A 56,739-nucleotide genomic window follows, 5' to 3' on the forward strand; every position below is an offset into this window, starting at 1 on the left:
CCAGCGCTGATCGTCTCGTGATAGAAAAGGCCCGATTGCCATGCAGCGATCGGGCCTTCTTCGTTCAGGTAAAGATTGGATCGGCGCGCTTAGCTACCCATGACCAGGGTCCACCAGATCTTGCCATTGGATTCCTGGAACCAGGAGAAGCCCATGGTGCGCGCTTTGGCGTCCATGATGACCGAACGGGTGGCCGGTTGTTCCATCCAGGCTGTAAGCGTCTGCAACTCGGTCTCATATGTTTCCGAAATCGTCTCGCCGATCATTGTGCCGGTGAAACCAGTGCGGGCAACGCGGTCGAGCGGGGAAGAGCCGTCGGAGCCAAAATGCCACGGACGGTTCTGGACCGACATGTCGCGCGAATGGGTTGCGGCCGCAGCGGTCAGCTGGGGGTTCAGCTGGACAAGCGGCTTGCCTGCCGCTTCGCGAAGGGCGTTGACCGAGTCGAGCATCCGCAGCTGAACTTTGTCGGCGTTACGGATCCGGTACACGCTGCCGCCTGTGCTGCCATCAGGTGCAGGGGCACAGGCTGCGACAAGGGTCATCAGCCCGGCGATAAGGATCAGAAATACACGTGTCATACTACACCTTGCTTCGTTGACTGGGGCTGCAATAGCCCGGCTGTGACATAGGCGCAAACATGTCAGCGGTGAATTGACCGTCGCGGGATTGTTTGATTTGCGACTGAGGCATTCGCGCCATAAGATACGGCATAACGAATGCATATCTCCGCAGTTTGGAAAAGTCATGACCCGCAGCCCCTTCGAATCCTTCTCTAGACGGCAATTTCTCGCCGGTTCCGTTTCTGTCGGCGCATCACTGGTTGGCGGCGGTCTTGCCAGCGACGTCTGGGCACAGGATGCCACGGACACGACCGCGGAGGGTTTTGACCCGCTGCGCCCGCCGCCGGAGCCGGAGGCGCCGGTTCAGCGTAACATCTCGGCGTTCCGGTCCAAGGACTGGCGGCCCTATTTCGACAATCTGCGCAACGGAGCCGTGCTGGTGGATATCGACAGCCGCGCCCTGCATTTCTGGTCGGAAGACCAGAGCACCTACAAGCTATATCCCTCGTCCGTGCCGCTCTCCGATGATCTGACGCGCCGCGGCCGGACCCAGATTATCCGCAAGGTCGATGGGCCTGGCTGGGCGCCGACTCCGAACATGCGCAAGCGCAACCCGGAGTGGCCTGCCTATATCCCGCCGGGGCCGGACAATCCGCTTGGAACCCATGCTTTGTATCTCAGCTGGAAGTATTACCGAATCCACGGCACGCATGACACGCGCAAGATCGGGCGCAGGTCTTCAAACGGCTGTATCGGCCTTTATAACGAGCATATTTCGCAGCTGTTTGCGCTCACGAAAGTGGGCACTCAAGTGTTGCTAATTTGACGACATCGGCCCATTCCAGAGGCCGAATCATGCAACAAGCAATTGCAATGTCGCGATTTTGCTGATTAGAAAAATATTACGAGGTAAGTCTTGGGCGCGTGGTTCGGGTGGACTGAACTGCGCATATTTTTGGAGGTTAACATGAAAAAACTCGTTATCGCTGCTGCTCTGACTGCTGCTGCTTCGACCGCTTCCGCGGGCAACCTGGCTGAGCCGATTGTTGAGGCGCCGGTTATTGTTGAGCAGACCGAAAGCTCCTCCAGCGGCATCCTTCTGCCGCTGCTGCTGCTGGTTCTGGTTGGCGCAGCTGTTGCAAGCAACTAATTGCTTGTCTCAGAACGGTAAGAAAGGCGGTGGATTTTCCACCGCCTTTTTTCATGTCTCCCGACCTGACATGGGCCGGGGAATGCAATTTTGGTTCAGGGCGGCTCAACCGTCGTGAACTTCGGACAGAATGCTGTTCATCGATGCGAGAATCACCTCGATTCCCTCTGCATCAATCGTCAGCGGGGGGCGAATTTTCAGAATGTTGTCCTTTGGCCCTTCGCTACCGATCAGGATGCGATGATCGCGCATGCGGTTCTTCACATAGGCGCAGATATCCGTCGCTTCTGATCCGTCGTTGCGGATCAGTTCGACACCGATAAATAATCCCATGCCGCGCACATCCCCGATCGACTGATAACGGGATTGCAGTTCGCGCAGGCCTTCGATCAGTTCGGCCCCACGCACCCGCGCATTCTCCTGTAACCCTTCCTCATCGACGATATTCAGCACTTCGGTACCGATGCGGCACGACAGGGTGGAACCGCCAAAGGTCGAGAAGAACTCAGGCCCCTGTGCAAAGCTGTCCGCGATGGCGCGGGTTGTTACCAGCACACCCAGGGGATGGCCGTTGCCGATTGGTTTACCGAGTACCACGATATCGGGGCTGGCCTCTTGGTGTTCAAAGCCAAAGTAGTAGTCACCAAGGCGTCCTAGACCGGTTTGAACCTCATCGGCGATACAGATACCACCTGCGGCGCGGATCTTGTCATATACGGCGGGCAGATAGCCCTTTGGCGGAATGATCTGACCGCCGACAGAAGGGAAGGTCTCGGCAATGAAGCCAGCCACCCCATGACCGCTTGCACGCAGTTTTTCGATGGCCGGATCCACTAGGTCCGCGTATTTCTGCGCGCGGTCTGCGTCATCACGCCGGTAAGATCCGCGATAGTCATCGGCAACTTCGACCAACTGCACCCAGTCAGACGGGCCCACACCACCCTTTGCGTTGAACTTATAGGCGGAAACGTCAATCACGCCAGTGGTGTTGCCGTGATAGCCATGATCGGGCGTTACCATCCCCTTGGCACCTGTGTGCGCCCGTGCGAGGCGCAGGGCCAGCTCATTCGCTTCGGTGCCGGAATTGACGAAGAAGCAGACCTCCAGATGGTCGGGCATCTTTGACAGCACCTTTTCCGCAAAGGCGGTTTGTGCCGGGTGCAGATACCGGGTGTTGGAGTTCATGCGTTTCAGCTGATCGGCAGCAACCGCCTGAACGCGGGGATGCGCGTGGCCTACATGCGGCACGTTGTTATAGGCATCGAGATAGGGGCGGCCCATTTCGTCAAACAGATGATGTTTCCACCCACGCAGCAGCATGACCGGATCGCTGTAGGTCAGGCTGAGATTGCTGCCGAAATGTGCCTTTCGATCCGCCAGAACCCGGCGCTTGTCAGTCGGTTCATATCCGGTTTTCTCCGCAGGCAGATTCAGTAACGGTGCAGGGTTTGGGCAAAGTGCGTTCCACAGCAAGAGGTCGTCAGGATCCGCCACTCCGGGCCAGTCTGCCTCAATTCCCTTGGTCGATAGCGCCAGCTGGAAATGCACATGTGGAGCCCAGCCGCCGTTTTCAGTTGCATCTCCGAGCTGGCAGAACGGCGCGCCCTTGGCGACCCGGTCGCCAACCGAAAGCTGAGTACAGCAGTCAGGGTCAAGATGACCGTAGAGCGTATAAAATTCTTCTCCGGTGTCGGTATGGTGTTTCAGGATGACAACACCGCCGTAGTCCAGATGAGCATCGCGGTTCTCCACCGCCACGACCTCACCCTCCAGGGGGGCGTAGAGCGTCTGACCGGCCGGGGCAAAAACATCCACTGCGAGATGGACGGTACGCCGGTCGCTGGCTTTATACGCGCCTTTGCGGAAGGCTGGGGCAGTATAGATCAGCCGTGGTTCGTTGTAATATCCAAGCCACCAGTCGGCACCGTTTTCGCCGGAAAACTCTCGCCCGACTTCGGCAGCCTCGGCCAGCGGCATATCAAAAGGGTTCTGCGGCCAGGTCGATGTCTCGACCGAGAGAGACCCCATCGGCAGACCCGTCAAATCGCGTCCCATCAGCGGAGCGAACTCACCGGAATATTTCTCTAGATAGGCAATTACCCGGTCGGCACCATCGACCACCGAAAGGCCGCAGGTCGCTCTCAGCCGGGACGAAATCAGGGCCGGATGCTCACTTGGCTGCTCCAGAAAACGCCATGCAGGACCCTGCGATATGGTCACATAGGGGTCATCGGGATTGTCTTTGGCCACCAGTGTGGAATTGACGACGCTGACGGCCAGACGCATCCGCAGCAGAGGCCAGAGAAGATCTAGTTCGGTTTCGGTCAACGGATTGACGGCGTGGTAGCCTTCTATCAGCGCGGACAGGGCAGCCTGCGGTCGGGGATTATCCAGCACGATATACGCAGCTGCAATGGCCAGATCACAGATTCGCGGCGCAGCACACATGTCGCCAAGGTCGATCAGACCGCCGACATGGCGTGGTTGGCATAGCGTGCCAGTAACGAGAATGTTGTAGTCATTGGCGTCATTATGAATCGCCTGTTTCGGCAGGGAGCCAAGCACCGGCTTCAGCTCTGTGAAATCGGCGCAGATCGCAGCAATCAGGCTACGGCGTTTGCTGTCTGCGATGCAGTCGAGATCGCTTGCCACCCAGTCGGCAGACATCAGATCCCATTTGAAATCACGTAGCAGCGCGGGATGGTCAAAGGTTTTGAGCGCGCGGGTGATGCTTCCAAGCGCGGCACCGATTTCCCTGATGAGAACGGATGATTTCGGCGCGCTTTTGGCATAGCAGCGGCCCGGCAGCTGAGTTTGCAGCCAGACCAGGCGCTCAACCCCGGTTTCGTCTGCAAGATCGAGGCAGAGCGCACCATCGGCGGTTGCCACGGCGCGTGGACATGGCAGATCCGGGTCAGTTTGATGGAGATGCGCCAGCGCAGCGATTTGCATCTCGACGAGATCAGGGGCGCAACCGGGGCGCATGACCTTTAGAATATAGCCCTGCCCATCCTCGGCGAGTGCACGAAAGTTCAGGTCATATTCCCCGTCCAACCGTGACAGGTCAGCGGTGATGCCCCAGTGATTATTCAGGGCATCGGCCCAATGCAATTCGGCCAGGTTCAATGCGGTCATGAGAGGTCCCTGTTCAAATATCCTCAGCCCCGTTGGCCGGGGCGTTTTGGTTATTTGGACCGGGGAGTGGCGATTAGTCCAGCCACCCTTTCAAATTGCGTTGGATAACGCCGGACAGCGCGTCAATGTGCTCGGCGTCATCGTTCAGGCAAGGGATATAGAGAAATTCCTCTCCGCCCGCGTGCTCAAAGCTTTCGCGAATTTCCTCGTTGATTTCCTCAAGCGTCTCAATGCAGTCCGCCGAGAAGGCGGGGGCGATCACCGCGATGTTTTTCTTGCCTTCTTTGGCGAGGGTGGCGACGTGATCCACGGTATAGGGCTTCAGCCATTCTTCGGGGCCAAACACCGACTGAAACGTGGTGGTGATTTCGGTATCGGTCCACCCCAGACGTTCTTTCAGGAGGCGCGTCGTTTTCTGGCACTGACAATGGTAGGGATCGCCCTGCATCAGATAGCGCTTGGGCATCCCATGATAGGATACAACCAGAATTTCGGGTTTTTTCTCGGCGGTGGCATAAGCTTTCTCCACCGAACGCGCAAGGGCGTCGATATATGCCGGATCGTCAAAATAGGGTGCGACGGTGCGTGCGGCGGGCTGCCAGGTTTCTTCCATCAGGGCGCGGAAAAATTGGTCGTTGGCGGTGGCCGAGGTGGCCCCGGCATATTGCGGATAAAGCGGGACGAAGAGGATTTTCTGACAGCCGGCCTCAACCATTGCCCGCACTTTGGATTTGGTTGAGGGATTGCCGTAGCGCATACAGAAATCCACCATGACCTCTTTGCCATACCGCTCCTGCAGCGCTTCCGACATCGCGGCGGTCTGCTCCTTGGTGATGGTCATCAGGGGGCTTTCGCCCTTGTCATGGTTCCAGATGGACTTATACGCCGCTCCCGAGGAAAACGGCCGTTTGGCCAAAATGATCAGTTGCAACAGCGGCTGCCATTTCCAGGCAGGATAGTCGATCACACGCTTGTCCGAGAGAAACTCGCTCAGATACCGGCGCATCGGCCAGTAGCTATAGTCATCGGGGGTGCCCAGATTGGCCAACAGTACGCCGACCTTCGCCGGGGCGATCTTGGGGTGGTCTGCCGGCGCATGAGCGGGGCAGGTGGCGGGGGCAGTGGCGTCCAGCATCTATCAGGGTCCTGTGCGGTAAACGGTCAGCGGATCGTTGGTCCGCCCTAGCTATATGAAGATACGGCGGAAATGACCAATTGGATCATTCCACCAGAGCCATAGGATAGACCTATGGCTGGTTCTGTCTACTTTGGCAGCGGTGTTTCCGGCACCTTCAGCGCATCCGCCAGTCGCGCCTTTGCCGATCCGGGGCGCAGCGGTTTTTGCTGGGTGTCGGACGGGGACCAGCCGGTCAGGCAAATCAGTTCAAAGGTTGCAGGCAAAAGACCGTCCTCCGTTGCGTAGCTGGACCGGTAGATATCCGCAGTGTCAGCGAACAATTTGCGCGTGGTTGCGGTCTTTTGCCTCTGTGTCATGGCATTGGTTTCGCCCATGCCGCGCAGTTCGTGCATCAGGTGCCACAGGTCGCGGTACTTTGCGGTCAGAGGCACAACATCCGCCACCGGAAGCGCAAATCCGGCCCGTTGCAACAGCGCACCCAGATCGCGCACTTCGCCCATCGGGGCCACGCGGGGCGACAGCCCGCCGGAAAGGCGGGTTTCGGCGGTGGCCAGGGCGCTGCGCAATTCATGCAGGGTCTGGCCGCCCAGCATCACGACCAGCAGCAAGCCGTCTTCGGTCAGGGCCCGGTGACATTGGATCAATTGTCCGACCGGATCATTGGCCCAGTGCAGTGACATGGCATGGACCACAAGATCATGGGCACCAACCGCCAGATCCAATGTTTCGTCATCCGCGACATGTTTGGCATCGGGCAGACAACTGTCCCAGCCTTGCGCAAAAGGCGCCACCAGCGCTGGGCGCGTAAAGCTCCTGTTAACCATGGAGAGCCGATCCTCAATCTCATCGCGTGCGATGTCGTGCAGGAACAGGGCTTCGGGGGTCAGGCGGCTGCGATGGGCGGCGAGTGCGCTGCGGTCAAAGAGCTGCGGGCGGGGCGTCGTGGCTTTGGTCATGAGGGCTATTTAGGATGTTGAAGGCGCGGATACAAACGGCTGTTTCGCTGATCTACCCGCCACGCTGTCTGGCCTGCGGTGAGTGGGTCGACAGCGATTTCGGACTTTGTGGCCCCTGCTGGCGCGAGACACCGTTCATACATGGAACCTGTTGCCATGGATGTGGAGTCCCTTTGATCGGGGAGGAGGACGGGTTTCGCCTCGAATGTGATGAGTGTATGGATCACCCACGGCCCTGGCAGGAAGGACGCGCCGCGCTGACCTATGAGGGCACGGCCCGGCGGCTGGTACTGGCCCTGAAACACGGGGATCGAACTGAAATCGCCCGGCCTGCAGGGCGCTGGTTGGGGCGGGCGGCTGCCAGTTTGCTTGTGGATGATCCCTTGGTGGCGCCGGTGCCGCTACACTGGTCGCGGTTTCTGCGCCGCCGCTATAATCAATCTGATCTGCTGGCCCGACAAATGTCCCGAGACGCTGGCTTGGACTACTGCCCGGACCTGTTGCGGCGCGTTCGCCGTACACCTTCGCTTGAAGGGCAGGGCCGCTGCGAGCGCTACGCAACGTTGGCGCGGTCGATTTCGGCGCATCCGAAACATGCCGCACAGATTGACGGGCGTATCGTCTTGCTGGTCGATGATGTGATGACCAGTGGTGCCACGCTTGCGGCCTGTAGCGAGGCTTGCCTTGATGCAGGCGCAAGCGCGGTCCGTATCGCCGTGCTTGCAAGGGTCACGCAGTCGTGATCTGAACGCGCTGGGGCTGGCAATTCTATCATGGACTGCCCAAGTTCAGGGCCAAGCCACTGAATATTTTCAAACGGAGACCCGAATGAAACCGGTCGAAATCTACACTTCCCCGCTCTGCGGGTTTTGCCATGCCGCAAAACGCCTGCTGACCCAGAAAGGCGTAAGCTTCGACGAAATCGACGTCTTGGCTAATCCTGATCGCAAGGTCGAAATGATCGAGCGTGCCAATGGTGGGCGTACCGTTCCGCAGATTTTTGTCGGCGAGACCCATGTCGGTGGATGCGATGATCTTTATGCACTGGATCGGTCCGGCAAGCTGGATCCGCTGCTGGCAACCTGAGGCGCGGTGATTAAGATCGGTGACCATCGGAGGATATAACAGATGCGTGCGGCCTTGCTTCAACTGACATCAAGCGACCAGCCAGCTGAAAATCTGGTGATGGTGCAGGAGATGATTGCCGAGGCCGCTGCCGCTGGCGCCGGTTTTGTACTGACACCAGAAGTGACAAACTGCCTTTCTGGAAGTCGCAGCCACCAGACGTCGGTCCTCCATCATGAAGCGGATGATCCGACGTTGGCGGCCCTGCGCAGAACTGCCGAGGAGCGCGGTCTCTGGCTGTCTCTCGGATCCCTCGCGTTGAAGACGACGGATGCTGATGGACGGTTTGCCAATCGCCAGTTTCTGATCGATCCAGCCGGTGAGATTGTTGCGCGCTATGACAAGATCCACATGTTCGATGTGGATGTCACGCCTGAAGAAACTTACCGCGAGTCGGATGGATACCGCCCGGGCCGTCAGGCTGTGGTTGCACAGACTCCATTTGCAGCCCTGGGAATGACCATATGTTACGACGTACGCTTCCCCTATCTGCATCGGCGTCTGGCCAAAGCAGGGGCTCAGGTGCTGCTGGCGCCCGCAGCCTTTTCGCCTGTTACCGGTGCGGCCCATTGGCACGCATTGCTTCAGGCGCGTGCAATCGAGACGGGCTGCTATGTGCTGGCGGCTGCTCAGACGGGCACCCATCCGGCAACCAAGGGAAAGTCGCGACGCACCTATGGCCATTCTCTGGTGGTGTCACCCTGGGGGGAAATTCTGGCCGATGGCGGCGTTGAGCAAGGGGTCACCTACATTGATCTTGACCTTGAAAAAGTGGCACAAGCGCGTCGACAGGTTCCTTCCCTGTTTCATGACCGAGAATTCGACGGCCCCTGATGGACGATACCAATTCCCTTGCGGTTTCGCTGTTCAGCGAAATTCTGATGGCAGATCAGCTGGCGCGGACCCGGCTGGGACAAGTGCTGCCTAAGGGAATGGAACTGTCGCATTTCTCGGTATTGAACCATCTCGCACGTACCGGAGTTGAGCGGTCGCCCGCTCAGCTGGCCAAGGCGTTTCACGTGACCCGTGGGGCGATGACCAATACATTGAGCAAGCTGGAAGCGGCGGGCTACGTTCATATCCGCCCAGACTGGGATGATGCGCGACGCAAAATGGTCGCGATCAGCCCGGCGGGACGACAGGCGCGCGACGCCGCATTGGCCAGCATTGTTCCGATGATCCGCGAAGTGGTTGAGGAACTGGGGGGTGACCGGGTCAAATCCGCGCTGCCGATCCTGCGAGAGTTCCGCATTAAGCTGGGAAGTCGCGACTGATTGGCGACTAGGGGCGCAGGGCCCCAATCCTGCAAAACGGAAAAGGACGTCTGCGAACAGACGTCCTTGGTGCCCCCCGTCAGGCTGGTCCGTGAGTGGTAGGCTTAACGACAGGGCGACCCGGAACAAGGGCCTCTGTGCATTCACTCGGTGACAGGTCAGGAACATCTGACCCTATCCATGGTCTACCACGTAGAAGGTAGCGGCCCAACGACGCAGAAGGATGATTGCCTATCCTAAAGTATAGGGACAGGGCTTTTGCCTCCGCGCTTAGCGAGGCTTTGTGCTGGCTGTCACGTAATTTACACTCAAATCACGGTCCGAGAGCGACCAGCTCCAGAAGATCGGATTGAACACAAAACCCTTCCGATCGACAGGCGTCAGCCCCGCCTTTGAGAGCAGCTCGAACAGCTCGTCTGGTGTAATGAACTTCGACCATTCATGTGTCCCGCGCGGCAGCCATCGCATGACAACCTCGGCGCCTAAAATGGCCATCGCGTAGCTTTTGGGATTGCGGTTGATGGTTGAACAGATTTGCAGACCACCGGGCCTGAGCAGCTGCTGCGTGGCAGTTAGATAGCTGAGCGGATCGGCAACATGTTCGACCACCTCCATGTTGAGAACCACGTCGAACTGCTCGCCCGCCTCTGCCAGCGCCTCGGCCGTGGTGTGGCGATAGTCGATGTCCAGACCGGATTGCTGGGCGTGAACCTGAGCGACCGGAATATTGCCCGCTGCGGCGTCGGCGCCGACGACATCGGCACCCAGACGGGCCATTGGTTCGCTGAGAAGCCCGCCACCGCAGCCGATGTCCAGAATGCGCAGTCCGGAAAAGGGCGCCTGATCGGATAGGTTGCGATTAAATTCACCAGCGATTTGCCGGGTGATGTAGTCCAGCCGACAGGGGTTCAGCATGTGCAATGGTTTGAATTTTCCAGTGGGATCCCACCATTCGGCGGCCATGGCCTCAAATTTTGCGATCTCGGACGGGTCTACCGTGGATTGAGGCGCTTGCATTCCTGTCTCCGTGTGTTCTTTTATCATTCAGGACTAAGTTAGGTCAGTAATGGACAAATACCCGTATCAAAAGCGCGCAGTGCAGTATTTGTACCCGCCCATTGAACCCTTTGATCAGCGGATGGTCGATGTGGGGCAGGGCCACCATATCTATATGGAGCAGAGCGGTAATCCGGACGGTATCCCTGTGGTGGTCTGTCACGGAGGCCCGGGTGGCGGGAGCAGCCCGGCCATGCGGCGGTATTTCGACCCTGACCACTACCGGATTGTATTATTCGATCAGCGCGGTTGCGGACGGTCGCGGCCGCACGCCTCCTGCGCTGACAATACTACCTGGCATCTGGTCGCGGATATGGAAATCATCCGCCGACTTCTGGGGCTGTCGCGGTGGATGGTGTTCGGCGGGAGCTGGGGGGCAACTTTGTCGCTGATCTATGCCCAGACCCATCCCGAGCGGGTGCGCCATCTGATCCTGCGCGGCGTCTTCCTGATGACCAAGTCAGAGCTGGACTGGTTCTACGGTGGTGGTGCTGGCCGTTTCTGGCCGGAGACCTGGTCGCGTTTTGTCTCGATGATCCCCGATGGTGAGCGGGGCGATCTGATCGCCGCCTATAACAGACGGCTGTTTTCCGGCGATATGGCTGAGGAGATCCTGTTCGGCCGGGCTTGGTCGGCATGGGAGAACGCGTTGGCCTCGATCCATTCCAACGGCACATCGGGCGAAAGCCCGGGCGACTACGCGCGCGCCTTTGCACGACTGGAGAATCACTATTTCATCAATGGCGGGTTTCTCGACTACGATGGTCAGATCTTTGCCAATATGGGGCGCATATCGCATATTCCCGGCATCATCGTGCAGGGGCGGTATGATATGATTTGTCCGCCGACCTCCGCCTGGCGATTGAAAGAGCTGTGGCCAAATGCCGAGTTGAAGATGGTGCGCAATGCGGGCCATGCTCTGTCCGAACCGGGAATCAGCGCCGAGCTGGTGCGCGCAATGGACCAGATTGCAGAGGAGCAGGAGCCATGACACGGATCGACAGGCGTGCGCTGTTCACATCTGGCGCCGCGGCTGCCCTGCTGGCTGCAACCGGGGCCGCGCTGGCTGATACGCCGCGGCAGGGCGGGATCCTTCGTCTCGCGGTACCGCGAGACGGTGGGCTGATGGATCAGGTCGCTCGTGGGGCCGTGTTTGACACCTTGCTGGAAATTGGCCCTGACGGCTCCTTGCGGCCTGAGCTGGCCAGTCGCTGGAGCAGCAGCCCCGATGCGCGGGTCTGGCAGTTCGATATTCGGGCAGATGTGACGTTTCACGATGGAACACCGGTGCGGGCGGCGGATGTGACGGCGAGCCTGCTGGGCAGCGATATCGGCGATGGCGCTGCTCAAATCGACATACTCTCGCCCGGTAGCATCCAGATTGTGCTGGGCGCGTCCAATCCGCATCTCCCTTATTTATTGGCCGATGGCCGGTTTGCGATTGCCGCCGGCGGGGAAACCTCAGGCGACCTCTCAGCGGCAAACGGGACCGGGTGCTACAGGGTGGAGCGCGCGCGCGCTGGGCGCGACTTCCGCGCGGCGCGGGTGCGGGGGCACTACAAATCCGGTCAGGCCGGTTGGGTCGATACGGTTGAGTTGATCGTGATTCCCGATGCCGCCGTGCGGGCTGAGGCGCTGCGGGATGGATATGTCGATGTCGCAGCCCTGCCAGCACCCGAAGGTCTCGTCTCGCGCGGCAGTTTTCACTACCATCCATCCGTTGATGACATGGCGCTGGCAGCCCGGCGGGATGTTGGTATGCCTCGGACGATAGGCACTCGGTCGGCTTTGGACGATGGTCGAATTGCGGAACGCTGGTGGCGCCTCTGATCTGCACGATTTGCAAGCCTGGGTCCGCACAGAACATGGGTCAGGGGAACTGCCTCTTGCAGTTTGGCCTGATCCGGCGTATATGCCTTTCGTAACAGCGGCGCGTCGGGTTTGACCCTCAGCTCCACCGGAAAGTTCAACGGGCCGCGCGCCCGTTTTTTTGTGCCCGAATCACAGATCTGGAATTCGTATGACCAATGACCTGATAGCCAAGGCAGCCATCGACCGTCGGCTTGCCGAGATCATCACCCCGGTGATTGAAGATCTCGGTTTTGAGCTGGTGCGTATTCGGCTGATGTCTGGCAAGACGACCACCCTGCAGATCATGGCCGACAAGCCTGAAGGCGGCATCGAGGTGGATGGCTGCGCTGAGATCTCCAACGCGGTCAGTGCGACGCTGGACGTGGAGGATCCGATCCTTGACAGCTACGCGCTTGAGGTCTCCAGCCCCGGTATCGACCGGCCGCTGACCCGTCTCAAAGACTTCGATATGTTCGAGGGCTATGAGGCCAAGATCGAGACCAGCGAGCTGATCGACGGCCGCCGCCGTTTCAAGGGCGAGCTGGCCGGTGTTGAGGATGACGAGGTTCTGATCAATATCGAAGAACATGGCGAGACTGTTACCATCGGCTTGAAATTCGACTGGTTGAGCGATGCCAAACTGGTTCTTACCGATGATCTGATCAAAGAAATGCTGCGTCAGCGCAAGGCTGCCGGCACCCTGAACGAAGACGCATTCGACGAAATCGAGGCCGATGGGTCCGAAGAGGAGAAAAAGTAATGGCTATCACATCAGCAAACCAGTTGGAGCTTCTGCAGACCGCAGAAGCCGTGGCGCGCGAAAAGATGATCGACCCCGGTTTGGTTGTCGATGCGATGGAAGAGAGCCTGGCGCGGGCCGCCAAGAGCCGCTACGGCAGCGAGATGGACATTCGTGTGTCCATTGACCGCAAGACTGGCCGTGCGACCTTTACCCGCGTGCGGACCGTGGTCGAAGATGACGCGCTGGAAAACTACCAGGCGGAAATGACTGTTGAGCAGGCCAAGCAGTATATGGCCGATCCTTCGGTTGGCGATGTCTTCGTCGAGGAAGTGCCTCCTGTCGAGATGGGCCGGATCGCTGCCCAGTCCGCCAAGCAGGTGATCCTGCAGAAGGTGCGCGAAGCTGAGCGTGATCGTCAGTACGAAGAGTTCAAGGATCGTGCCGGCACCATCATCAACGGCCTGGTCAAACGTGAAGAATACGGCAACGTCATCGTTGACGTGGGTGCGGGTGAGGCGATCCTGCGCCGGAACGAGAAAATCGGCCGCGAGAGCTACCGCCCGAATGACCGGATTCGCTGCTATATCAAGGATGTGCGCCGCGAGCCGCGTGGCCCTCAAATCTTCCTGTCGCGGACCGCGCCGGAGTTCATGGCTGAGCTGTTCAAGATGGAAGTGCCTGAAATCTATGATGGCGTTATTGAGATCAAGGCGGTTGCCCGTGATCCGGGTTCGCGCGCAAAGATTGCTGTGATCAGCTATGATGGCTCCATTGATCCGGTTGGCGCCTGTGTCGGTATGCGCGGTTCGCGCGTTCAGGCCGTGGTCAACGAACTGCAGGGTGAAAAGATCGACATCATCCCGTGGAACGAAGATCAGCCGACCTTCCTTGTGAACGCGCTGCAGCCTGCGGAAGTGTCCAAGGTTGTTCTGGACGAAGAAGCGGGCAAGATCGAGGTTGTGGTCCCCGAAGAGCAGCTGTCGCTGGCAATCGGCCGTCGTGGTCAGAACGTGCGTCTGGCATCGCAGCTGACTGCGCTTGATATCGACATCATGACCGAGGAAGAGGAATCGGCCCGCCGCCAGAAGGAATTCGAGGCGCGCACCAAGCTGTTCATGGAAACCCTGGATCTGGACGAATTCTTTGCCCAGCTGCTGGTCTCCGAAGGCTTTACCAACCTCGAAGAAGTTGCCTATGTCGAGCTGGATGAGCTGCTGGTTATTGACGGTGTCGACGAGGGCACCGCTCAGGAGCTTCAGGCGCGTGCGGCTGACTACCTGGAAGCGCAGGCGAAAGCGGCGATTGATGCAGCCCGGGCATTGGGTGCCGAGGACAGCCTGATTGACTTTGATGGTCTGACGCCCCAAATGATTGAGGCACTGGCCAAGGATGGCATCAAGACGCTTGAAGATTTTGCTACCTGCGCTGACTGGGAGCTGGCCGGCGGTTGGACCACCAACAAGGGTGAGCGCGTCAAGGATGACGGCATTCTGGAACCATTTGATGTGTCGCTGGAAGATGCTCAGACTCTTGTCATGACCGCCCGCGTTCTGCTGGGTTGGGTGGATCCCACCGAACTGGAAGCGGATGCTGAAGACGATGCCGACATCGAAGACGGCGAAGCAGAAGAGGGCGAGGCCTGAACTCAGGCCTCGCAGCGAGGATAGCAATGACACGCGGTGGCAGTGACAAAGACCGGTCCGACGGACCGGAGCGAAAATGTCTGGCAACAGGCGAGATCCAGCCCAAAGAAGGGCTGATCCGCTTTGTTGTTGGCCCCGAAGGTCAGGTTGTTCCTGATGTGATGGGAAAGCTGCCGGGGCGTGGGGTCTATGTGACCTCGACCGAGGTAGCGCTCCAAACTGCGGTAAAGAAGAAACTCTTTGCCCGCGGTTTCAAGGCGCCGGTGACGGTGCCTGACGGGCTGGTGGATGAAATCAAAGGTCAGGTGCTGCGGCGCCTGATCGAGCTGATCAGCCTAGCGCGCAAGTCGGGTGATGCGGTCTCTGGCTATGAGAAGGTCAAAGACTGGCTGGCCAAGGAACACGCCCGCGTATTGATCCAGGCTTCGGATGGATCAGGACGGGGCAAATCAAAATTGAGCACGCCGCACCGTGGGAAATTCATCGGATGCCTCACTGCGGATGAGCTGGGCATGGCCTTTGGGCGCCAAACTGTGATACATGCGGCGCTGGCCTCTGGTGGACTCGGCAAACGTGTTGTAGAGGAAGCGCAACGACTACAAGGTTTGCGCGAAACGGTGGGCGGCAAGGGCCGCACGGAAGGATAAAGAGCTTTATGAGCGATAGTGACGGCAAAAAGACGTTGGGTCTTCGTGGTGGGTCCCGGCCCGGGAATGTGAAACAGAGCTTCAGCCACGGTCGGACCAAGAATGTCGTGGTGGAAACCAAGCGCAAACGCGTTGTGGTCCCCAAGCCGACCGCGGCCAAGGGGGGCTCAGGTGCGACGCCGTCCGGTGACGCATCGCGGCGTCCGGCTGGCATCAGCGATGCAGAGATGGCGCGCCGCCTGAAGGCGTTGCAGGCCGCCAAGGCCCGCGAAGTAGAAGAAGCGCAGCAGCGCGAAGCCGAGGAAAAGGCCCGTGCCGAAGAGCGTGAGCGCCGCCGGGCTGAACAGGAAGCCAAGGAACGTGAACAGCGCGAAGCTGAAGAGCGTGCCCGCCAGAAGGCCGAAGAAGAAGAGCGCAAGCGTGTCGAAGCTGAGGCTGCTGCGCAGCGTGCGGCTACTGATGCCGAAAAGAAAAAGTCGGAACCGGCTGCGGCCCGTCCCGAGCCGGGCCCGTCTTCGCAGCCTCGTAAGGGGGATCGCGAACGTGATGACCGGCAGAACCGCAATGCCAAAGGCCGCAACGAAGGCGGTGGCCGTCGCTCCGGAAAGCTGACACTTGGTCAGGCGACCGGTGGTGAAGGTGGTCGTCAGCGCTCCATGGCGTCGATGAAGCGTAAGCAAGAGCGCGCACGCCAGAAGGCCATGGGTTCGGTCGAACGTGAAAAGGTTATTCGTGACGTCCAGCTGCCCGAGGCGATTGTCGTCTCCGAGCTGGCAAACCGGATGGCCGAGCGCGTCGGCGAGGTTGTCAAATCGCTGATGAACATGGGCATGATGGTCACGCAGAACCAGACCATCGACGCGGATACCGCCGAGCTGATCATCGAAGAGTTCGGCCACAACGTGGTGCGTGTTTCTGATTCGGATGTTGAAGACGTCATCAAAGAGGTCGAGGACAAGGAAGATGACCTTCAGCCGCGTCCTCCTGTTATCACCATCATGGGTCACGTTGACCACGGTAAGACGTCTCTGCTGGATGCGATCCGCGACGCGCGGGTTGTTGCAGGCGAGGCTGGTGGCATTACCCAGCACATCGGTGCCTATCAGGTGAAAACCGAAGGCGGGGCTGTGTTGAGCTTCCTCGACACGCCGGGCCACGCGGCCTTTACCTCTATGCGTTCGCGCGGTGCGCAGGTCACGGATATCGTGGTCCTTGTTGTGGCTGCAGATGATGCTGTGATGCCGCAGACCGTCGAAGCGATCAACCACGCCAAGGCGGCGGGTGTTCCCATGATCGTGGCGATCAACAAGATCGACAAGCCGGCCGCAGACCCGATGAAAGTCCGCACCGATCTACTGCAGCATGAAGTTGTCGTGGAAGCGATGTCTGGTGAAGTACAGGATGTGGAAGTCTCTGCCGTAACTGGTCAGGGTCTGGACGAGCTGCTGGAAGCCATTGCGCTGCAGGCGGAAATCCTCGAACTGAAGGCCAATCCGGATCGCGCAGCTCAAGGTGCCGTGATCGAGGCACAGCTGGACGTGGGTCGCGGACCTGTGGCCACGGTGCTGGTTCAGAATGGCACCCTGCGTCAGGGTGATATCTTTGTTGTCGGTGAGCAGTACGGTAAGGTCCGTGCGCTGATCAACGACAAGGGTGAGCGGGTTCAGGAAGCTGGCCCCTCGGTTCCGGTCGAAGTGCTGGGTCTCAATGGTACACCCGAAGCAGGCGACGTTCTGAACGTCACCGAAACCGAAGCGCAGGCCCGCGAGATCGCCGAGTACCGCGCCCAGGCCGCCAAGGACAAGCGCGCAGCGGCCGGTGCCGCGACCACGCTGGAACAGCTGATGCAGAAGGCCAAGGAGGACGAAAATGTCTCCGAGCTGCCGATCCTGGTTAAAGCTGACGTGCAAGGCTCTGCCGAAGCCATCGTTCAGGCGATGGAGAAGATCGGCAATGACGAAGTGCGTGTTCGCGTGCTGCACTCCGGCGTTGGCGCCATCACCGAGAGCGATATCGGTCTGGCAGAGGCCTCTGGTGCTCCTGTCATGGGCTTCAACGTGCGTGCCAACACATCGGCACGGAACTCGGCAAACCAGAAGGGCGTCGAGATCCGCTACTACTCGGTCATCTATGACCTCGTCGACGATGTGAAGGCGGCGGCGTCCGGCCTGCTGTCAGCTGAGATCCGCGAGAACTTCATCGGCTATGCAGAGATCAAGGATGTCTTCAAGGTATCCAACGTTGGCAAGGTTGCGGGCTGTCTCGTGACCGAAGGTGTGGCGCGCCGCTCCGCTGGCGTCCGCCTGCTGCGTGACAACGTTGTGATCCACGAAGGTACGCTGAAAACTCTCAAACGCTTCAAGGATGAAGTGGCAGAGGTTCAGTCCGGTCAGGAATGCGGCATGGCGTTTGAGAATTACGATGATGTCCGCAAGGGTGATGTGATCGAGATCTTCGAACGTGAAGAAGTGACCCGCACACTCGACTGATCCACGATCATAGCATGAATAAAAAAACCCCGGCCAAACCAGGTCGGGGTTTTTTCGTGGCTGGTTCAGGGAGGAGAAACCAGTCTGCTAAGGAGAGTGTGGGGGATCAGGCGGCGCGGCCGACCGGTTCACCTTCGTAGGTTTTGCTACCGACGCGCACCGAAATCTTGCCATCGGGCAAGCTGCGCACGAATGTGCCTTGGATGAAGATAAATGCACCCTGCTTAATCGTTCTGATCATGATCGCTACCGCCTCTTGCCGTCAGAAATACCGACATTACGCTGCCTGTTGGCTCACAGGGTTAACGAAAAAAGTTAATGATTGATTGATGCACGTGAAGGATACCGCCGCAGGACGCGGCGGCGGCTAAGCCGTTCTGTGCGGGAAACCGGGCAGACCGGAACTAGAGCCAGTCCCGCAGGATCGGGATCAGCGGCACATCGGCCGCCGGCATGGGGTAATCACGCAGGTTCTGCGCGCGGACCCATTTCAGTGTCTGCCCTTCTTTCGCCTGCGGGATACCCTCCCATTTACGACAGGCAAATAGCGGCATCAGCAGGTGAAAATCTTCATAGCTGTGGCTTGCAAAGGTCAGCGGTGCCAGACAGGACGCCCAGGTGTTGATGCCGAGCTCCTCTTCCAGTTCGCGGATCAGCGCCGCCTCGGGCGTTTCACCGGGCTCAACCTTGCCGCCGGGAAATTCCCACAGACCCGCCATCGACTTGCCCTCGGGGCGCTGAGCAAGCAGCACGCGCCCCTCGATATCAATCAGTGCAACCGCAGATACCAGTACGGTCTTCATGACCGGTAGTCCGCGTTGATGGTGATATATTGGTGCGTAAGGTCACAGGTCCAAACAGTGCTCTGCCCCTCTGCCAATCCCAGATCAACCTTGATGACGATCTCCGACTTCTTCATTTCGGCGGCGCCGGCTGCTTCGCGATAGTTTGGCGACACCCAGCCTTTTTCGGCGACCAGTACATCGCCAAAGGAGATGGACAGCTTGTCCCGATCGGCGGCTGCCCCGGATTTGCCGATTGCCATCACGACGCGGCCCCAGTTCGGATCCTCCCCGGCAATGGCCGTTTTGACCAGCGGCGAATTGGCAATCGACAGGCCATGAACCTTGGCGTCGCGGTCATTCATCGCGCCGGTCACCTGGATCTCGACGAATTTGGTCGCGCCCTCACCATCGCGCACCACTTGATGCGACAGGTCCAGCATGACTGCTTCCAGCGCCTCGGCGAATTCAGCATGTCCGGTTACATCAACGCCAGAGGCGCCAGTGGCACAGAGCATCAGACTGTCCGAGGTCGATGTGTCGCTGTCCACGGTGATGCAGTTGAAGGTCCGGTCACAGGTTTGCGACAGAAGCTCCTGCAACGCCGACTGAGGCATCTTCGCATCTGTGAAGATATAGACAAGCATGGTCGCCATGTCGGGGGCGATCATACCTGACCCCTTGGCAATCCCCGCGATAGAGACTGTTTTTCCGTCGATCTCGATTTTCGCGCTGGCCCCTTTGGCAAAGGTGTCCGTTGTCATGATCGCGCCGGCAGCAGCTTCGATGGCGGTGGAGTCCAACCCATCGTTCAGCGCCGCGATCTGGGCGACGATGCGGTCGTGCGGCAGTGGTTCGCCGATGACCCCGGTTGATGCGGTGAACACCCGTGCGGCCGGAACTCCCGTGCTTTCTGCTACACTGCGGGTGATCTCGGCAACCGAGGTTTGACCATAGTGCCCGGTAAAGGCGTTTGAATTGCCGGAGTTCACGAGGATCGCCGCGCCGTGCGCGGTGTCGTTTTCTGCCGAAGCAAGTTTTGCCTGACAGTCCAGAACGGGGGCGGAGCGGGTCGCGGAGCGGGTAAAGACGCCGGCGACGGCCGTTCCGGGTGCCATCACCGCGAGCATAACGTCCGTACGATCCTTGTATCTCACGCCGGCGGCTGCCGATGCGAATCTAACACCGGTGATTTCCGGCAGCTCGGGGAAATGGTCTGGTGCAAGCGGAGAGCGGGGCAGTGCCATTTTCAGTTCCTAACCAGGTCAAGGTTTTTCAGGATTGCGGGGTCTAGATCTTCGATCTCAGGGCGTTCAATCGTTGCCGAGGTGGTCAGGGAGAGTACGCGCTCTTCTACCGCGTCCTGGCGCATCTGCGCTGCAAGCTCTTCGCGGACCTCGTCAAAGGTAGGCGCAGCAGAGGTGCGCCGTTCGTTGAGCTTGATCACATGCCAGCCGAACTGGGTTTGAACCGGTTCGGAGACGTCACCGGTACGCATCGCGAGGACGGCTTCTTCAAATTCCGGGACCATGCGCCCCTTGCCAAACCAGCCGAGCTCCCCACCGTTCGGGCCGGAGGGACCGGTCGACCGTTCGCGCGCTAGAGTGGCAAAATCAGCACCAGCCTCCAGCTCGGCGCGAATTTCGGCTGCATCCTCCTTGGTCTCGACCAGAATATGCGAGGCGTTGAATTCATCACCGCCGGTTCCGTCGGTGTATTTCTCGTCGTAGGCGGCGCGAAGGTCCTGTTCGGAGGCGGCACCCTCCATCACCTTTTCGATGACATCAGCGGCCAGCAGCGAACGGGCTTCGTTCTCTAGGGAGAGTTCGACGTATTTCGGAACCTCGCCATTCAGTTCCTGTTTCAGGCTGGTTTGCTGAATCAGCTGGTCCAGAATTGCGTCATAGAGAACATCATCCGGCAGCTGCTGATACTGCTGCGGCAGCGTCGCGCGGGCGATGATCATGTGACCAATCGTGATCTCTTCGCCATTCACCTTTGCAACCACTGTATTGGCATGTGGTTCGGCCACAGCGGGTATGGGCAGTGTCAAGGCGGCCGTCAGGGCCAGCCCCGACAAATAAGTGAGACCTTTGCGCATTGAATTCTTCCTATTCTCTGGCCACGGCTGGGCGTAGCGTTGACACCGTATTTGCGGGACCTTACATCGCCATGAGGCCTTTGACAGGACCGCTGTTCCATCATTGTTTATGAGTTGCAAGCGGGGCGGGCAAGCCTGCCAACGCCAGGGGCCAATGACAGGACGGTTGGAGAACACATGCTGGGTATCGGAACACTCGCCAAAAAGGTTTTCGGCACGCCGAATGACCGCAAAATCAAGGCGACACGGCCGCTGATTGCCAAGATCAACGCGCTGGAGCCCGAGTTCGAGAAACTCAGCGATCAGGAGTTGCAGGACAAAACCGCCGAGCTGCGCAAGCGCGCCGGTGACGGCGAGAGCCTGGATGACCTTCTGCCCGAGGCTTTTGCCAACGTACGCGAGGCGGCGCGGCGTGCGCTGGGGCTGCGGGCCTTTGATACGCAGCTCATGGGTGGCATCTTTCTGCACCAGGGCAATATTTCCGAGATGAAGACCGGTGAGGGTAAAACCCTCGTTGCGACCTTCCCAGCCTATCTCAATGCGCTGACCGGCAAGGGCGTGCATGTGGTGACGGTGAACGAATACCTCGCCAAGCGCGACAGCGAGTGGATGGGCAAGGTCTTTGCGCAACTCGGCATGACCACCGGCGTGATCTGGTCCGGCCAGCCTGATGCAGAGAAGATGGCTGCCTATCAGAGCGATGTCACTTATGCGACCAACAACGAGCTGGGCTTTGACTACCTGCGCGACAACATGAAGCCGAGCCTCGATCAGGTTTTCCAGAAACACCATAATTTCGCGATTGTGGATGAGGTCGACTCGATCCTGATCGACGAGGCGCGTACGCCGCTGATCATCTCAGGTCCGGCGGAAGATCGCTCGGAACTCTACTCGACCATCGACAAGATGATCCCGCTCCTGAGTGATGATCACTATGAGCTGGACGAAAAAACCCGCGGCGTGACCTTCACCGAGGATGGCAACGAATACCTCGAGCAGCAGTTGATCGCCCATGGCCTGCTGGAAGAGGGAGCGTCACTGTATGATCCTGAGAGCACTACGGTAGTACATCACGTCAACCAGGCGCTGCGGGCGCATAAGCTGTTCCAGCGCGACAAGGACTACATCGTGCGCGATGGCGAGGTGGTGCTGATCGATGAATTCACCGGTCGGATGATGGCCGGTCGCCGCCTTTCCGAGGGTCTGCATCAGGCCATCGAAGCCAAGGAAGAGGTTAAGATTCAGCCCGAGAACACAACGCTGGCCTCCGTGACCTTTCAGAACTACTTCCGCCTCTACAGCAAGCTGTCCGGGATGACCGGCACAGCGATGACCGAGGCCGAGGAATTTGCCGAGATCTACGGTCTGGGTGTGGTCGAGGTTCCAACCAACCGACCAATCGCCCGTAAGGATGAGGACGATCAGGTCTACCGCACGGCTGTCGAGAAATACCGTGCGATGATTGAAGAGACCAAGAAGGCCCATGAAAAGGGCCAGCCTGTTCTTTTGGGCACGACCTCGATCGAAAAATCCGAGCTGCTCAGCCAGATGCTGGAGAAAGAGGGCATCAAGCACAACGTGCTGAACGCCCGTCACCACGAACAGGAAGCCAAGATCGTGGCGGAGGCCGGTCGTCTGGGCGCTGTGACCATCGCTACCAACATGGCCGGCCGCGGGACTGACATTCAGTTGGGCGGTAATGTGGAGCTGAAGGTGCTGGATGCGCTGGACGCCCAGCCCGATGCCGACCCGGTTGCCCTGCGCACCGAGGAAGAGGCCAAACATGCCGCGGAAAAGCAGAGTGTTCTGGACGCAGGTGGCCTGTTCGTGATGGCTTCCGAACGCCACGAGAGCCGCCGGATCGACAACCAGCTGCGCGGTCGCTCCGGTCGCCAGGGCGATCCGGGTCGCACCGTGTTCTACCTCAGCCTTGAAGATGATCTGATGCGCATCTTCGGGTCAGAGCGGCTGGACAAGCTGTTGTCGACCCTTGGCATGAAAGAGGGCGAGGCGATCATTCACCCTTGGGTGAACAAGTCGCTGGAACGCGCCCAGGCAAAGGTCGAAGGCCGCAACTTTGACATGCGTAAGAACGTTCTGAAATTCGACGACGTGATGAATGATCAGCGCAAGGTAATCTTTAACCAGCGTCGCGAAATCATGGCTGCTGAAGATCTGTCCGAAATTGTCGGTGATATGCGTCATGAGGTGATCGACGATCTTCTCGATGTGCATATGCCGGCCAAGACCTATGCCGACCAATGGGACAGCGAGGGCCTGCAGGCGCAGGTCCGCGAGAAACTCGGGCTTGATGTCCCTGTGGTCGACTGGGCTGCCGAAGAAGGCGTCGATGACGAGCAGATCCGTGAACGTCTGGTCGCCGCCAGCGATGCCAAGATGGCAGAAAAGACCGAAGCGTTTGGTGCTGAAACCATGCGCAATATCGAAAAGCAGGTTCTGCTTCAGACCATCGACGCAAAATGGCGCGAACATCTTCTGACGCTGGAACATCTGCGTTCTGTGGTGGGCTTCCGTGGCTACGCGCAGCGTGATCCGCTCAATGAATATAAGAATGAGAGTTTCCAGCTGTTTGAAACCATGCTCGATACGCTGCGTGAAACCGTCACTCAGCAGCTCGCACATGTGCGCCCCATCAGCGAAGAAGAGCAGCGCCAGATGATGATGCAGCTGGCCGCCCAGCAGGCGGAACTGCAAAGGGCCGCTGCTGGCGCTGCGTTGCCGGAGGCACCAGCCGATGGGTTTGTTGAAGACGATCCCTCGACATGGGGCAATCCATCTCGCAATGACAAATGCCCTTGTGGGTCTGGCAAGAAGTTCAAACACTGCCATGGCAGCCTCAGCTGAGGCGCCGGACAGGTGACATAGTCTGGCGAAAACAGTGAAAATTGCATGCTTTCGCCAGATTCTCAGCAAGGGGCGGCCATCAATTGGTCGCCTTTCTGCGTCACGGTTCCTTAACCTTTTTGGGTAAGGAGTCGGTAATGATCAGCAAACGTACAGCCTTGATGAGCGCGGCCACCCTCTGTAGCGCACTGGCGATCGGTCTTGTTATGCAACATGCCGATGGCGGTCCGCAGGCGACAGCAGAAGCCGCGGTTCCTGCGAAGGGGCTTGCGGTTGCGGCCGTAGACAACCTGCCAGACCTCTCGACCGATGGTGCACTTCAGATTGAGGCGATCAGCCTCACTGCGGCCACACCTGCTTCCAGCGGCGAGGGCGAAGCCCGTCAGGCCGGGCGTCATGACCCAGAGACCACCTGCGACATGACAGCAGAAGCCGTCGCCAGCCCGATGGCAGAGGTGCGTCTGACGATCTTGTCCCTTTGCCGTCCCGGAGAGCGGTTGACCATTCATCACAATGGAATGATGTTCTCCAGCCGCCTGGATGATACCGGCGCGCTGACCGTTCAGGTGCCGGCACTTTCCTCTACCGCAGTTTTTATCGTCGAGCCGAAAACAGGCCGTGGTGCAGTGGCGACAACTTCGGTGCCTGATCTAAATCTGGTCAGCCGGGTGGTCCTGCAATGGGCTGGCAATAGCGGCTTTGAACTGCACGCGCGCGAGTTTGGCGCGGGGTACGGCAGCGCTGGTCATGTCTGGCGCGGTGCTGATCTTACAGCTGGCCGGGGGTCGGTCGTGCAGCTTGGCGATGCCTCGCAGCTGGCGCCGCGTTTGGCAGAGATCTACAGCGTTCCACGGCTTGGCGGCGACCGTAGTGGTGTGATCGACCTGACCGTCGAGGCCGAGGTGACCGCGATCAATTGCGGTCGCGACGTCTCGGCGCAGACGCTTGAACTGCGCGATGGAAAGCTGCGTACCCGTGATCTGACACTGGCGATGCCTGATTGTGCCGCTACGGGTGATTTTCTTGTGTTGAATAATTTGCTAGAAACACTGAAAATCGCCGCAAATTAACTAGCGGTTTATTCAGGATTTCTCATGGCTTTGCTTCGTGCGGCGGTAGGCGCCGCACTCTTTCTTGTCGCTGGAATCCTGCCGCTCAATGCGCAGGATGTGACCCTTTCCTCACCTGACGGCGCCGTTGAGATCACCGGGAATATTCTGGGTTTTGATGGTGAATTCTATCGCGTTGATACGAAGTTCGGTGAGCTGACGGTTGATGGGTCCGGCGTCAGCTGTGAGGGGCCCGGTTGCCCGAGCCTGTCTGATTATGTTGCGGAGATTACCCTGTCGGGTTCTTCCACCATGGCAGAGGTTCTGTTACCGGCGCTGATCGAAGGGTTCGCACTCAGAAACGGTTTCCAGACCCGGCGAGATCCGATGCCCGACAATAATTTTGACTATGTGTTACTGCGGGACACAGGTCGAGTCGCCGCCAGGTTCAGCTTTTTTGTCAGCAATACCGACGAAGGGTTTGCCGATCTTCTGGCCAATGAAGCCGATATCGTGATGGCCCTGCGCGAAATCCGCAGCGCGGAGCGTGAGCGCGCGCGTGAGGCCGGAATGGGGGATATGACAGGGTCACAACGCAGTCGCGTTCTGGCGCTGGACGCCATGGTTCCGGTGGTGGCACCGGGGAACCCTGTGCGCTCGATTTCGGTGTCGAATCTCGCGCGCGTTCTATCCGGGGATCTGAAAAACTGGTCTGAGCTGGGTGGGGCTGACGCGCCGATCTCTCTTCATCTGCCCGTCGCGGGCTCTGGCTTGGCTCAGGCGATTTCTGACCGGCTTGAGCCGCCAAATATTGCGGCGCTCGGCAGTCGTCTGCGGCGCCACGACCGTGGCAGCACCTTGGTGCGAGTCGTTGCGACAGATCCCTTTGCCCTTGGGCTGGCGAGCTTTGCCGAAACATCGACCGCACGCGTCCTGACCCTGCGCGGCGCGTGTGGCTTCTCGCTGCGGGCCAATCGCCGGTCAATCAAGACAGAAGACTATCCGCTGACCGCGCCGATGTTTCTATATCTCCCGTCACGACGGTTGCCCAAGCTTGCGCGGGATTTTCTGAGTTATGTTCGCGGTCCCGCAGCGCAGATTGTGATCCGCAGAGCCGGGTTCGTTGATCAGGCACCAGAGAGAATTTCGATGAATGTTCAGGGCGACCGTCTGGCCAATGCCATCAGCGCAGCCGGGCCGGAGGTCTCCCTTGCGGAGTTGCAGAGATTGGTCAGTCGCCTGGACGGTCTGCAGCGGTTGACCACGTCGTTTCGCTTTGAACCGGGATCGACCCGCCCCGATGCGCAATCGCGAAGCAATATCAGTCAGCTCGCCCGGTCCCTGGAGGCTGGGGCCTATGATGCGCGGGAGCTGGTTTTTGTCGGCTTCTCAGATGGCGATGGCCCGGCGAGCGGTAATAAATCCATTGCGTTGAAACGAGCGGAGGCGGTGCGAGATGCGGTCATCGCGGCAGCTGAAACCGCGAATCTCGAGCGAACCGAAATAGCGGTGGCGGCCTTTGGTGAGGCGCTGCCGATGGCCTGTGAAGACCAGCGATGGGGCCGACAGGTCAATCGACGGGTCGAAGTCTGGGTTCGCTAAAAGAGCTTCAGACCGCTAGAGATATCCTTCGGAGCGAAAGCTCAGTTCGCGAGATTTTCCGATGATCAGATGATCATGCAGAACGATATCCAGAGTGGCGAGTGCCCGCGCAACCCGGTCGGTCATCTCGATGTCGCTCTGCGATGGGGTCGGGTCGCCCGACGGGTGATTATGTACCAGGATCAGGGCGCTGGCGCTTATTTCAAGGGCCCGCTTGGCGATCTCTCGCGGGTAGACCGGCACATGATCGACGGTGCCCCTGGCCTGTTCCTCATCCGCGACCAGAGCGTTCTTGCGATCTAGGTAGAGGACACGGAACTGTTCGGTCTCACGATGGGCCATGACGGTATGGCAATAGTCCAGAAGCGCGTCCCAAGAGGACAAGACCGGTCGCTGCATGATTTTGGCGCGGGCCATTCGATGGGCGGCAGCCTCCAGGATCTTAAGATCCGCGACGACAGCCTCGCCGATGCCATTCACCTTCGAGAGACGTTCAGGGGGCGCGGTGATAACCCGGTTGAAATCTCCGAAGGTCTCAAGCAGGAGCCGGGCCAGAGGTTTGACATCGCGGCGCGGAATGGATCGAAAGAGCAGAAGTTCCAGCAACTCATAGTCCGGCATCGCAGCCGCGCCCCCGTCCATAAAACGCTCGCGCAACCGCGCGCGGTGATCCCTGATATAGGAGGGCAGGCGCCGCTCTGGCGGGGAGGCAGGCCCCATCTCTGCGCTGTTGGGGAACAGCGGGAGAGAGACATCCTGAAACGCGGGATCCTTGGCCATAGGCTATGCTGTGGCCATCGTGGTTGAGGAAGGGTTAATGCAAATGGATCACCATGCGGCCAGCCGCAAAACCAACGAAAAAAGCGCCCCATTGGAGCGCTTAATATTGGTTTAGAATGGGGAGGGGATCAGCCCTTCATCCCGTCCCAGAAGCTTTTCACGGAGGAGAAGAAACTCCGGCTTTCCGGGTTGGTGTTGTCCTCGGAGAGATCCTCGAATTCACGCAGCAGTTCCTTCTGCCGGGCGGTGAGGTTCACCGGGGTTTCCACCGCCAGTTCTATGAACATGTCACCGGTTGCACCGCCGCGCAGGGCAGGCATGCCCTTGCCACGCAGGCGCATCTGGCGGCCGGACTGGCTACCTTCCGGGATCTGCACACGGCCACGGCCACCATCAATGGTCGGAACTTCTATGGCGCCGCCCAATGCGGCCTTTGCCATGGATACCGGTACCCGGCAGTATAGGTTGTTTCCATCCCGCTCAAACAGGTCATGTGCGGAGACTTCAACAAAAATATAGAGATCACCGGGAGGACCACCGCGCATACCGGCCTCACCCTCGCCGGCAAGGCGAATGCGGGTGCCGGTTTCCACGCCTGCCGGGATGTTCACCGACAGGGAGCGATCTTTCTCTACACGACCATGGCCCTGGCAGGATTTGCAGGGGTTCTTGATGATCTGGCCAAGGCCGGAGCAGGTGGGGCAGGTGCGCTCCACCGTGAAGAAACCCTGCTGCGCGCGAACCTTGCCCATACCGGAACAGGTCGGGCATGTCGTTGGTTCCACTCCGCCCTCAGCGCCAGTGCCTTCGCAGGATCCACAGGCGACAGCGGTCGGTACGTTGATCGTTTTGTGCATCCCCGCAAAAGCATCCTCAAGCGAGATGCGCAGGTTGTAGCGCAGATCCGAGCCGCGCGCGGCTCGTTGCCGCCCGCCACCCTGGCCGCCGCGTCCACCCATGAAGTCGCCGAACAGATCGTCGAAGACATCTGAGAAGGCAGACGAAAAGTCGCCGCCGCCAAAGCCCTGGCCGCCTTGACCGCCGCGTTGGCCGCCGCCCATGCCGTTTTCAAAGGCGGCGTGACCGTAACGATCATAAGCGGCCTTCTTCTCAGGGTCCTTCAGGACATCGTAGGCCTCATTGGCCTCCTTGAACTTCCCCTCGGCTTCGGGATTGTCCTTGTTCCGGTCGGGGTGCAGCTCTTTGGCCTTCTTGCGAAAGCCTTTCTTGATTTCATCGGCGGTGGCCCCTTTGGACACCCCGAGAACGTCATAGTAATCTCGTTTGGACATCGGAATACCCTTCTTGCCGCAACGAAAGCGGGCCGGCCCGGGGTTCGGACCGGCCCGCTTTGGCCAAAATCAGACCTTAACGCTTGTTGTCGTCCAGATCTTCGAATTCGGCATCGACAATGTCATCATCACCGGGGCCTGAAGCCTCATCCGCGGCGGCGGGTTCATCCGCTGCCTCTTCCTGGCTCGACTTGTAGATCGCTTCGCCCAGCTTCATGGCCGCTTCGGTGACGTTCTGAACGCCAGACTTGATCTTGTCGGCGGTGGATTTCTCGTTTTCGAGGTCATCCTTCAGCGCGGCAATGGCCAGTTCGATCGCTTCGATGGTGGTCGGGTCCACCTTGTCCGCATGCTCTTCCATCGATTTCTCGGTGGAGTGAATCAGGCTTTCGGCCTGGTTCTTCGCTTCGATCAGCTCGCGACGTTCCTTGTCTGCCTCGGCATTGTCCTCGGCATCCTTGACCATTTTTTCGATATCCTCATCGGACAGACCACCGGAGGCCTGGATGGTGATATTCTGCTCTTTACCAGTCGCCTTATCCTTGGCGCCAACGGACACGATGCCGTTTGCGTCGATGTCGAAGGTCACTTCGATCTGCGGCATGCCGCGCGGTGCGGGCGGGATGTCCTCAAGGTTGAACTGGCCGAGCATCTTGTTGTCGGCCGCCATCTCGCGCTCACCCTGGAACACACGAATGGTCACGGCGTTCTGGTTGTCTTCGGCGGTAGAGAACACCTGGCTCTTCTTGGTCGGGATGGTGGTGTTGCGGTCGATCAGTCGGGTGAAGACGCCACCGAGGGTTTCGATACCCAGGGACAGCGGTGTCACGTCGAGCAGAACAACGTCTTTCACGTCGCCTTGCAGAACACCGGCCTGAATGGCGGCGCCCATCGCAACAACCTCATCCGGGTTCACACCCTTGTGGGGGTCTTTGCCGAAGAATTTGCTGACTTCCTCGATCACCTTGGGCATGCGGGTCATACCGCCGACCAGAACAACTTCGTCGACGTCAGATGCCGAGAGACCGGCATCTTTCAGCGCAGCGGCGCAGGGCTTCATCGACGCCTTGATCAGATCGCCAACCAGGCTCTCCAGCTTGGCACGGGTCAGTTTCATGACCAGGTGCAGCGGCTGGCCCGAGGACGGATCCATCGAGATGAACGGCTGGTTGATTTCGGTCTGGCTGGAGGAGGACAGCTCAATCTTGGCTTTTTCAGCGGCTTCTTTCAGACGCTGCAGAGCCATTTTGTCCTTGGTCAGGTCGACGCCGTGCTCTTTCTTGAATTGGTCTGCCAGGTAGTTGACGATGCGCATGTCAAAGTCTTCACCACCAAGGAACGTGTCGCCATTGGTGGATTTCACCTCAAACAGGCCGTCGTCGATTTCAAGAATGGTCACGTCGAAGGTACCGCCACCAAGGTCATAGACCGCGATGGTTTGGGTTTCTTCCTTGTCCAGACCATAGGCCAGGGCCGCTGCTGTTGGTTCGTTGATGATGCGCAGCACTTCGAGACCGGCAATCTTGCCGGCGTCTTTGGTGGCCTGACGCTGGGCGTCGTTGAAATACGCAGGCACGGTGATGACGGCCTGGGTCACTTCTTCACCGAGGTAGGACTCGGCGGTTTCTTTCATCTTGCCCAGGATGAAAGCAGAGATCTGCGACGGGGAGTATTTCTCACCCTTGGCTTCGACCCATGCGTCACCATTGCCGCCGTTGATTACGGCGAAAGGCAGGTTTTTCTTGTCTTTGGCCAGATCGCTGTCATCGAACCGGCGACCAATCAGGCGCTTTACGCCGAATACGGTGTTGTCCGGGTTGGTGACGGCCTGACGTTTGGCAGGCTGGCCCACCAGACGCTCATCGTCGGTGAAGGCTACGATCGACGGCGTGGTACGGGCGCCCTCAGCGTTTTCGATAACGCGAGGCTGCGATCCGTCCATGATGGCCACACAGGAGTTGGTGGTCCCGAGGTCGATTCCGATAACTTTGCTCATTTTCGATCCCTTTTCACTTTCTAAGGCGATTACCCGAGGTCTGAACCCATTTTGGCATTCCGGCCCCGATTCAGTTGCGGTTTGGTCTGCACCTCCCCGCTTCCCGGCGTATATAGGGAGCGCAAATGCCCCCTGCAACCGCCAGATCGTGTCCTGTTTCGCGAATTACTGCGGTTTTTGACAGGGGAGCGGTTAAGAACAGGCTAACGGTGATGATGAAGTTGCGGTTGCGGGGATTTGAGCTGACAAAACCCCTGTTGGATACGGAACGGCAGCGACAGCTGATTGACTGTCTGCGTCCCGTTCTGCGCGCCGCTCCTCTGTTCTCGCCTGAGGTGCCCGGTGGCGGCAAGATGTCGGTGCGAATGACCTCGGCCGGGGTATGCGGCTGGGTGAGTGACAGGGGCGGGTATCGTTATCAGGATCGGCATCCCTCCGGCCAGGGCTGGCCGAAAATCCCGGCAGAAATCCTGGATATCTGGCGGGCCAGCACAGGGCTGGAGCGACAACCGGACTGTTGTTTGATCAACTACTATGGCGAGGGCGCCCGCATGGGTCTGCATCAGGACAAGGATGAGGCGGATTTCTCTTACCCGGTGGTGTCCGTCTCTCTGGGCGATGACGGCCTTCTGCGGATCGGCAATCAATTCCGTGGCGGTAAGACGGAGACCGTCTGGCTGAACTCAGGCGATGTCGTCGTGATGGGGGGCGAGGCGCGGCTGACCTATCATGGGGTTGACCGCATCCGCTTCAAATCCTCGCGTTTGCTGCCAAAGGGTGGTCGCATAAACCTGACACTTCGCGTGGTGACCTGAGCCATTGCGTCAATCCGTCGATCAGCGTTTGGCACCCCAACTGATCGAGGCACGGCGACGGGTGTAAAACTCCCCCATCAGTCCGATCATGATCAGGACGAGCGCCACCCAACCTGCGTATTGCCAGTTGCTGAAATGGGGGTTGTAGTTGATGAACACAAACCCACGCGCCTGATCTATGCAATGAAACAGCGGGTTCCAGTCGAACATCGACAGCATGAAGCTGGGCAGAGTGTTCGCCAGGAACATCTTGCCCGAGGCGATCATATTGGCCCTTTGGTAGATCGTGGAGATGATGCCAACAGTCCCGGGCGACCAAGGTTTCATGACCAGCAGGATCAAACCTACCGCAGCACCGGTTATCCAGGAGAGCAGCACCATGCCAAAGGCCGCAATCGGTTCCTCTATTTCAATCGGGGTGAACGCCACGTGATAGACGAACAGGATGATCAGCATCGACAGCACCTGAATATACAGTGATCCCAGTGCCGCCGACAGAATGGCGACGATCGTGTTCATCGGGGCGTGCTGCATCATAGGGCTGCTTGGTCCCTCTGCTCCGGCGACAGCGGAAACGGCCTTGGTGTGGGTCAGGAACAAAAACACACCCGACATCACATAGAGCAGGAAATCGCCGCGAATGGCCGAACCGCGCAGGCCGAGCAGGGAAAACATCACGTAGAACACGATGACAAACATCACCGCCTGCGTGAGATTGGTCGCCAGAGCCATGAACGCATTATTATGTTTGGAGCGAACGCTGCGGGCCACGGAATGAAAGACAACCTCACCCATGGCGATGAGGCTGCTGAGACGTGACCGTTTGTGGCGTTGCTCGAACATGATGTCGCTTAGCCGGACCTGCTTTAGGTGAAACTCTGCTTATCGTTACCACGGAAATCTTGCTGTTCCGTTTCACCCCGACCATAAGGGGGACAACTGCTGTAATCAACCAAACCCGGTCAGGGAGAGTGTTTGTGACATATGATGAGCTTATTCCGGTAATCCGCCGATTGGCGATCGAAGCCGGAGAGAAGATCATGGAGATCTATAATTCGGATGAATTCGAGGTGAAGGTAAAATCGGATGAAAGCCCGGTAACCGCCGCTGACGAGGCCGCCGATGCGTTGATTTCTGCCGGGTTGCGCGCAGCCTTTCCCGACGTGATGCTGGTGACCGAGGAACAGGCGGAATCGCACAGCAAGAGCGGGCACACCTTTCTGATTGTGGATCCGCTGGACGGAACCAAGGAGTTCATCCACCGCCGCGGTGATTTTACCGTCAATATCGCATTGGTCGAAAACGGTGTGCCGACGCGCGGCGTTGTCTATGCGCCGGCGCGGTCTCGGATGTTCTTCACCTTGGCGGACGGATCAGCGGTTGAGGAAACCGGCGCTTTTGATCCGTCAGCCATGGGAGAGATCAAACCCATTCGTGTTGCAGACAGTGATAATGATGCGCTGATGGTGGTTGCGTCGAAATCGCACCGTGATCAGGCCACCGATGATTACATCAACAAATACGCCGTGAAGGACAGCAAGAGCGCGGGGTCTTCGCTGAAGTTCTGTCTGGTCGCAACAGGCGAAGCCGATCTATATCCGCGGGTGGGGCGGACCATGGAATGGGATACCGCCGCCGGTCATGCGGTCCTCTGCGGTGCCGGTGGTCAAGTGGTACGCTTTGATGATCATTCGCCACTGACCTACGGCAAGGAAGGCTATTCGAATCCTTTCTTTATAGCCTATGCGCCGGGTGTGGAGCTTAAGAAAGCCTGATGTCCGTCCTTATCGTCATTCCCGCCCGCTATGCTTCGACTCGCTATCCTGGTAAGCCGCTTGTTGCTTTGACCGGGTCCAGCGGCGAGAGCCAAACGCTGATCGAACGCTCCTGGCGTGCGGCCATGGCCGTCAATGGCGTAGATCGTGTGGTTGTCGCAACCGACGACGACCGAATTCGCGATGCTGCCACCGGGTTTGGTGCCGAGGTTGTTATGACCTCCGAAAGCTGCGCCAACGGGACGGAGCGTTGCGCCGAAGCGCTGGATAAACTTGGCGGCGGTTATGATATCGTGGTGAACCTGCAAGGGGACGCGCCGCTGACGCCGCATTGGTTTATCGAGGATCTGATTGTCGGCCTGCGCGGCGCGCCTGACAAAGGGTTGGCAACGCCGGTGCTGCGCTGCGACGGCGCGACGCTGAACAGTCTGCTGGCAGACCGTAAGGCCGGTCGTGTTGGCGGCACCACGGCAGTGTTCGGTAGCGACCATAATGCGCTCTACTTCTCCAAGGAGGTGGTGCCCTTTACGTCCGAAACCTATGGTTCCGATCAGGAGACGCCGGTGTTTCACCACGTCGGTGTCTATGCCTATCGCCCGGACGCGCTGAGCGCCTATCCTGGCTGGCCTGTCGGGCCATTGGAAACCCTCGAAGGGCTGGAGCAGCTGCGCTTTCTTGAGAACGGGCGCAAGATTCTCTGCGTGGAGGTTGAAGCACGTGGACGCGAGTTCTGGGAGCTGAACAATCCCGAGGATGTTCCCCGGATTGAGGCGATGATGAAAAAAATGGGTCACAAATAGGCCTGAATTGTCGATAATATGAAACATGATACGGGATGCCGTGAGCGAAATGTGACTGGGGGTATATTTTCTGAATTGCCTACGGAATACTCTGACCGGCCTTTCGAGGTAGGTTTTGCCACCCAAACGGCCCCACTGACGAACCGCATCAGAACGGTTTGAGAAATAGAAACGAGAGTGCGAGATGCGTAGAAAAGTAACGAAGGCAATTTTTCCGGTGGCCGGGCTTGGAACCAGATTCCTGCCGGCAACCAAATCGGTTCCCAAAGAAATCATGACGCTGGTTGACCGCCCGCTGGTCCAATATGCCATTGATGAGGCCCGAGAGGCCGGCATCAAGGAGTTCATCTTTGTCACCTCGCGCGGCAAAGGAGCGCTAGAGGATTATTTCGACCATTCACCCATGCTTGAGCAGGAGCTGCGTAAGAAGGGTAAGGATGATCTGCTGGAAATCCTGAAAGCGACCAATATGGAATCGGGCGCGATTGCCTATATTCGCCAGCATCAGGCGCTGGGCCTTGGTCACGCGGTCTGGTGCGCGCGTCGCCTGATCGCCAATGAACCCTTCGCGGTGATCCTGCCTGATGATGTCATCGCGGCGGAAACCCCCTGCCTGAAGCAGATGGTGGAAGCCTACGAGGAAACCGGCGGCAATATGGTCGCGGCCATGGAGGTTCCGCCAGAACAGACATCGTCCTACGGTGTGCTGGATGTGCGCGACGACATGGGCTCGGTGGTGTCGGTAAATGGCATGGTTGAAAAGCCCAAAGCCGAAGATGCCCCGTCTAATCTGGCGGTTATTGGTCGCTATATCCTGGCGCCATCGGTCTTGCGCAATCTCAATAAGAAGAAACAGGGCGCCGGTGGTGAGATCCAGCTGACCGATGCCATTGCCGAAGATATCGCCGACGATGTACCGGTCTACGGCTATCGTTTCCGTGGTCAGCGCTTTGATTGCGGATCCAAGGCTGGTTTCCTGCAGGCAACCGTCGCCTTTGCGCTGGCACGTGAAGAGCTGCGCGATGATCTGATGTGCTACATCAATGAGATTGCGCAGGTCGACAAGGCGGCGCAGTAAGCCGATCACTTCGCCGAGAGTGGCGGAGATTGTGAACATCTGGAAATTGGGTGGCCGGACAGCACTGTCCGGCCTTTTGATCAGGAAGACGCTGCTTTGACATATATTCTGGTGACTGGTGGAGCGGGTTATATTGGCTCTCATGCCTGCAAGGCACTAAAGGCTGCCGGTTTTACCCCCGTAACCTACGATAATCTGGTGACTGGCTGGCAGGACGCTGTGAAGTTCGGACCCTTTGAAAAGGGGGATCTGGCTGATCGTCTGCGACTGGACGAGGTTTTTGCCAAATATCAACCGGCCGCCGTGATGCACTTCGCCGCGTTGAGCCAGGTTGGTGAAGCCATGAGCGAACCCGGGCGCTACTGGGCCAACAATGTCGGCGGGTCTCTCACGCTGATTGAAGCCGCGGTGGCAGCCGGCTGCCTTGATTTCGTTTTCTCATCAACCTGCGCCACCTATGGGGAGCATGACAATGTGGTGCTGGACGAAAGCACGCCGCAGCTTCCCCTTAATGCCTATGGCGCGTCCAAACGCGCGGTAGAAGACATCCTGCGCGATTTTGGCGCCTCGCATGGGCTGCGGTCGGTGATATTCCGTTACTTCAACGTGGCGGGTGCCGACCCCGAGGCCGAGGTGGGCGAGTTCCACCGCCCCGAGACTCATCTGGTGCCGTTGGTGCTGGATGCGATTGAGGGCAAACGTGACGCGCTGACCATTTTTGGAACCGACTATGACACCCCGGATGGCACCTGCGTGCGTGACTATGTTCACGTCTGCGATCTGGTCGACGCCCATGTGCTGGGCCTGAAATGGCTGAAAGACGGCAAAGGGAGCCAGGTCTTCAACCTGGGGACCGGCACCGGGTTCTCCGTACGGGAAGTCATGGACAAGGCGGAGGCGACAACCGGTCAATCGGTGCCTCACTCTATTGGTCCTCGTCGTGCCGGCGATTGCACCAAGCTGGTGTCGGGTTCGGTGCGGGCGGCTACCCTGCTTGGGTGGGAACCGAAGCGATCGGATCTTGAAACTATGATCGCGGATGCCTGGGGCTGGCACAAAGCCGGCGCTTACGAGCGCTAGGGTGACGGGGCCAGAGCGGGCTCCAGGTACTGTACCGCTGCCGGAAATCTCCCTGGCGGCGGCCTATCGGTTGAGGTGGCAGCGACGTCGGCTGCTTTGGCGCTCTTTCCGGTCCCGGCATCAGCTGACGACGCTGACGGACCGCACTCGCAGTCTACAACGGGATGCAATTCTTGCCATCACAGTGCTGCGCAATGAAGCGACCCGGCTTCCGTTTTTCCTGGCCTTTTATCGCGATCTGGGTGTCGACCATTTTCTGATCGTCGACAATGGCAGCGATGATGGCAGCGCCGCGTATCTTGCCGATCAGCCTGATGTCTCGCTCTGGCATACAGGCGCCAGCTATCGCGATGCTCGGTTTGGTCTCGACTGGGCGACATGGCTTCAGATCCGTTATGGTCACCGCCGCTGGTGTCTCAGTGTTGATGCAGATGAATTGCTGGTGTTTGGCGGTGATGCCCGGCACGGTTTGCGCGGATTGACAGATTGGCTGGACCGTCATGGCAGGGCTGGCTTCGGTGCCTTGATGCTGGATCTTTTTCCCAAGGGGTCAGTGGGAGAGGTGAGTTACGTCCCAGGTGATGATCCCCGCCGAGTATTGCAGTGGTTTGATACCGGGCCATATCGCCGGGTTCGACAGGCGCCGCGCGGCAACCTGTGGGTACAGGGCGGCCTCAGGGAGCGGATGTTTTTTCCTGATGAGCCGCAACGGGGACCTACGCTGAACAAGGTGCCGCTGGTCAAATGGCACCGCAGCTTCGCCTATACGAATTCTACCCATGCAATGCTGCCCAGGCGGTTGAATGCACTATACGATGGGCCAGGTGGGGCAGGTCCGTCCGGGGTTCTGCTGCACAGCAAATTCTTGCCCGAAATCACCAAGAAGGCAGAGATAGAAAAGCGGCGTGGCCAGCATTTCAGCGCGCCAGAATTGTTCGACGGCTATTACAACCAATTGACTGCGGCACCGGATCTCTGGCACAGCGATGCGATCCGATATCAGGGACCGGATCAGTTGGAGGCATTGGGGCTGGCCCGCGCCCCTGATTGGGACGCGGACTGAGCCGCGGCTTAGCTGCGTTCGGCGTTCTGCTCGTCACGACGCTGGCGGACCAACTGATGTTTGGTGACCAGCGAGGCTGTGACAACGCCGACGGTGACAATGCCGATCATGATCGTCGAGAGCGCGTTGATCTCCGGGCTGACACCCAGCCGCACCGCAGAGAAAATCTTGATGGGCAAGGTTGTCGCCGCAGGGCCTGCGGTGAAGGAGGCAATCACCAGGTCGTCCAGCGACAGGGTAAAGGCCAGAAGCCAGCCTGAAATCACTGCGGGCGCGATGATCGGTAGCGTCACGAGGCGGAACGCCTCTGCCTGCGAACAGCCCAGATCCAGCGCGGCTTCCTCCAGCGATCGATCAAAGGTTACCAACCGCGAAGAGACCACGACCGAGACATAGCACATGGCAAAGGTCGTATGCGCGAGCACGATGGTCATAATCCCGCGATCCAGCCCGATCCCGATGAACAGGAGAAGCAGCGAAAGGCCTGTGATTACCTCTGGCATCACCAATGGCGCGTAGATCATGCCGGAAAATAGGGTACGCCCCAGGAACCGCCCGCCGCGCACCAGCACGTAGGCGGCCATGGTGCCAAGGACCGTCGCGATGCTGGAGGAGATAACGGCTACCTTCAGCGTGACCAATGCCGCACTGAGGAATGCCTCGTTGTGCAGCAGTTCACCATACCATTTGACAGAGAACCCGGCCCAGACGGTAACCAGCTTGCTTTCGTTGAAGCTGTAGGCGATCAGGATGACCATCGGGATATACAGAAACGCAAATCCCAGCGTCAGCGAAACGGTGTTGAACCAGCTCAGTCGGGTCATTGTTCCGCCTCCTGTTGTTTCTGCTGGTTGCGCTGGAACAGCACGATCGGCACGATCAGGATCAATAGCAGCACAACTGCCACCGCAGATGCCACTGGCCAGTCACGGTTGGAGAAGAACTCTTCCCACAGAACCTTGCCGATCATCAGCGTGTCCGACCCCCCCAGCAGTGACGGGATCACGAATTCGCCCAGCGTCGGAATAAAGACGAGGAAGCAGCCCGCAATGATGCCGGCGCGCGACAGCGGGATGGTGACCAACCAGAAGGCCTGCGTACGTGAGCAGCCCAGATCCTCGGCAGCCTCGATGAGCGATCCGTCCAGCCGCTCCAGTGCCGAGTATATCGGCAAAATCATGAACGGCAGGTAGGTGTAGACGATGCCGATATAGACCGCGGTATTGGTGTTCAAAATGGTGAGCGGCGTGTCGATGATCCCAAGCCAGATCAGAAACTGGTTCAACAGCCCCTCATTCGACAGGATGCCCATCCAGGCATAAACGCGGATCAGGAAGCTGGTCCAGAAGGGCAGGATCACCAACATCATCAGCGTCGGACGCCATTCAGACGGGGCGCGGGCCATGCCGTAGGCCATGGGGTAGCCGACCAGCAGGGTCAGCACAGTTGAGATCACAGCGATCCGAAGCGAGCTGAGATAGGCTTTCCAATAGAGGTCGTCTTCTGTCAGCCAGACGAAATTCTCAAAATCCAGATCCGCAATAAAGGCGCCGATACCAGTGACCCAGTCGAACTGCGGCATATAAGGCGGGCGCGCGACGGCGGCGTCCGACAGGGCGATCTTGAACACGATGGCAAAGGGCACAAGGAACAGCGCCAGAAGCCAGGCGTAAGGGATGGCAATCAGGATAAAGCGGCGCATCAGTTTGCCAGTAGGACACCGGCAGTGGCTGTCCAGGACAGCCAGACCGGGTCTTCCCAGGTAAAGGCGCGCCGGGCGATACGGCGGGTATTTGCGGTCTGAGCTTTGATCACCGCACCAGATGGCAGTTCGACATGGTAGGTCGAGATATTGCCGAGATATGCTATATCGAGAATACGGCCCTGCACGCTATTGTCGGCCTCGGCGGGACGATCCGCACTGATCGTGACCTTCTCCGGGCGGATCGCCAGATGGCAGGCTTGGCCATCAGAGAATGTCGCCTGGCTTTTCACCGTCAGCGGGGCGGCGCCATCTTTCCAGCTGACCGCATATTCATCGGGGCCCGTGGGCGAAGCGGTGCCGTCGATGATGTTCACATCGCCAATGAAATCAGCCACGTAAAGCGAATTTGGCGTTTCGTAGATACGATCAGGAGTGGCAACCTGGACGATCTGGCCATTGTCCATCACCGCCACGCGGGAGGCGACCGTCATCGCCTCTTCCTGATCGTGGGTGACAATAACAAAGGTGGTGCCAGTCTTTTCCTGAATGTCCATCAGTTCGAACTGGGTGTCCTGGCGCAGCTTCTTGTCGAGCGCGCCGAGAGGTTCATCCAGCAACAGAAGTTTGGGTGCTTTGGCCAGCGATCTTGCCAAGGCCACCCGCTGCCGTTGACCGCCGGAGATCTGGTGCGGCTTACGGCGCGCGAATTTCTCAAGCCGGGTCAGGCGCAGCATTTCCTGTACCCGCTCGGCGATATCATGTTTGGGTTTGTTCTCGCGCTTCAGTCCAAAGGCGATATTGTCCCAGACGCTCAGATGCGGGAATAGCGCATAGGACTGGAACATCATGTTGACCAGACGCTTGTTCGGCGGGACCGGTGCAATATCCTGACCCGACAGGAAAATTTTGCCTTCGGTTGGCGTTTCAAACCCTGCCAGCATCCGCATCATCGTGGTCTTGCCGCAGCCCGAGGGGCCAAGCAAGGCAAAGAACTCTTTCTCGTAGATCCCAAGCGTCAGATCGTCGATCGCGGTGAACTCACCAAAGCGCTTGGTAACATTTTGGAATTGGATCAGGGGCTTAGCCTCTGGATCGTTCCAGGGTTCAAAAACAGGAATAGTCACGCTGGCCCCCAATGTATGACACAAGTGGCGGAACGGGCATGGAACAGCTGCCGACGTTCCCGCAGGAAAAAGCGCGGGGCATATCCGATGCCCCGCGCGTCAATCAATCTCGGGTCAGGTCCCAGATTTGATCTTGGTCCACATACGCGTCGCCGTACGCTGCAATTTGGGCGGATAGGCTTCTTTGATGTAGAGGTTTTTCAGGGTGTCATCGTTCGGATAGATCGCGGGGTCGTTGATCACATCCTCTTCGAGGAACTCCTGGCTCGCCTTGTTGCCATTGGCATAATAGACGTAGTTGGATGCCGCAGCCATGTTCTCGGCTTCCATAATGAAGTTCAGGAACTTGTGAGCCCCGTCGGGGTTCGGGGCGTCCACCGGGATCGCCATCTGGTCGAACCACATCAGTGCGCCTTCCTTGGGCGCGTTGAAGACGATTTCGACACCGTTTTCGGCTTCGTCGGCACGATCGCGCGCCTGCAGGATATCGCCGGACCAGCCAAAGGCCACGCAGATGTCACCATTTGCCAGTGCGTTGATGTACTCTGAGCTGTGGAATTTCTTCACATAGGGGCGGATCGCCATCAGCACGGGTTCGGCCTTGGCAACCACATCGGGGTCCATGCTATTGGGATCTTCACCGATATATTGCAGGGCGGCCGGGATCATCTCGTCCGGGGCATCCAGAATGTAGACGCCACATTCGGCCAGCTTTTCCATGTTGGCAGGGTTGAACACCAGATCGAGCGAGTCGATCGGTGCATCCGCGCCCAGAGCCTCTTCGACCTTTGCGGTGTTTGCGCCGATCCCAGTCGTGCCCCACATGTAGTTGATGGAATAGAGGTTGTCCGGATCATAGCGTGCCGTACGCTCCTTGATCACGTCCCACATGTTACCTGCGTTCGACAACTTGTCGGTATCCAGTTTCTGGAACGCGCCAGCCTGAATCTGACGCGCCAGGAACGAGCCGGTCGGAACGACTACATCGTAACCGGAGCCGCCGGCCAGCATCTTGGTTTCCAGCAACTCGTTGCTGTCGAAGACGTCGTAGATCAGTTCGATGCCGGTCTCGGCTTCGAATTTCTCAAGCAAGGCTTCGTCAATATAGTCGGACCAGTTGTAAACGCGAACTTCTTCGGCGATGGCGGCCGCACTGCTCAGCGCCACGATGGCTGTCAATGTCATCGTCTTGAGTGTCATGAGTATCTCCCTGTGCGTGCCGGTTTCCGTGCCCGGCTGATAAGGATTTGATCAAGTTTTGCCTCATTCGGCAATACTGTTTATGTTTTCACTTGGGGAAACTTGGTGCAAGCTGCCCAAAATTTAGGAGGAATTCAGAAGGTGAACCTGAGCCAACCAGCCGCATCATCCGGCAGTCAGCCCACTGCCAAACTGCCCGCCCATGAAACCGTCTACCAGACCTTGCGCGGGCAAATTCTGTTTGGCGATCTGGCGCCGGGGCAGGCGGTCACCATCCAGGGTCTGGTCGAGTCGTTGGGGGCCGGGATGACCCCGGTACGCGAAGCAATCCGCCGACTGATCTCTGATGGCGCGCTGGTGTTTCAGGGAAATCGCCGTGTGTCTGTGCCGATGTTACGTGAAAGTGACCTGAACGAGCTGATTTATGCAAGAAAAACAATAGAGTGTCAACTTGCTCGGTTGGCAACCACGCGTGTATCTGCGGATGATATCACCGCGCTGGAGGCCATCGACACAGCTCTGGATCAGGCTATTTCGGCAGGAGACGTCACTGGCTATCTGGTGCAGAACTACCGGTTCCACACGCGGCTTTATGCATATGCCGATGCGCCTATCCTGACAGATCTGGCGGATCGGCTTTGGCTGCGCTTCGGTCCATCGTTGCGCGTGGTCTGTGGACGGCTCGGCACGCAGAGCTTTCCCGACCGGCACAAGGACATCCTCGAGGCCCTGCATCGCCAGGACGCAGATCTGGCGGCGCTGGCCATGGAGCGGGACGTCGCTCAGGGGATGGATCAGGTAAGTCAGGGGCTGAATCAGTCGAGCTGATTCGATTGACACGCTAGAATTTGATCATATTCTGGGCGCAATCTCTTCCTTCAGGAGTCTGTCCCATGACTGCGATTACAAATCACCTGCCCACGGCCGAGCTTCAGGCGCTGGATGCGGCCCATCACATGCACCCCTTCACCGCAAACGGTGAGCTGGCGGAAAAAGGCGCGCGGATTATCACGCGCGCCACTGGCGTCACGCTGACAGACAGCGAGGGCAACCAGATACTGGATGCCATGGCCGGCCTGTGGTGTGTCAACATTGGCTATGGGCGGGACGAGTTGGCAGATGTCGCCGCCCGCCAGATGCGCGAGCTGCCGTACTACAACACATTCTTTCAGACCACACATACGCCCGCGATCGCGCTGGCGGCGAAAATCGCCGAACTGGCGCCCGAGGGGCTGAACCATGTGTTCTTCGCCGGGTCTGGTTCAGAAGCCAATGACACCAATATTCGCATGGTCCGCCATTATTGGGCGATGAAGGGCAAGCCGACAAAATCGGTGATCATCAGCCGCAAGAACGGGTATCATGGCTCGTCCGTTGGCAGCGGCAGCCTGGGCGGTATGACTGCGATGCACGAACAGGGCGGCCTGCCGATTCCGGATATCCATCATATCAATCAGCCCAACTGGTGGGCCGAAGGCGGCGATATGGCGGTAGAGGAGTTTGGTCTCGCGCGCGCTCAGGAGCTGGAACAGGCGATTCTTGAGTTGGGCGAAGACCGGGTTGCGGCCTTTATTGCCGAACCGGTTCAGGGCGCCGGCGGTGTCATTGTTCCGCCTGCAACCTACTGGCCCGAAATCCAGCGGATCTGCGACAAATATGAAATCCTGCTGATCGCTGATGAGGTGATCTGCGGCTTCGGGCGTACCGGCAATTGGTTCGGAAGCCAGACCATGGGCATTCGCCCCGATATCATGACGATCGCCAAGGGGCTATCGTCCGGCTATGCGCCGATTGGCGGATCTATTGTCAGCGACGAGATTGCAGCGGTGATTGGATCCGGTGAATTCAATCACGGCTACACCTATTCGGGCCATCCGGTTGCCGCCGCGGTGGCGCTGGAGAACCTGCGCATTCTCGAGGAGGAGAACATCATCGACAATGTGCGTGATGTTGTGGCGCCTTATCTCAAGGAGCAATGGGAGGCGCTCGTCGATCATCCGCTGGTGGGCGAATCCAAGATTGTCGGCATGATGGGATCGATTGCACTGACCCCGAACAAGGCGACGCGCGCGGCCTTTGCCGCTGAAACCGGAACTGTCGGCTACATCTGCCGGGAGCGGTGCTTTGCCAATAATCTGGTGATGCGCCACGTTGGTGATCGGATGATCATCTCGCCGCCGCTGATCATCACACCCGAAGAGATTGATACGCTCATCGCGCGGGCGCGCCAGTCGCTCGATGAATGTTATGCAGCGCTGAAAGAGCGAGACTTGCTGCACAGCGCGTGACGCGGGCTGAAGCTGTTTGACCAAGGCGTCGGTTCCGGTCGGGAGCCGGCGCCTTTGCTATTTCCGCGAATCTTTGTGGCTCGGTTAAAGCTGCTCGGTCAAGTTCGGTTATTTGAGTGTTTCCGGTAACGGACGTTTGCGATCAATCAAGGCGTGTACACATAGAGTTTTTATCTGATTGGCAATCTAAATCCTGTCGCTTTTCGATCCTTGTTCGTCGCAATACGTACCGTTTCCGGCGTTATCGGCCCTAAGGTAAACTACAGAGATGATCCGGACGATCCGGTTGCACACCAACACTCGTGTGTGCTTACATCACGACAGAAGTGCAGAGCTAATCTGCCGAACCAAACCAGGGAGCCTCACTTGGCTGATGCGTCAAACACGAGCGCGTTCGTAGAATTCGAACGCGTGCAGAAGAGTTATGACGGCGAGAACCTCGTTGTCAAAGATCTGAACCTCACCATGCCGAAAGGCGAATTTCTGACCATGTTGGGCCCGTCCGGTTCGGGCAAAACGACCTGCTTGATGATGTTGGCGGGTTTTGAGACAGCGACCCATGGTGATATTCGGCTTGGCGGCGTCTCAATCAACAACATTCCGCCTCATAAACGCGGCATCGGAATGGTGTTCCAGAACTACGCGCTGTTCCCTCACATGACCATTGCCGAAAATCTGAGCTTCCCGCTGGAAGTCCGCAACATGGGCAAGTCCGAGCGTGAGCAGAAGGTGAAGCGCGCGCTTGACATGGTCGAGATGGGCGCCTTTGGCGGCCGCCGTCCGGCCCAGTTGTCCGGTGGTCAGCAGCAGCGTGTTGCCTTGGCGCGTGCGCTTGTGTTTGAACCCGAACTGGTGCTGATGGACGAACCTCTGGGCGCGCTGGACAAGCAGCTGCGCGAGAAGATGCAGTTCGAGATCACCCATCTTGCACATCAGTTGGGCATCACCACCGTTTACGTGACCCACGACCAGACCGAAGCGCTGACCATGTCGGATCGCGTGGCAGTGTTCAACGATGGTCGTATTCAGCAGCTGGCGCCGCCGGATGAGCTGTACGAAGAGCCGGCCAACAGTTTCGTTGCCCAGTTTATCGGTGAGAACAACACGCTGGAAGGCACGGTCAAAGAGGTCAACAATGGCATCGCGCTGGTACAATTGGACGATGGCGAATTGATTGACTGCAAGCCGATCAACGTTTCCAAACCCGGTGAGCGGACCCGCGTGTCGATCCGGCCCGAACGTGTTGAATACAACAAGGACCGGATGCAGGAAGGCGCCCATACGCTCAAGGCTGAAGTGCTTGAGTTTATCTACATGGGCGACATCTTCCGCACCCGTCTGCGCGTCGCCGGAAATGATGAGTTCATCATCAAGACCCGCAACGCACCCGATCAGGTACGGTTGAAGCCCGGCCAGCAGATCGAAATCGGCTGGTTGCCTGAAGATTGCCGCGCGCTGGACGCCTGACGTCCGCGCGCGCCCGAACCTCCGGCAGCGAACGACCGGCGGACAATCCAGATAAATAACGATTTCAACAAGGAGTAGAGTGTCTATGAAACTCACCAAACTGACTGCCCTGGCAGCCACCACGGCACTGTGTGCGCCGATGGCGATGGCTGCTGATATGGCCAACGAGATGACCATCGTGTCCTGGGGCGGCGCCTATCAGGAAAGCCAGCTGAAGGCCTATGTGGTTCCTTATCAGGAAATGCACCCCGATCTGAAAGTGATCTGGGATGAAAGCTCGGCCGAGGCGACCGCAAAAATGCGCGCCATGACCGAAGCGGGCAATGTCACCTGGGATCTGGTCGACGTTGTTGCTTCTGATGCGATGCGTATGTGTGACGAAGGTCTCGCCGCCGAGCTGAACCACGACGAAGATTTGGCTGCGGCGCCCGATGGCACACCCGCAACCGAAGACTTCGGCGATCTGATCGTCAGCGACTGCTTCGTGCCGCAGATCGTTTATTCGACCACCTTCGGGTACCGCATGGACAAGGTTGGTGACACGCCGCCGAGCTCCATCTGCGATGTCTTCGACACTGCGAAATATCCGGGCAAGCGCGCCCTTCAGAAGCGTCCGATCGACAACGTCGAGTGGGCCCTCTACTGCGACGGCGTTGCCAAGGATGAGATCTACGACGTGCTGAGCACCGACGAAGGTGTGGAGCGTGCCCTGGCCAAGCTCGACACAATCAAGGATCAGGTCGTCTGGTGGACTGCTGGTGCGGAAACGCCGCAGCTTCTGGCAGATGGCGAAGTGGTGATGGGCTCGACCTTTAACGGTCGTCTGTTCTCGGCAATTGCTGAGCAGAACCAGCCGATCGAAATGCTCTGGGATATGCAGTCTTTCGACCTGGATGGCTGGATCGTTCCGGCTGACCTGCCCGAAGACCGCAAGGCTCGCGTGATGGACTTCCTGAAGTTCGCAACCGACACCCAGCGTCTGGCAGATCAGGCCAAGTTCATCTCCTATGGTCCGGCGCGCGCCTCCTCTGCGCCGCTGGTTGGCAAACACGCCATTCTGGGTATCGACATGGCACCGCATATGCCGACCGATCCGGCGAACTCCGGCAACGTTCATGTCTATGACTACGAATGGTGGGCAGACAACCGCGACGATCTGGACGCTAAATTCCAGGCGTGGCTCGCCAAGTAATCTGTCCGCGAACAGATACTGACATTATCGGGAAGGGGCTGTGTGCCTGGCGCGCAGCCCTTTCTCCACCAACAAAAAATTCCGACGGGGGCTCCTACCCATGAGCGATACCACCCACACCGGACCGGTCTTGGCCGCCGATGGCACGCCGCTGAAGCGTAGCCTGGCCCGAGCTCTCCGGATGCAGAAAATTCGCGCCCTGATGCTGATCGCGCCGCTTCTGCTGTTTGTTCTTCTGACCTTCATTCTCCCGATTGCCGACATGCTGTTCCGCTCGGTTGAGAATAGGATCGTCTCTGACACCCTGCCCAAGACCGTTGTCGCGCTTCAGGATTGGGATGCAAACTCCGGGCAGGCCCCGGATGAGGCCGTGTTTGCCGCATTGGCTGCCGACCTTCAGGTCGCCGCCGAAGAGAAGACCCATACGCGCGTCGGCTCGCGCCTGAACTACGAAAACCCCGGCATTTCCTCGCTGTTCCGCAAGGCCGGGCGCAAGGTCAAGCGTTGGGATCTGGCTCAGGATGGTCCGTTCAAGGAGCAGTTCTTCAAGATTGACAAGGACTGGACCGACCCGGAGGTCTGGCGCACTATCCAGACCTACTCTGGGGCCTACACCAACGGTTATTTTCTGAATGCGGCCGATTTCCAGAAAGGCGCAGAAGGGGCAGAGCTGCGACCCGAGAACGAGCGGATCTATGGAACATTGTTCCTGCGGACACTGATCATGTCGTTGGCGATTACGGTGAGCTGCATCATACTTGGATATCCGGTGGCCTGGATCCTGGCGAATTTGCCGTCCAGATCCGCAAACCTGCTGATGATCCTGGTGTTGCTGCCGTTCTGGACGTCGCTTCTGGTACGAACATCGGCCTGGAAGGTCATGCTGCAGCAGCAGGGCGTCATCAATGACACGCTGGTCTGGCTGGGACTGGTCGCAGATGATGCGCGCCTTGTGATGATCAATAACCAGTTCGGCACGATCGTGGCGATGACCCACATTCTGTTGCCGTTCATGATCCTGCCGATGTATTCGGTGATGCAGACTATCAATCCGTCCTATCTGCGCGCTGCCAAGTCTCTCGGCGCCACCAACTGGACGGCGTTCTGGCGGGTCTACTTCCCGCAGTCTGTGCCGGGTATCGGTGCGGGTTCGATCCTCGTCTTCATTCTGGCGATTGGCTACTACATCACGCCGGAGCTGGTCGGCGGCACCAAAGGTGTCTTCATCTCGAACCGGATCGCTTTCCACATCTCGCAGTCGCTCAACTGGGGCCTTGCGGCCGCGCTTGGCACTATTCTGCTGGTCGTCGTACTCGCGCTCTACTGGGCCTATGACAAGATTGTCGGTATCGACAACGTGAAACTGGGATAAGACACATGGCTTTGACACCTGTTGAAAACCAAACTCCTGGTTTCGTGGCGATGGTCGCTGCGGCGGCCGGCGCCTTCTTCGGCCTGTTTGTCGGCACTGCGCAGGGCTCTGGCCTTCTCGGGGTACTGATCGGCGCTGCTCTTGTTGGCGGGCTGGGCTTTGTCTTGGCGGGGCTTCGCGATCAGGAGCGGCTGATCCGATGGATCCTGATCGCAGCCTTTGCCATCGCAGGCTTTGTGATGGGCGGGCTGCCCTCGGCCGTCATCGGTATACTGTTCGGTGCCTTTGTCGGCTGGTTCATCTTCTGGCTCTCGACGTCACGCTACCGTGTGCATCTGGCGCCATATCTCACACCTGGCCAGGTGCTTTGGCACTATACGTTTCGGGTGATCTGCGGGGCGGTCTTCGTTTTTCTGATCACGCCGATCCTTGTGGTGATGCCACTGTCGTTCAACGCTCAGGATTTCTTCACCTTCACGCCGGAGATGCTGCAATTCGATCCCGAAGGCTATTCGCTGAAGCACTATCGTGACTTCTTCACCAATGCCGACTGGCAGCAGGCGATGTGGAACTCCATCAAGATCGCACCGATGGCGACCATTCTGTCGGTGGGTTTCGGTACGCTGGCCGCCATTGGCCTCAGCCAGCCGCATGTGCCCTTCCGTCGGGCAATTATGGCGATCCTGATTTCGCCGATGATCGTGCCGCTGATCATCTCGGCTGCCGGGATGTATTTCTTCTACAGCCGGATTGGTCTGCAGGGGACATACTTTGGTGTGGTTCTGGCGCATGCAGCCCTTGGCATTCCGTTTGTGATCATTACCGTGACCGCCACTCTGGTTGGTTTCGACCGGTCTCTGACGCGTGCGGCTGCAAATATGGGGGCCGGTCCGGTCACCACCTTCTTCCGCGTGCAGATGCCGCTGATCCTGCCCGGCGTGATTTCTGGTGGTCTGTTTGCCTTCATCACCTCCTTTGATGAAGTTGTCGTTGTGCTCTTTGTCGGGTCTGCCGGGCAGAAAACCCTGCCCTGGCAGATGTTCACCGGCCTGCGCGAACAGATTTCGCCGACCATTCTGGCGGTTGCGACCATTCTGGTCGTGGTGTCGATCTGCCTGCTGACGGTGGTCGAGATGCTGCGTCGCCGGTCGGAGCGTCTGCGCGGCATGAGCCCGAGCTGATATCAGCGTCATCCAACAAAAAGGCCCCGGTGAGAACCGGGGCCTTTTGCGTTTCAGCGGATGCGGGGATCAGAGGCGTTCGATTGCGAGGGCGATACCCTGGCCGCCACCAATGCACATGGTGATGAGCCCCTTGGAGCCGCCGATCCGCTCCAGCTCGTAAAGTGTCTTCAGCGTGATGATCGCGCCAGTTGCGCCCACCGGATGGCCAAGCGCAATCGCGCCGCCATTCGGGTTTACCTTGGCCGGATCCAGTCCCAATTCCTTGTTCACGGCCAGCGCCTGCGCGGCAAAGGCTTCGTTCGATTCGATCACGTCAAAGTCGCTGGCGGAGAGCCCGGTTTTCTTCAGCAGGTTCTGCACAGCAGGCACCGGACCGATTCCCATCACTTCAGGGCGGACACCTGCATGGGCGTAGCCCAGAATACGGGCCTTGGGCTTCAGGCCAGCTTTCTGGGCAGCCTCAGCTGTGGCCATGACGATTGCGGCGGCACCATCGTTGATGCCGCTTGCGTTGCCAGCAGTGACACGGCCGTCCTTCTTGAACACCGGTTTCAGGCCGCCAAGTGTTTCCATTGTGCTGGCCTTGGGGTGTTCATCCACCTCAAAGGCCACCATGTCACGCTTCACCTTGACCTCGACCGGCGTGATCTGGCTGGCAAAATGCCCGGCCTCGATTGCCGCAGCGGCGCGCGTCTGGCTGGTCAGCGCAAATTCATCCATCTGGGCGCGCGTGATGTCATGCTCATCCGCGACGTTTTCTGCGGTCACCCCCATGTGACCGGTTCCAAAGGGGCAGTTCAAGGCGCCCAGCATCATGTCGAGCGCGCGGGCATCGCCCATTTTCTGCCCCCAGCGGGCGCTAGGTACGATGAAGGGGCTGCGCGACATGTTTTCGGCGCCACCGGTGAGGGCAAATTCCGCGTCGCCCAGCATCAGCGACTGGATGCCGGAGACAATCGCCTGTGCACCTGAGCCGCAGAGGCGGTTCACGTTCATCGCAGGCGTACCGTTCGGAATGTCGGCCTGCATCGCAGCGACACGGCTCAGGTACATGTCGCGCGGTTCGGTATTGATCACATGGCCAAAGACCACATTGCCGATCTGCCCCGGCTCAACGCCGGAACGTTCCATAGCGGCTTTGGATGCCACGGTTGCCAGATCAATTGGGGTGGTGCCCGCCAGCGATCCACCAAAGGTGCCGATGGCGGTACGGGCGCCATCCAGGATCACGATATCGGTCATGGTCTCTCTCCTCATGAGTTTCGCGCCGATTATGCAGATGCAGCATGGCCTGTCCTGCGAAACGTGCCGTCATAACAGTTTAGCCCTGATGCCGCTCCTGTTTGACAAATGGATTTCAAAGGCGCAGAGATTCCGCCATGACGGAAAATGTAGACGATATCCTGACGCTTCTGCCCGCCCGCCTGAAAGAGGCGCGTCGTGCCCAGGGCCTCAGCCTGGAGGCTGTGGCCAATCTCTCCGGTGTCAGCCGCTCCATGGTGAGCCAGATTGAACGCGGCGAGAGCTCACCAACGATTGCGACCCTGTGGAACCTGACGCGTGCGTTACAGGTGGATTTTGCGGGGCTGCTGGACAGTCAAGAGGCACAGGACCGGATCGAAGTCCTGCGCGATGGCGATGTCCCTTCCATTGAAAACATGGGGGAGGGCTGTCTGATCCGCATTCTTTCTCCACCTGAAGACGCCGGCGGCCACGAGGTCTACGATATCCGGCTCAAAGAAGGGGGCGCATTGAACAGCCAGCCTCATGGGCGCGGAACGGTCGAACACCTGACGGTTCTCGACGGGACTGTTGCGCTCTGTTCGGGCAGTGCGACCGAACGGCTGCACGCAGGGGATACCGCCCGCTATGCTGCAGATGTGACGCATTCCATCGCTGCACAGGACGGTCCGGCACGTCTGTTCCTGATCGTGAAGAATGCGTGATTGGCAAGAATAGGCGGACCCTCCATTTTGACGGATTTTTGTCCACTATCTTGAAATCCCCTATTCCGGAAATTTTTCCGCTATGCTAGAACTCCGACTCGAACGAGAAGGAGTTTCCGCATGTCTACTGATTTTCTGACCGACATCTCCAAGACCCTGGAAGAGATCAAAGCTGATGGTCTTTACAAGCGGGAACGAATGATCACCTCCCCTCAGGGGGGTGAGATCAGGGTTGGGGATGCGGCGGTCATCAACCTGTGTGCCAACAATTACCTTGGCCTTGCAGATCACCCCGACCTCATCGCTGCTGCGCGCGGCGCAATGGATGACAAAGGGTTCGGCATGGCTTCCGTTCGCTTCATCTGCGGCACCCAGGACATTCACCGGGAGCTGGAGCAGCGGCTTGCGAAGTTCCTCGGGAAAGATGACGCAATCCTGTTTGCTGCCTGTTTCGACGCCAATGGCGGGCTGTTCGAGCCGCTCTTGGGGCCGGAGGATGCGATCATTTCCGACAGCCTGAACCATGCCTCGATCATCGACGGTATCCGGCTGTGCAAGGCGAAGCGCTACCGCTACTTGAACAGCGATATGAACGATCTGGAGGCCTGGCTGAAACAGGCTCGCGAGGACGGCGCGCGGCATATCATGATCGCCACCGACGGCGTGTTCTCAATGGACGGTTATCTGGCCAAACTACCGGAGATCCGGGCGCTCGCGGACAAATACGATGCCATCGTGATGGTCGATGACTGCCATGCGACCGGCTTCATGGGCGCAACAGGCGCCGGCACGCCGGAGCATTTCGGGGTGGACGTGGATATCGTCACCGGGACATTGGGCAAAGCACTTGGGGGGGCCATCGGCGGTTACATCGCTGGGCCGCAGCCAGTGATCGACCTGCTGCGGCAGCGGGCGCGGCCCTATCTGTTCTCCAATTCGCTGCCGCCATCGATTGTTGCTGCCGGGCTGGAAGCGATCCGGCTGGTGGAGGAAGGGGACGGGCTGCGGGCGCAGCTGTTCGAGAATGCGAAATACTGGCGCGCGGGGCTGGAGAAACTGGGCTTTGACCTGCTGCCGGGTGAGCATCCGATCATCCCGGTGATGCTGGGCGAAGCGCAGCTGGCGCAGGATATGGCGGCGCGTCTGTTCGACGAGGGCGTCTATGTCTCCGGCTTCTTCTTCCCTGTGGTGCCGCGCGGCCAGGCGCGGATCCGCACTCAGATGAATGCGGCGCTGACACGGGATGAGCTGGACCGTGCATTGGCCGCCTTTGGCAAGGTGGGCAAGGAATTGGGGATCCTGTCATGAGCCGTCCGAACACGATGAAGGCGCTGGAAAAGAGCCATCCGCAGGAGGGTCTATGGATGGTGCAGGCGCCGGTGCCGGAGATCGGCCCGGACGAGGTGCTGATCAAGGTGAAGAAGACCGGCATCTGCGGCACCGACATCCACATCTGGAACTGGGATGAATGGGCCGCGCACACCGTGCCGGTGCCGATGATCACCGGCCATGAGTTCGCGGGCGAGATTGTCGAGATCGGCCGCAATGTCACCGATCTGACGGTGGGGCAGCGCTGCTCCGGCGAGGGGCATCTGATCAAGACTGACTCGCGCCAGAGCCGCGCCGGCAAGTTCCACCTGGACCCGGGCACCCGCGGCATCGGGGTGAACGAGCAGGGGGCCTTTGCGCAGTACCTGAAACTGCCGGCATTCAACGTGGTGCCGCTGCCAGATGACATTCCGGATGAGATCGGCGCCATCCTCGACCCGCTCGGCAACGCGGTGCATACCGCGCTGAGCTTTGACCTGCTGGGTGAGGATGTGCTGATCACCGGCGCGGGCCCCATCGGCATCATGGCGGCGGCGGTGGCGAAACATGCCGGCGCGCGGCATGTGGTGATCACCGATATCAACCCGGACCGGCTTGCGCTGGCTGAACATGTGGTGCCGGCGGTGCGTGCGGTGAACGTGGCACAGGAAGACCTGCAGGACGTGGTGCGGGAGCTGGGGTTGAAACAGGGGTTCGACGTTGGGCTGGAGATGTCCGGCAGCCAGGCGGCACTCGACCAGATGGTGGAGGCGCTGGTAATGGGCGGCAAGATTGCACTCCTGGGCATTCCGCCGGGCAAATCGCCGGTCGACTGGTCACGGATCGTGTTCAAGGCGATCACCATCAAAGGCGTCTACGGGCGCGAGATGTTCGAGACCTGGTACAAGATGATCGCAATGCTACAGAACGGGCTGGATGTGAGCCGGGTCATCACCCACCGGTTCAGCGTCAATGATTTCGCCGAAGGCTTTGCGGCGATGAAATCCGGCTCCAGCGGCAAGGTGGTGCTGGACTGGACGTGATGTCGGGAAGAGGGGGCTTTGCCCCCTCGCGCCCCTGGCGCTCACCCCCAGGATATTTGAAGCCAGAAGATGGGCTTATGGGGTGAGGGCCTGTCGGCCTTTGCTGGTGAGCAACCAGACCAGGCCGGATTCGAAAACGGCTGTGCTGAGCGGTTTGCCGAAACCGGCGCCGCTGTCGAGGTTCACACGATTGCCATAATGTGTAGCGCGCTCCACCGGAGTGTGACCGTGAACGATAAGCTTGGGGTGGGGGGCGCGTTCCTGATGAAAGGACTGGCGTATCCAGACCAGATCATTTTCGATCTGGTTTTCCAGCGCAACGCCAGGCCGGATTCCTGCGTGGACGAAAGCGAGATCGCTGGTTTGATGCATGGTCGTCAAACGTTTCAGAAAGGCGACATGGCTGTCGGGGACCGCGGCTCTCGCCTCGGCATGGACGTCGGCAAGACGGGTTCGCTCTAGGAAGGTCACTCCGTAGCTTTCGAGCGTTTCGAGACCACCGATACGGTCGTGCAACCAGTGATAGCCCACCAGCATATGCGGGTCGTGGCGCGGCGTATCCTCCATGAACCAGGCGAACATGCGGTCGTGATTGCCCAATAGGGTTATCCAGTTGCGACCGTCCTTTTGCCCGGTGATCAGGTGATCGATCACCCCCCGGCTGTCGGGGCCGCGATCAATGAAGTCGCCCAGGAAGACCACCGGCGCATCGCGCCCGCCATCAGCCTCGATCAGGTCCAGAGCCTCTTCCAGCATCCCAAGCTGGCCGTGGATATCGCCGATTGCATATATTGGGGCGGTCATGGGACTCTCCTGCGGGATATTCATGGTGCCAAACGAGAAATGCGCCGCCTTCATAGCTCGGCGGCGCATTCATTGAAATTTCAGATAGGCTAGGGATCAGCTGACATCAAACTGCAGCGGCTTGATCTGGTTGAAAAACTCGGTTTCCGCCAAGGCCGCGCGAGCCGCAGCCGGTACCGGTTCATCAACGTAGAGCAGTGCGATCGCCTCACCGCCGGCTTGCGAACGGCCAAGCGTGAAGTTGGCGATATTCACGCCCATATCGCCCAGAATGCGACCGAGGGTACCGATGATCCCGGGCACATCCTCGTTGGTGGTATAGAGCATATGCGCGCCCACCTCTGCGTCGATATTGATGCCCTTGATCTGGATGAAACGAGGTTTGCCATCCGAGAACACCGTCCCGGCCACCGAACGCTCACGCTTGCTGGTCACAACCGTGACCTTGATATAGCCGTCGAAGGCGCCGGATTTGTCCTGATTGGTGGTGGAAATCTGAATGCCACGTTCGCGGGCCACCACGGGCGCGGAGACCATGTTCACATCGGGATTGAGCTTCTTCATGATGCCCGCGACCACCGAGCAGTTCAGTGCCGCTAGGTTCATTTCGGCGGCCACGCCATCATAGAGGATGTTGATGGCCTGAATGGGTTCATCCGTCATCTGACCGATGAAGCCACCGAGATGCCCGGAAAGCGCGACCCATGGGCCCATCACGCGCGCCTCCTTGGCGGTCATCGAAGGCATGTTCAATGCGTTCTCAACCGCGCCGTCGAGCAGGTAATTCGACATCTGTTCGGCAACCTGAAGGGCAACGTTTTCCTGGGCTTCGCTGGTGGCTGCACCGAGATGGGGGGTACAGACTACATTTGGCAGGCCAAACAACGGGTTGGTCATGGCCGGTTCTTCGGAGAAGACATCAAAAGCAGCACCGGCGACATGGCCTGAGGTCAGCAGCTCCGCCAGCGCCGCTTCATCCACCAGACCGCCACGGGCGCAGTTGATGATACGCACGCCTTTCTTGGTTTTGGCCAGGTTCTCCTTGGACAGGATATTCCGGGTCTGGTCGGTCAGCGGCACGTGCAGGGTGATGAAATCGGCGCGGGCGAGCAGCTCGTCCAGGTCAACCTTCTCAACACCCATCTTGTCAGCTTTCTCCTGGCTGAGAAACGGATCATAGGCGACCACTTTCATCTTCAGGCCGCGGGCGCGGTCGCAGACGATACCGCCAATGTTGCCGGCCCCGATCACGCCGAGGGTCTTGTTGGTCAGCTCAACGCCCATGAATTTGGATTTTTCCCATTTGCCGGCATGGGTGGAGGCCGAGGCCTCGGGGATCTGTCGGGCGACGGCGAACATCATGGCGATGGCGTGCTCCGCGGTGGTGATCATGTTGCCAAAGGGCGTGTTCATCACGATCACGCCCTTCTGAGAGGCGGCATCCTTGTCAATATTGTCCGTCCCGATGCCAGCGCGTGCGATCACCTTGAGATTGGTGGCATTGTCGAGGATTTTCTGGGTGACTTTCGTCGCGGAGCGGATCGCGAGACCGTCGTAATCGCCGATGATCGCGGCCAGCTTGTCCTTGTCTTTGCCAAGGTCCGGCTGGAAATCAACATCGATGCCGCGATCACGAAAGATCTGAACAGCAGCTTCAGAGAGTTTGTCGGAGATGAGAACTTTGGGAGCCATGAGTGGGGTCCTTCATGCGGGGGCCGGTCGGGCCGAATGTCTGGGTGAAACGCCTGTGTCGGCGGCAAGTCGTCTGATGCCTGCCCAGTTGGTGCGGGGCAGGCGCTTGGGGGTCAGGCTGCGGCGGATTGAGCCGCGATTTCAGCCTCAAACGCCCATTCAAGCCAGGGCAGCATGGCCTCGATATCAGAGGTTTCGACGGTGCCGCCGCACCAGATGCGCAGACCGGCAGGGGCATCCCGATAGGCGCCTATGTCCAAGGCGACATCTTCGGCTTCGAGACGTTTGGCAACAGCCTTGGCGAAGGCAGCACCATCTGCAATGCGCGCATCGGTGAACTTCAGGCAAACCGATGTATTGGAGCGGGTGGCAGGGTCGGCTGCCAGATTCGCAAGCCATGGCTTGGCGGCGCAGAAATTGAAGATTGCCTGTGCATTGGCGTTGGCGCGGGCCTTTAGCCCGTCAAGGCCGCCGACGGACCGCGCCCAGTCCAGCGCGAGAAGATAATCCTCAACGGCGAGCATCGAGGGAGTGTTGATGGTCGCGCCTTTGAAAATACCGTCTATCAGCTTGCCGCCCTTGGTCAGGCGGAAAATCTTCGGCAGAGGCCAGGCGGGAGTGTAGCTTTCCAGTCGTTCAACCGCGCGGGGGCTGAGGATGATCATGCCGTGCGCCGCTTCGCCGCCCAGCACCTTCTGCCAGGAGAAGGTTGTCACATCCAGTTTGTCCCAAGGCAGATCCTGCGCGAAGGCGGCGGAGGTGGCGTCACAGATTGTGAGGCCCTCGCGATCAGCGGGGATCCAGTCGCCGTTTGGGACGCGCACACCGGAGGTGGTGCCATTCCAGGTGAAAACGACGTCCTTGGTGAAATCGACTGTGGCCAGGTCAACCAGCTCACCATAGTCAGCGGTCTTGACGGTAGCGTCCAGCTTCAGCTGTTTCACCACATCGGTCACCCATCCTGCGCCAAAGCTCTCCCAGGCCAGCATTTCGGTTCCGCGGGCACCCAGCAGGTTCCACATTGCCATCTCGACCGCACCGGTGTCGGAGGCAGGAACGATCCCGATCTGATAGTCCGCCGGTACGCCGAGAATTTCGCGCGTGCCTTCGATCGCGGCCAGCAGCTTGTCCTTGCCGACAGCGGCACGGTGGCTGCGTCCCAGAGGAGCGCCAGCAAGCTTGGTCAGATCAAATGCGGGGGGTTTGGCACAGGGGCCGGAGGAGAAACGCGGATTGGCAGGTCGCGCAGTAGGTTCGTGCACGGTTGCGTGCAACGCCGGTTCTTCAATAGCCATAATGCTATCCTTCCAGATAAGCGCCTCTCGTTGGGGAGAGGTGTCCCGCTGATAGGGCTACTGGCTGAAATCCGGCTGGGCAACAGGGAAAATGACAAATAGCGGCTATATCGGAATCAATAGCGACGCATTCTGACGCCTTTCGGAAACAGATGGCACGCTGGGCGGCGGGCGATGGCAATGTGAGACACCTGCGGCACAGTTGTGAGGGCAGGGTGGAATCGGGGGCTTGGCGATGGATGGCTTGCGGGCGTATGACGGGCGCATCCTTG

The 56,739-nt window shown here is 58.9% G+C and carries 51 protein-coding genes; 30 read left to right on the forward strand and 21 right to left on the reverse strand.

Annotated elements, in window-relative coordinates; translation table 11 throughout:
• Positions 1-89 precede the first annotated feature (89 nt).
• The gene (locus tag VWZ85_RS04425) at positions 90-581 is read right to left on the reverse strand and encodes a CAP domain-containing protein (RefSeq protein WP_416587246.1); all 492 of its coding nucleotides are present in this window, start codon (positions 579-581) and stop codon (positions 90-92) included.
• A 166-nt stretch (positions 582-747) separates the two neighbouring features.
• Between VWZ85_RS04425 and VWZ85_RS04430 the strand changes: the two genes are divergently transcribed.
• Entirely contained in the window at positions 748-1,389 is a 642-nt protein-coding gene (locus VWZ85_RS04430; RefSeq protein WP_340547149.1) for a L,D-transpeptidase, read from the forward strand.
• Positions 1,390-1,530: 141 nt separating this feature from the next.
• A complete protein-coding gene (locus VWZ85_RS04435) occupies positions 1,531-1,713 on the forward strand; it encodes a hypothetical protein (RefSeq protein WP_340547150.1) in 183 nt (60 codons plus the stop codon).
• A 105-nt stretch (positions 1,714-1,818) separates the two neighbouring features.
• Here the strand turns inward: VWZ85_RS04435 and VWZ85_RS04440 are convergent, their stop codons facing one another.
• The 3 genes from VWZ85_RS04440 to VWZ85_RS04450 form a co-directional block, all read right to left on the reverse strand.
• Positions 1,819-4,848, reverse strand: a complete 3,030-nt coding sequence (locus VWZ85_RS04440) for an aminotransferase class III-fold pyridoxal phosphate-dependent enzyme (protein WP_416587247.1) — start codon at positions 4,846-4,848, stop codon at positions 1,819-1,821.
• A 73-nt stretch (positions 4,849-4,921) separates the two neighbouring features.
• Complete coding sequence (gene hemH, locus VWZ85_RS04445) at positions 4,922-5,983, reverse strand: ferrochelatase (RefSeq protein ID WP_340547152.1); 1,062 nt, start codon at positions 5,981-5,983, stop codon at positions 4,922-4,924.
• A 128-nt stretch (positions 5,984-6,111) separates the two neighbouring features.
• Complete coding sequence (locus tag VWZ85_RS04450; RefSeq protein ID WP_416587248.1) at positions 6,112-6,942, reverse strand: methyltransferase domain-containing protein; 831 nt, start codon at positions 6,940-6,942, stop codon at positions 6,112-6,114.
• 14 nt (positions 6,943-6,956) lie between these two features.
• Between VWZ85_RS04450 and VWZ85_RS04455 the strand changes: the two genes are divergently transcribed.
• The 4 genes from VWZ85_RS04455 to VWZ85_RS04470 all read left to right on the forward strand — a co-directional run bounded on the left by VWZ85_RS04455 (position 6,957) and on the right by VWZ85_RS04470 (position 9,341).
• Positions 6,957-7,685, forward strand: coding sequence for a double zinc ribbon domain-containing protein (locus tag VWZ85_RS04455; RefSeq protein ID WP_416542717.1), 729 nt, complete (start codon positions 6,957-6,959; stop codon positions 7,683-7,685).
• 85 nt (positions 7,686-7,770) lie between these two features.
• Complete coding sequence (gene grxC, locus VWZ85_RS04460; RefSeq protein ID WP_416587249.1) at positions 7,771-8,028, forward strand: glutaredoxin 3; 258 nt, start codon at positions 7,771-7,773, stop codon at positions 8,026-8,028.
• A 42-nt stretch (positions 8,029-8,070) separates the two neighbouring features.
• Positions 8,071-8,901, forward strand: coding sequence for a carbon-nitrogen hydrolase family protein (locus tag VWZ85_RS04465; protein ID WP_416587250.1), 831 nt, complete (start codon positions 8,071-8,073; stop codon positions 8,899-8,901).
• Positions 8,901-9,341, forward strand: a complete 441-nt coding sequence (locus VWZ85_RS04470; RefSeq protein WP_340547157.1) for a MarR family winged helix-turn-helix transcriptional regulator — start codon at positions 8,901-8,903, stop codon at positions 9,339-9,341. Before VWZ85_RS04465 ends, VWZ85_RS04470 begins: the two co-directional genes overlap by 1 nt.
• 270 nt (positions 9,342-9,611) lie before the next feature.
• On the opposite strand, the gene ubiG is transcribed toward VWZ85_RS04470, so the two are convergent.
• The gene (ubiG, locus tag VWZ85_RS04475) at positions 9,612-10,358 is read right to left on the reverse strand and encodes a bifunctional 2-polyprenyl-6-hydroxyphenol methylase/3-demethylubiquinol 3-O-methyltransferase UbiG (protein WP_416542719.1); all 747 of its coding nucleotides are present in this window, start codon (positions 10,356-10,358) and stop codon (positions 9,612-9,614) included.
• 49 nt (positions 10,359-10,407) lie between these two features.
• On the opposite strand from ubiG, the gene pip reads away from it, so the two are divergent.
• The 6 genes from pip to infB all read left to right on the forward strand — a co-directional run bounded on the left by pip (position 10,408) and on the right by infB (position 17,769).
• Positions 10,408-11,388 (forward strand): prolyl aminopeptidase, encoded by a 981-nt coding sequence (gene pip / locus VWZ85_RS04480; RefSeq protein ID WP_340547159.1) that lies wholly within the window; start codon positions 10,408-10,410, stop codon positions 11,386-11,388.
• Positions 11,385-12,227: an ABC transporter substrate-binding protein gene (locus VWZ85_RS04485; RefSeq protein WP_416587251.1), complete on the forward strand. Its 843-nt coding sequence runs from the start codon at positions 11,385-11,387 to the stop codon at positions 12,225-12,227. The genes pip and VWZ85_RS04485 overlap by 4 nt, the downstream gene beginning before the upstream one ends.
• A gap of 190 nt (positions 12,228-12,417) precedes the next feature.
• Complete coding sequence (rimP, locus tag VWZ85_RS04490; RefSeq protein ID WP_340547161.1) at positions 12,418-13,008, forward strand: ribosome maturation factor RimP; 591 nt, start codon at positions 12,418-12,420, stop codon at positions 13,006-13,008.
• Positions 13,008-14,633 (forward strand): transcription termination factor NusA, encoded by a 1,626-nt coding sequence (nusA, locus tag VWZ85_RS04495; protein ID WP_340547162.1) that lies wholly within the window; start codon positions 13,008-13,010, stop codon positions 14,631-14,633. The genes rimP and nusA overlap by 1 nt, the downstream gene beginning before the upstream one ends.
• Before the next feature lie 26 nt (positions 14,634-14,659).
• Positions 14,660-15,280 (forward strand): RNA-binding protein, encoded by a 621-nt coding sequence (locus VWZ85_RS04500; protein WP_416587252.1) that lies wholly within the window; start codon positions 14,660-14,662, stop codon positions 15,278-15,280.
• An 8-nt stretch (positions 15,281-15,288) separates the two neighbouring features.
• Positions 15,289-17,769, forward strand: coding sequence for a translation initiation factor IF-2 (infB, locus tag VWZ85_RS04505; protein ID WP_340547164.1), 2,481 nt, complete (start codon positions 15,289-15,291; stop codon positions 17,767-17,769).
• A 106-nt stretch (positions 17,770-17,875) separates the two neighbouring features.
• Here the strand turns inward: infB and VWZ85_RS04510 are convergent, their stop codons facing one another.
• The 4 genes from VWZ85_RS04510 to VWZ85_RS04525 all read right to left on the reverse strand — a co-directional run bounded on the left by VWZ85_RS04510 (position 17,876) and on the right by VWZ85_RS04525 (position 20,652).
• A complete protein-coding gene (locus VWZ85_RS04510; protein ID WP_340547165.1) occupies positions 17,876-18,010 on the reverse strand; it encodes a hypothetical protein in 135 nt (44 codons plus the stop codon).
• 163 nt (positions 18,011-18,173) lie between these two features.
• Positions 18,174-18,572 (reverse strand): 8-oxo-dGTP diphosphatase MutT, encoded by a 399-nt coding sequence (gene mutT / locus VWZ85_RS04515; RefSeq protein WP_340547166.1) that lies wholly within the window; start codon positions 18,570-18,572, stop codon positions 18,174-18,176.
• On the reverse strand, positions 18,569-19,798 hold the full coding sequence (gene argJ, locus VWZ85_RS04520; RefSeq protein WP_416587253.1) for a bifunctional glutamate N-acetyltransferase/amino-acid acetyltransferase ArgJ: 1,230 nt from the start codon (positions 19,796-19,798) through the stop codon (positions 18,569-18,571). Before argJ ends, mutT begins: the two co-directional genes overlap by 4 nt.
• 2 nt (positions 19,799-19,800) lie before the next feature.
• On the reverse strand, positions 19,801-20,652 hold the full coding sequence (locus VWZ85_RS04525) for a peptidylprolyl isomerase (protein WP_416537728.1): 852 nt from the start codon (positions 20,650-20,652) through the stop codon (positions 19,801-19,803).
• A gap of 177 nt (positions 20,653-20,829) precedes the next feature.
• Between VWZ85_RS04525 and secA the strand changes: the two genes are divergently transcribed.
• The 3 genes from secA (at position 20,830) to VWZ85_RS04540 (ending at position 26,168) form a co-directional block, all read left to right on the forward strand.
• Positions 20,830-23,517, forward strand: a complete 2,688-nt coding sequence (gene secA / locus VWZ85_RS04530) for a preprotein translocase subunit SecA (protein WP_340547169.1) — start codon at positions 20,830-20,832, stop codon at positions 23,515-23,517.
• 137 nt (positions 23,518-23,654) lie between these two features.
• Positions 23,655-24,587 (forward strand): hypothetical protein, encoded by a 933-nt coding sequence (locus VWZ85_RS04535; RefSeq protein WP_416587254.1) that lies wholly within the window; start codon positions 23,655-23,657, stop codon positions 24,585-24,587.
• A 24-nt stretch (positions 24,588-24,611) separates the two neighbouring features.
• Positions 24,612-26,168: a substrate-binding domain-containing protein gene (locus tag VWZ85_RS04540; RefSeq protein ID WP_416542726.1), complete on the forward strand. Its 1,557-nt coding sequence runs from the start codon at positions 24,612-24,614 to the stop codon at positions 26,166-26,168.
• Positions 26,169-26,183: 15 nt separating this feature from the next.
• Here VWZ85_RS04540 and radC read toward each other — a convergent pair whose 3' ends face one another.
• The 3 genes from radC to dnaK form a co-directional block, all read right to left on the reverse strand.
• Positions 26,184-26,948 (reverse strand): RadC family protein, encoded by a 765-nt coding sequence (radC, locus tag VWZ85_RS04545; RefSeq protein ID WP_416542727.1) that lies wholly within the window; start codon positions 26,946-26,948, stop codon positions 26,184-26,186.
• A 128-nt stretch (positions 26,949-27,076) separates the two neighbouring features.
• Positions 27,077-28,240, reverse strand: coding sequence for a molecular chaperone DnaJ (gene dnaJ / locus VWZ85_RS04550; protein WP_340547173.1), 1,164 nt, complete (start codon positions 28,238-28,240; stop codon positions 27,077-27,079).
• A 76-nt stretch (positions 28,241-28,316) separates the two neighbouring features.
• Positions 28,317-30,236 carry a molecular chaperone DnaK gene (gene dnaK / locus VWZ85_RS04555; RefSeq protein ID WP_340547174.1) on the reverse strand — a complete coding sequence of 640 codons (1,920 nt, stop codon included), beginning with the start codon at positions 30,234-30,236 and terminating at the stop codon, positions 28,317-28,319.
• A 212-nt stretch (positions 30,237-30,448) separates the two neighbouring features.
• Between dnaK and VWZ85_RS04560 the strand changes: the two genes are divergently transcribed.
• Positions 30,449-31,051, forward strand: coding sequence for an alpha-ketoglutarate-dependent dioxygenase AlkB family protein (locus VWZ85_RS04560; RefSeq protein ID WP_416534313.1), 603 nt, complete (start codon positions 30,449-30,451; stop codon positions 31,049-31,051).
• A gap of 21 nt (positions 31,052-31,072) precedes the next feature.
• Here VWZ85_RS04560 and VWZ85_RS04565 read toward each other — a convergent pair whose 3' ends face one another.
• Positions 31,073-31,894, reverse strand: a complete 822-nt coding sequence (locus tag VWZ85_RS04565) for an ABC transporter permease (protein ID WP_340547176.1) — start codon at positions 31,892-31,894, stop codon at positions 31,073-31,075.
• A 134-nt stretch (positions 31,895-32,028) separates the two neighbouring features.
• Between VWZ85_RS04565 and cysQ the strand changes: the two genes are divergently transcribed.
• From cysQ to VWZ85_RS04590, 5 genes are all read left to right on the forward strand, one after another.
• A complete protein-coding gene (gene cysQ, locus VWZ85_RS04570; protein WP_416539861.1) occupies positions 32,029-32,826 on the forward strand; it encodes a 3'(2'),5'-bisphosphate nucleotidase CysQ in 798 nt (265 codons plus the stop codon).
• On the forward strand, positions 32,826-33,626 hold the full coding sequence (locus tag VWZ85_RS04575; RefSeq protein WP_416539860.1) for a 3-deoxy-manno-octulosonate cytidylyltransferase: 801 nt from the start codon (positions 32,826-32,828) through the stop codon (positions 33,624-33,626). Before cysQ ends, VWZ85_RS04575 begins: the two co-directional genes overlap by 1 nt.
• A gap of 184 nt (positions 33,627-33,810) precedes the next feature.
• Complete coding sequence (gene galU, locus VWZ85_RS04580; protein WP_340547179.1) at positions 33,811-34,704, forward strand: UTP--glucose-1-phosphate uridylyltransferase GalU; 894 nt, start codon at positions 33,811-33,813, stop codon at positions 34,702-34,704.
• A gap of 96 nt (positions 34,705-34,800) precedes the next feature.
• Positions 34,801-35,784 carry a UDP-glucose 4-epimerase GalE gene (gene galE, locus VWZ85_RS04585; protein ID WP_340547180.1) on the forward strand — a complete coding sequence of 328 codons (984 nt, stop codon included), beginning with the start codon at positions 34,801-34,803 and terminating at the stop codon, positions 35,782-35,784.
• Position 35,785: 1 nt separating this feature from the next.
• On the forward strand, positions 35,786-36,847 hold the full coding sequence (locus VWZ85_RS04590) for a glycosyltransferase family 2 protein (RefSeq protein WP_416587255.1): 1,062 nt from the start codon (positions 35,786-35,788) through the stop codon (positions 36,845-36,847).
• Between the two features lie 8 nt (positions 36,848-36,855).
• Here VWZ85_RS04590 and VWZ85_RS04595 read toward each other — a convergent pair whose 3' ends face one another.
• From VWZ85_RS04595 to VWZ85_RS04610, 4 genes are all read right to left on the reverse strand, one after another.
• Entirely contained in the window at positions 36,856-37,671 is an 816-nt protein-coding gene (locus VWZ85_RS04595) for an ABC transporter permease (RefSeq protein ID WP_416537719.1), read from the reverse strand.
• Positions 37,668-38,549 (reverse strand): ABC transporter permease subunit, encoded by an 882-nt coding sequence (locus tag VWZ85_RS04600; protein ID WP_416539857.1) that lies wholly within the window; start codon positions 38,547-38,549, stop codon positions 37,668-37,670. Before VWZ85_RS04600 ends, VWZ85_RS04595 begins: the two co-directional genes overlap by 4 nt.
• Positions 38,549-39,676 (reverse strand): ABC transporter ATP-binding protein, encoded by a 1,128-nt coding sequence (locus VWZ85_RS04605; RefSeq protein ID WP_340547184.1) that lies wholly within the window; start codon positions 39,674-39,676, stop codon positions 38,549-38,551. The genes VWZ85_RS04600 and VWZ85_RS04605 overlap by 1 nt, the downstream gene beginning before the upstream one ends.
• Positions 39,677-39,790: 114 nt before the next feature.
• Positions 39,791-40,876, reverse strand: coding sequence for a polyamine ABC transporter substrate-binding protein (locus VWZ85_RS04610; protein WP_416587256.1), 1,086 nt, complete (start codon positions 40,874-40,876; stop codon positions 39,791-39,793).
• Positions 40,877-41,017: 141 nt separating this feature from the next.
• Between VWZ85_RS04610 and VWZ85_RS04615 the strand changes: the two genes are divergently transcribed.
• From VWZ85_RS04615 to VWZ85_RS04640, 6 genes are all read left to right on the forward strand, one after another.
• Positions 41,018-41,704 (forward strand): GntR family transcriptional regulator, encoded by a 687-nt coding sequence (locus VWZ85_RS04615; RefSeq protein ID WP_416537716.1) that lies wholly within the window; start codon positions 41,018-41,020, stop codon positions 41,702-41,704.
• 65 nt (positions 41,705-41,769) lie between these two features.
• On the forward strand, positions 41,770-43,164 hold the full coding sequence (locus tag VWZ85_RS04620) for an aspartate aminotransferase family protein (protein ID WP_416587257.1): 1,395 nt from the start codon (positions 41,770-41,772) through the stop codon (positions 43,162-43,164).
• A 366-nt stretch (positions 43,165-43,530) separates the two neighbouring features.
• On the forward strand, positions 43,531-44,631 hold the full coding sequence (locus tag VWZ85_RS04625; protein WP_416534309.1) for an ABC transporter ATP-binding protein: 1,101 nt from the start codon (positions 43,531-43,533) through the stop codon (positions 44,629-44,631).
• An 85-nt stretch (positions 44,632-44,716) separates the two neighbouring features.
• Complete coding sequence (locus VWZ85_RS04630) at positions 44,717-45,823, forward strand: extracellular solute-binding protein (RefSeq protein WP_340547189.1); 1,107 nt, start codon at positions 44,717-44,719, stop codon at positions 45,821-45,823.
• A 100-nt stretch (positions 45,824-45,923) separates the two neighbouring features.
• The gene (locus VWZ85_RS04635; RefSeq protein WP_340547190.1) at positions 45,924-47,195 is read left to right on the forward strand and encodes an ABC transporter permease; all 1,272 of its coding nucleotides are present in this window, start codon (positions 45,924-45,926) and stop codon (positions 47,193-47,195) included.
• 5 nt (positions 47,196-47,200) lie between these two features.
• A complete protein-coding gene (locus VWZ85_RS04640) occupies positions 47,201-48,376 on the forward strand; it encodes an ABC transporter permease (protein WP_340547191.1) in 1,176 nt (391 codons plus the stop codon).
• Between the two features lie 69 nt (positions 48,377-48,445).
• Here VWZ85_RS04640 and VWZ85_RS04645 read toward each other — a convergent pair whose 3' ends face one another.
• Positions 48,446-49,621: an acetyl-CoA C-acyltransferase family protein gene (locus VWZ85_RS04645; RefSeq protein WP_416587258.1), complete on the reverse strand. Its 1,176-nt coding sequence runs from the start codon at positions 49,619-49,621 to the stop codon at positions 48,446-48,448.
• Positions 49,622-49,758: 137 nt separating this feature from the next.
• Here VWZ85_RS04645 and VWZ85_RS04650 point away from each other — a divergent pair, with 137 nt between their 5' ends.
• The 3 genes from VWZ85_RS04650 to tdh all read left to right on the forward strand — a co-directional run bounded on the left by VWZ85_RS04650 (position 49,759) and on the right by tdh (position 52,676).
• A complete protein-coding gene (locus VWZ85_RS04650) occupies positions 49,759-50,325 on the forward strand; it encodes a helix-turn-helix domain-containing protein (protein WP_340547193.1) in 567 nt (188 codons plus the stop codon).
• 120 nt (positions 50,326-50,445) lie between these two features.
• The gene (locus VWZ85_RS04655) at positions 50,446-51,633 is read left to right on the forward strand and encodes a glycine C-acetyltransferase (protein ID WP_416587259.1); all 1,188 of its coding nucleotides are present in this window, start codon (positions 50,446-50,448) and stop codon (positions 51,631-51,633) included.
• A 14-nt stretch (positions 51,634-51,647) separates the two neighbouring features.
• A complete protein-coding gene (gene tdh / locus VWZ85_RS04660; protein WP_416587283.1) occupies positions 51,648-52,676 on the forward strand; it encodes an L-threonine 3-dehydrogenase in 1,029 nt (342 codons plus the stop codon).
• A 75-nt stretch (positions 52,677-52,751) separates the two neighbouring features.
• On the opposite strand, the gene VWZ85_RS04665 is transcribed toward tdh, so the two are convergent.
• From VWZ85_RS04665 to VWZ85_RS04675, 3 genes are all read right to left on the reverse strand, one after another.
• A complete protein-coding gene (locus VWZ85_RS04665; RefSeq protein ID WP_416587260.1) occupies positions 52,752-53,480 on the reverse strand; it encodes a metallophosphoesterase family protein in 729 nt (242 codons plus the stop codon).
• A 96-nt stretch (positions 53,481-53,576) separates the two neighbouring features.
• Positions 53,577-55,172 (reverse strand): phosphoglycerate dehydrogenase, encoded by a 1,596-nt coding sequence (gene serA, locus VWZ85_RS04670; RefSeq protein ID WP_416534305.1) that lies wholly within the window; start codon positions 55,170-55,172, stop codon positions 53,577-53,579.
• Positions 55,173-55,285: 113 nt separating this feature from the next.
• On the reverse strand, positions 55,286-56,467 hold the full coding sequence (locus tag VWZ85_RS04675; protein WP_416587261.1) for a phosphoserine transaminase: 1,182 nt from the start codon (positions 56,465-56,467) through the stop codon (positions 55,286-55,288).
• Positions 56,468-56,739: the final 272 nt, after the last annotated feature.

This window comes from Phaeobacter sp. JH20_29, assembly GCF_048056175.1.
GTDB lineage: Bacteria > Pseudomonadota > Alphaproteobacteria > Rhodobacterales > Rhodobacteraceae > Phaeobacter > Phaeobacter bryozoorum.

What these genes read in the sequence shown, in the direction of transcription:
- VWZ85_RS04425 (WP_416587246.1), bottom strand. Translation starts at nt 581, where the DNA reads ATGACACGTGTATTTCTGATCCTTATCGCCGGGCTGATGACCCTTGTC.
- VWZ85_RS04430 (WP_340547149.1), top strand. Translation starts at nt 748, where the DNA reads ATGACCCGCAGCCCCTTCGAATCCTTCTCTAGACGGCAATTTCTCGCC.
- VWZ85_RS04435 (WP_340547150.1), top strand. Translation starts at nt 1,531, where the DNA reads ATGAAAAAACTCGTTATCGCTGCTGCTCTGACTGCTGCTGCTTCGACC.
- VWZ85_RS04440 (WP_416587247.1), bottom strand. Translation starts at nt 4,848, where the DNA reads ATGACCGCATTGAACCTGGCCGAATTGCATTGGGCCGATGCCCTGAAT.
- hemH (WP_340547152.1), bottom strand. Translation starts at nt 5,983, where the DNA reads ATGCTGGACGCCACTGCCCCCGCCACCTGCCCCGCTCATGCGCCGGCA.
- VWZ85_RS04450 (WP_416587248.1), bottom strand. Translation starts at nt 6,942, where the DNA reads ATGACCAAAGCCACGACGCCCCGCCCGCAGCTCTTTGACCGCAGCGCA.
- VWZ85_RS04455 (WP_416542717.1), top strand. Translation starts at nt 6,957, where the DNA reads ATGTTGAAGGCGCGGATACAAACGGCTGTTTCGCTGATCTACCCGCCA.
- grxC (WP_416587249.1), top strand. Translation starts at nt 7,771, where the DNA reads ATGAAACCGGTCGAAATCTACACTTCCCCGCTCTGCGGGTTTTGCCAT.
- VWZ85_RS04465 (WP_416587250.1), top strand. Translation starts at nt 8,071, where the DNA reads ATGCGTGCGGCCTTGCTTCAACTGACATCAAGCGACCAGCCAGCTGAA.
- VWZ85_RS04470 (WP_340547157.1), top strand. Translation starts at nt 8,901, where the DNA reads ATGGACGATACCAATTCCCTTGCGGTTTCGCTGTTCAGCGAAATTCTG.
- ubiG (WP_416542719.1), bottom strand. Translation starts at nt 10,358, where the DNA reads ATGCAAGCGCCTCAATCCACGGTAGACCCGTCCGAGATCGCAAAATTT.
- pip (WP_340547159.1), top strand. Translation starts at nt 10,408, where the DNA reads ATGGACAAATACCCGTATCAAAAGCGCGCAGTGCAGTATTTGTACCCG.
- VWZ85_RS04485 (WP_416587251.1), top strand. Translation starts at nt 11,385, where the DNA reads ATGACACGGATCGACAGGCGTGCGCTGTTCACATCTGGCGCCGCGGCT.
- rimP (WP_340547161.1), top strand. Translation starts at nt 12,418, where the DNA reads ATGACCAATGACCTGATAGCCAAGGCAGCCATCGACCGTCGGCTTGCC.
- nusA (WP_340547162.1), top strand. Translation starts at nt 13,008, where the DNA reads ATGGCTATCACATCAGCAAACCAGTTGGAGCTTCTGCAGACCGCAGAA.
- VWZ85_RS04500 (WP_416587252.1), top strand. Translation starts at nt 14,660, where the DNA reads ATGACACGCGGTGGCAGTGACAAAGACCGGTCCGACGGACCGGAGCGA.
- infB (WP_340547164.1), top strand. Translation starts at nt 15,289, where the DNA reads ATGAGCGATAGTGACGGCAAAAAGACGTTGGGTCTTCGTGGTGGGTCC.
- VWZ85_RS04510 (WP_340547165.1), bottom strand. Translation starts at nt 18,010, where the DNA reads ATGATCAGAACGATTAAGCAGGGTGCATTTATCTTCATCCAAGGCACA.
- mutT (WP_340547166.1), bottom strand. Translation starts at nt 18,572, where the DNA reads ATGAAGACCGTACTGGTATCTGCGGTTGCACTGATTGATATCGAGGGG.
- argJ (WP_416587253.1), bottom strand. Translation starts at nt 19,798, where the DNA reads ATGGCACTGCCCCGCTCTCCGCTTGCACCAGACCATTTCCCCGAGCTG.
- VWZ85_RS04525 (WP_416537728.1), bottom strand. Translation starts at nt 20,652, where the DNA reads ATGCGCAAAGGTCTCACTTATTTGTCGGGGCTGGCCCTGACGGCCGCC.
- secA (WP_340547169.1), top strand. Translation starts at nt 20,830, where the DNA reads ATGCTGGGTATCGGAACACTCGCCAAAAAGGTTTTCGGCACGCCGAAT.
- VWZ85_RS04535 (WP_416587254.1), top strand. Translation starts at nt 23,655, where the DNA reads ATGATCAGCAAACGTACAGCCTTGATGAGCGCGGCCACCCTCTGTAGC.
- VWZ85_RS04540 (WP_416542726.1), top strand. Translation starts at nt 24,612, where the DNA reads ATGGCTTTGCTTCGTGCGGCGGTAGGCGCCGCACTCTTTCTTGTCGCT.
- radC (WP_416542727.1), bottom strand. Translation starts at nt 26,948, where the DNA reads ATGGCCAAGGATCCCGCGTTTCAGGATGTCTCTCTCCCGCTGTTCCCC.
- dnaJ (WP_340547173.1), bottom strand. Translation starts at nt 28,240, where the DNA reads ATGTCCAAACGAGATTACTATGACGTTCTCGGGGTGTCCAAAGGGGCC.
- dnaK (WP_340547174.1), bottom strand. Translation starts at nt 30,236, where the DNA reads ATGAGCAAAGTTATCGGAATCGACCTCGGGACCACCAACTCCTGTGTG.
- VWZ85_RS04560 (WP_416534313.1), top strand. Translation starts at nt 30,449, where the DNA reads ATGATGAAGTTGCGGTTGCGGGGATTTGAGCTGACAAAACCCCTGTTG.
- VWZ85_RS04565 (WP_340547176.1), bottom strand. Translation starts at nt 31,894, where the DNA reads ATGTTCGAGCAACGCCACAAACGGTCACGTCTCAGCAGCCTCATCGCC.
- VWZ85_RS04575 (WP_416539860.1), top strand. Translation starts at nt 32,826, where the DNA reads ATGTCCGTCCTTATCGTCATTCCCGCCCGCTATGCTTCGACTCGCTAT.
- galU (WP_340547179.1), top strand. Translation starts at nt 33,811, where the DNA reads ATGCGTAGAAAAGTAACGAAGGCAATTTTTCCGGTGGCCGGGCTTGGA.
- VWZ85_RS04595 (WP_416537719.1), bottom strand. Translation starts at nt 37,671, where the DNA reads ATGACCCGACTGAGCTGGTTCAACACCGTTTCGCTGACGCTGGGATTT.
- VWZ85_RS04600 (WP_416539857.1), bottom strand. Translation starts at nt 38,549, where the DNA reads ATGCGCCGCTTTATCCTGATTGCCATCCCTTACGCCTGGCTTCTGGCG.
- VWZ85_RS04610 (WP_416587256.1), bottom strand. Translation starts at nt 40,876, where the DNA reads ATGACACTCAAGACGATGACATTGACAGCCATCGTGGCGCTGAGCAGT.
- VWZ85_RS04620 (WP_416587257.1), top strand. Translation starts at nt 41,770, where the DNA reads ATGACTGCGATTACAAATCACCTGCCCACGGCCGAGCTTCAGGCGCTG.
- VWZ85_RS04630 (WP_340547189.1), top strand. Translation starts at nt 44,717, where the DNA reads ATGAAACTCACCAAACTGACTGCCCTGGCAGCCACCACGGCACTGTGT.
- VWZ85_RS04635 (WP_340547190.1), top strand. Translation starts at nt 45,924, where the DNA reads ATGAGCGATACCACCCACACCGGACCGGTCTTGGCCGCCGATGGCACG.
- VWZ85_RS04640 (WP_340547191.1), top strand. Translation starts at nt 47,201, where the DNA reads ATGGCTTTGACACCTGTTGAAAACCAAACTCCTGGTTTCGTGGCGATG.
- VWZ85_RS04645 (WP_416587258.1), bottom strand. Translation starts at nt 49,621, where the DNA reads ATGACCGATATCGTGATCCTGGATGGCGCCCGTACCGCCATCGGCACC.
- VWZ85_RS04650 (WP_340547193.1), top strand. Translation starts at nt 49,759, where the DNA reads ATGACGGAAAATGTAGACGATATCCTGACGCTTCTGCCCGCCCGCCTG.
- VWZ85_RS04655 (WP_416587259.1), top strand. Translation starts at nt 50,446, where the DNA reads ATGTCTACTGATTTTCTGACCGACATCTCCAAGACCCTGGAAGAGATC.
- tdh (WP_416587283.1), top strand. Translation starts at nt 51,648, where the DNA reads ATGAAGGCGCTGGAAAAGAGCCATCCGCAGGAGGGTCTATGGATGGTG.
- VWZ85_RS04665 (WP_416587260.1), bottom strand. Translation starts at nt 53,480, where the DNA reads ATGACCGCCCCAATATATGCAATCGGCGATATCCACGGCCAGCTTGGG.
- serA (WP_416534305.1), bottom strand. Translation starts at nt 55,172, where the DNA reads ATGGCTCCCAAAGTTCTCATCTCCGACAAACTCTCTGAAGCTGCTGTT.
- VWZ85_RS04675 (WP_416587261.1), bottom strand. Translation starts at nt 56,467, where the DNA reads ATGGCTATTGAAGAACCGGCGTTGCACGCAACCGTGCACGAACCTACT.